Raw genomic sequence first — 57,671 nt, forward strand, 5'->3', positions numbered from 1 at the left:
CTCCCTAAAGGGTCGTTGGAGACTACAACGTTGATAGGTCAGGTGTGTAAGGACTGCGAGGTCTTGAGCTAACTGATACTAATTGCCCGTGAGGCTTAACCATACAACACCCAAGTAGTTTTACTGCGAAGTGTTTGTAGAAGACTGACAGAATAACTTCACGCACTGTAATGAATTGAATAAGAAAATGCTTTTATATTTATAGCTCTAGTGAGCAACAGCTTTCAAGATTGTAACCCTTTTGTCTAGCGACAATAGCACTGTGGCACCACCTGATCCCATTCCGAACTCAGAAGTGAAACGCAGTAGCGCCGATGGTAGTGTGGGAGTTCCCATGTGAGAGTAGGACATTGCTAGGCTTCCAATTAGAAAAACCCGTTACTAACGTAACGGGTTTTTTGCTTTCTGGCGTTTGAAAACACAAGATTTATAACTAATATAGTAGTAGCGCCAACAGTAGTGTGATTTATGTCCGACAGACCCATGTGAGAATAGGACATTCTCCGCTTCTAATTAGGTCGCTCTTTGCCATCCTTGGCAACGCGACATTAGTATATCCATACACGTCAAAAACCCGTTACTAACGTAACGGGTTTTTTGCTTTCTGGCGTCTGAAAATATACCATTTATAACTAATTGAGCAGTAGCGCCAACGGTAGTGTGACTTATGTTCGACATGCCCATGTTAGAATAGGACATTCTCCGCTTCTATTTAGGTCGCTCTTTGCCATCCTTGGCAACGCGACATTAGTATATCCCTACACGTCAGAAACCCGTAGCTGATGCTACGGGTTTTTTGCTTTCTGATGTTTAAAAATAGAGATTAAATTATCATGAAAATAATAATTTAATAATTAAGCTCTTAGCAACAAGGCGAATTTATTAGCTAGGTAACTCAGAGGTTAGTACCCAATAGTAATTTAGCTCTTTCATTTTATTGACGAAATCATCAAATTTTAAAGGCTTAGTAATATAGCCACTAGCACCTAAGCTATAACATTCCTCTATTTCGGGTGCAGTGCTTGACGTACTTATCATCACCACCGGAATACCAGACAGGGCTGGATCGGCTTTGATTATTTTTAACGTTTCTATACCGCCTTGTCTTGGCATTCTAATATCGAGAAAGACAATATCTGGACGTGTAAATTGACTACTATCTTCAAAGGGGGCTTCATTTCTCAAATAAGCAACTGCTTGTTCTCCATCCATAACATGCGCGATTGTATTTTTAATATTAAAATCACTAAAAGCATCCATCATCAGTTCTGCATGATCAATATTGTCTTCAACCATTAAGGCTGAAATTGCTTTAAGATTATCCATAATTTTTCCCTGTCTGTTTAGCGATACTAAAACGATTTAACCAGCTTGTTTAGCTATTACTTTGACTTTCTTAAATTTCAAGGTAAATACACTTCCTACACCTAATGCAGATTTCGCTTCTATACTGCCTCTATGATGTTCAATAATGCGTTTAACAATACTTAAGCCTAATCCTGAGCCTGAGAATTTTTTACCATTAACTAGTCGGTTAAACGGCGAGAATATTTTATCAACGTGTATTGGATTGAAACCGATACCATTGTCTTGCAATGATACTTCAATATAATTACCGGTATCGTTCATGACTATGTCGATAATTGGTAAGTTATTATTAAATTTTATGCTGTTAGCAATTAGATTTTGAAACAAGAGTTGTAACAAAGCCATGTTACCTGAGATAATAGCCAGCTCATCCGGTATATTCACTTTAAAATCAGCTTTTATTGTATCTTTAAGTGAGGCTACCGCTTTAGTAATAACCAGCTTTAAGTTAACTGTTTCGAATACTTGATTTGCATAGCCTACAGATAAGTAACTTTGTAAGTCTGATACTAAGCTATGTACATCCGTCGTACTTTTCTCAAGGTAGTCGAACCATTTTAATTCATTGGGTGTACAGTCTATCCTTGAGGTTAAATCGGCTTTTAATGCCTTAGATACTCCCATAATACGACTAATATGACCATTGAAATCATGAGATAAGCTAGCACAAAATGCTTGCATGTCTTGATTATATCCAGCAAATTCTTGTTGGTGCCTAAATCTCTCGATAGCATAACAACATGTTTTATATAGTAATTGCGGTGTTAATTCGTCTTTGGATAAATAGTCTTGAACACCTTTGTTGAGCAATGATTGTGCAATTTCAATACTATTTACTGAAGTTAATATCACCATTGGCAAGGGATTAGTTTGTAAACTTAACCACAGTACAGTTTCGCTTATAGTTGAATCAGGCAGTTGTAAGTCACATAGGCATATATCAAAGTGTTCAGAGGAAAGTCTTGCAATACCTGAAGATAAAGTTTCTGACCTTACGACATGAGCATGTATTTCTGTAATAGACGCCAAAGCATCTTCAATAATCTCAAAATGATCAGAGTTGTCCTCTATTACCATTACTTTCATGATATGTGTTCTCCTATGTCATTAATGAAATGCGAATACATCCATGAAAATTAGACATTATCAACTTAGGTTGCTAATGTAAATGTGTATCAATTGTATTGTTGATTTTCACAAATGGTTATGGATGTCCTTGTGTTTGTGTTTAAAAGCAGATGTTCATACCAGGATGGGTATTAAATGAGAATTTTAATTGTTGATGACGATGAAATTGATAGTGCGCTGGTAAAAAGAGCGTTGAGTACATCTTTACAAAATAGTTACGAAGTGAAAGAGGCTGACTCTGTCGCCAAAGGGCTTGCCCTAATTGAAGCAGAAACCTTTGATGTTATTTTACTTGATTATCATATGCCTGAAGTTAATGGTATTGAAATGATTATCGACATCCGCTCTCGCCCAAATCTTGGTAATACCGCTATTATTGTTATCAGTGCTGCACAAGACAGTTCAATTGCGTTGAACTGTATTGAAGCTGGAGCACAAGACTTTATCACTAAAATTGACATATCACATGTCAAACTCCATCAAGCGATTATACATTCGAAGAAACGCTTTGAAATGGAGCAGCGAATGCATGAAAGCTACTTAGCTTTAAAAAACATGGCCGAAACAGATCAACTAACGGGTCTACATAATCGCTATTATTTTGATGAAACCCTCAAGTTTATGATCGCTAACAGTGACCGTTCAAAACTATCTGTCGGTATGCTAGCCTTGGATTTAGACGACTTTAAACATGTTAATGATTCACTAGGACATCATGCAGGAGATCAATTACTGGTCGATTTGGTTGGCAGAGTAAAAGAATGCTTAAGGATCAATGATGGTTTCGCTCGACTAGGTGGTGACGAATTTGCTATTACCTTAGCCAATGTCCATTCTGTTGAAGAAGTTAACATGATCGCCAATCGTATTTTAACTTCATTTCAAAAGCCATTTTTAATCGAAGGCCATCGTATTAAATGTACTATTAGCATGGGGGCTGCCTTATACCCAAACGATGCGGATAGCCGTGTACAATTGGTCAAGTGCGCTGACATCGCGATGTACAGAGCAAAACAAAATGGTAAAAACGCTTTAAGGTTCTATGAATCTCATTATCAAAATGAATTTAATCGCCGTTTTTTGATTCAAAGTGAAATGACGGAAATCCTGCGTAAATCATCGTTTAGACTATTTTATCAACCGGTATTTTGTGCACATAACGATCAAATTACCGGGGTTGAAGCCCTTATTAGATGGCCTGATTCACCGAAGTCATATACGCCTGATGAATTTATTCCTGTTGCTGAAGAAACACGATTGATTCATGATCTCGGTCAATGGGTACTTACCACCGCGCTAACTGACTTAGCATCATGGCAAAGACGATTTGCCGATAATTTCTCCATGGCCATCAATATCTCAGCCTTACAATTGCAAGATCCTCAATTAACTAAAAAAATAAAAGACGAAACGACACGGCACGGAGTTTTACCTAGTACGATCATCTTAGAAATCACTGAAACAGCACTTTTAGAAGATGATGAAGTAACGCGAGCAACACTTCATTCATTATCATCTCATGGTTTCCAAATAGCATTAGATGATTTTGGTATGGGGTTTTCTTCTATTGCTCATCTAAATAACTTCCCTATTAATATCGTTAAAATCGACAAGTCGTTACAAAACAAGGAGCCAAACGTTAACAAGAAAAAAAGCTTGCTTGAAGCCGTTACTATTATGCTTAAGCTTCTTGATTTCATTGTTGTTGCTGAAGGTATAGAAACAGAGAGTCAATTATTAGTTTGTCATGAACTTAAAATAGATAAGATACAAGGCTATTTATTGGGTAAGCCTATGCCAGCACATATGTTAGAAGAAAAGTTGCTTGCACAGAGCGCATAACTTAATGGTTTTATATATCACTTAATCCTTACGTATAACTTGATATAAGTGGAGCGAAAAATCGATGATATCAGCTTTAATACCCGACAATGAACTGGCTCGTTTGGCAGCATTAGATGAGTATAATATTTTAGATACGCCATCTGAGCTAGCCTATGATCAGCTAACCGAGCTTGTCTCCAGTGTCTGTGGTACTCCTATTGTGCTAATTTCTTTTATTGACGAAAAGCGACAATGGTTTAAGTCTCATTTTGGACTTGAAGTAGGAGAGACTCCGCGTGATATTGCCTTTTGTGCGCATGCTATTCATCAGGATGATGTCTTTGAAATACAAGACAGTCGTAAAGATAAGCGTTTTCATGATAACCCTTTAGTAACCGGACCCGCTCAAGTTATTTTTTATGCAGGTGCTCCATTGATAACACCTGAAGGTCTAAGGTTGGGGACTTTATGTGTCATCGACAACAAACCGTCACAATTGACCGATATTCAAAAAAAACAGTTAACCATTATTGCTCAGCAAGTTGTTGCGCATTTAGAGCTAAAAAAAGTGGCTCGTATCAAAGATAGCCTTGTTTCGAAGTCACTGTCATTAACGAGTAACTTAGTGGCAAAAAATAAGGAACTGGAACAGTTTGTTTTTGCGGTATCACATGACTTGAAATCACCTTTGGTCACTATTAACGGCTTTACGTCCACGTTAGCGAAAGAATTATTGGCTATAACTACCGAAAAACAGCAGCACCGTTTTAGCAGAATCCTTAAAAATGTTAAGCATATGGGGGATCTGCTGACTAATTTACTTGAGCTTTCTAGAGTCATGAAAGGGGATATCACTAAAGAACCTCATGATGTAACTGGCCAGATTGAAAAAAGTTGGCAGAGATTGTTAACTAAGAACAGAATATTGAACGCTGAGCTTATATTAACTAAACCCTTACACTCCATTTTGACTCATCAGCCACTTTTTTCACAATGTATCGATAACTTATTAAAAAATGCCTTGCAATATCGGAGTGTTGAGCGGAATCTACAAGTAAAAATTCATACTGAAGTATCAGACACAGCGATTTCTTTATTTATCCGCGACAATGGTTTAGGTATCGAAAAGAAAGATCACGCACGTGTTTTTGATGTTTTTGAGCAGATTGTTGAAGGTGATGGGACTGGAATTGGCTTGACTATTGTTAAGGCCGTAATGGAAAAACACAGCGGTTTAGTGACTCTAGCCTCTGGATTAGATCAAGGATGTTGCTTTGAATTGCATTTTCCAAGAATATAAATAGAAATATAATCCACTAAATAATCCATATTAGGAATACCCATGAACGAATGGTTACAGCAATTTGCTAACCCCAATTTTATGCCGCACGGCCATTGCTACCTTTGGCGACCTGATATCTTATGGACCCATGTTATTTCTGATATCACTATAGGTGTAGCCTATTATCTGATCACTATTATTTTGGGTATATTACTCTACAAGAGAAAAGAAAGTGTGCCATATAAAGATATATTTTCCTTATTTATGGCGTTTATTTTCTTTTGTGGTACCACCCATTTTGTCGCTATTTATGTAACTTGGTACCCCGCTTATGAATACCAAGGCTGGATAAAAGCCTTAACCGCTTTTACTTCTATTTTGACTGCCATTGTTTTAGCACCAAAATTACCCGATCTTATTCAATTACCGGGTGTCGAAATTAAATATCATAAGGCACTAAAGGAAGTTGAGGCGTTAAAACATAAAAATGCCCAAATGAGTTCAGTTTATTCTGCAACACTCGACCGAGAAGAACGCGTCATCGAATTAAAAAAAGAAGTTAATTCCCTAATGGTCGAACTTAAGCGAGAGCACGTCTACGATGTTTAACTTCGCCACCTTGTCTATATTAAATTTTTATTGCACATTCTATTTTATGTGGGATATCGATGAATTCTAAGAATTCGGTATTAACTGCGCTACTATTATTCTTCATCACACTAGAAGTACTTATTGCACTCGATTACAAATCGAAACAAAAAGACATGCGTGAGCAACGTGTTTCGGTATATTCGGCTATTATCGAAATGCAAAGTCAGATTGGTTATGTTGGTTTAATACATAATTTTAAAAATGCGATCTTACGGCCCAATCAACCGCACTATCGGGCTGATGCTTTTGAAAACTACCGTAAAGCAAACATCCAATTAGATAAACTAGAAGTACAAGGCGCGTTAATTCTCGGGCAACTTAACATGTTAGCGGTAAGAGACATGCTGGTGGCTTATAAGGAAAGGTTATCTTTGTTACCAGCCTTAACTGAGAAAAATATGAGCATAAGTGAAGTTGATAATTATTTGCGTTACGACGATGAGCCTTCTCATATTGAAATAAAAGTTGTTGCAGATAAGATTGCGATTTTACTTGAAGATAAGATGTCAGACTTACTTCATCACAGCCTTAAATCTGGCTTTATTGTGCTAGTTGCTTTGTTATTGACCTTAGTCGTCATTATACGTTTTTTCTTTAAAGATCAGCAAAAAGCACTCGCGCAAAGTACTATGTTAAACATCAAGATGGAAGGGCATAAAGTTGATATGGCTCGTTCGCAAGCCATCTTATTGAGTATGATGGAAGATGTTGAAAAAGAAAGACGCCAAGCGATTAAACTCAACAAGAAATTAGTTAATAAGAACAAAGAAATGGAACAGTTTATCTATACAGTTTCGCACGATCTAAAATCGCCATTAGTCACCATTTCCGCTTTTAGTCATAAATTACAATTAGAACTTGTTGATAAGTTGACCGAAAAGCAAGCATATCGGCTGAGTCGCATCATCGAAAATGTTGATAACATGGAAAGGGTATTAACCGATTTACTTGATTTATCTCGTATTGTCCAACAAGCTATAGAAACCTCTGAGATTAATGTTAAGCAAGTAGTAGAACAACAAAGTGCGGTATTAGAAGAGGGACTTCTCAAAGCCAATGCTACTATTAACTTAGCTGACAATTTACATACCATAAATGCCAATGAACGCTTGGTGTCTGAGGGGATACTGAATTTACTTAGCAATGCTATACGCTATCGAGATCCAGCGACTCCTTTGCTTATTGACATATTTACCAGTCAAACAAAATTATCGACAACAATTCATATAAAGGACAACGGTATAGGTATCGACTCAAAATACCATAAGTTAATTTTTGGTATCTTTGAAAAGCTTTCCGCAACAAAAGGTACTGGCGTTGGCTTAACGATTGTTAAAACAATAATGGATAAGCATAACGGCAAGGTGCTACTTACTTCGGCGCTGGGCGAAGGATGTTGTTTTTCTCTTGAATTTCCTAACGATGTCAAAGGTAATCATAAAACAGTGAATTAACACTGATAATGGATTCAGGATATTGCTCACACTAACTGTAGTGGGTTATTATTTATCTAATATCATTTATTTTTTTTACTAAAAAGCCGCGTTACTTATCAAGTAAACGCGGCTTTATTTTTTGGGTAGATAATATTACTTTTTCTTTTTACCAAATGGTTGCTTTGGCTTTCTATCATCAAACTGGTTTTCAGAGAAACGTGTTAAGCCTTGCTTACTTTTCTCAGCAGCAGAGCTTGTTGACGGCTTCTTGCCATAAGCTGTCTTAGTCGTTACTGGCTTTTTGCCAAAGGTGGTTTTATTGCCTTTAGCATTATTTTTTCCTTTACCGTTATTCTTATAGTGTTGCTGCTCTTTCTCGCCACGGGTTTCGTTGGGTACCAGACAGCCCGGTTTCGAACCAATTAGCGTTTTTCCTAAGCCCATTTTAGTAAAAGCTTGGCGAAGCATCGGCCAGTTAGCCGGATCATGATAACGTAATATAGCTTTATGTAAGCGACGCTGAATAGTGCCTTTAGGTACGGCGACACTCTTGCTGTTTTTATTTACATTTCGCAGTGAATCTATTTCAGTGTGGTACAAAGTGGTGGCATTGGCTAAAGGTGATGGATAAAAGTTTTGAACTTGGTCTAATTTAAAATCATTACTTTTTAACCAAAGTGCTAAGTTAACCATATCACGATCTGTTGTGCCTGGATGTGCAGAAATAAAGTATGGAATTAAATATTGTTTTTTACCGGCTAACTTAGAGTAATGATCAAACATTTCTTTAAATTTATCATAGCTGCCCATACCTGGCTTCATCATGCTATTTAAAGGACCTTCTTCAGTATGCTCTGGGGCTATTTTTAAGTAACCTCCAACATGATGTGTCGCTAGTTCTTTGACATATTCCGGATCTTGAATCGCTAAATCGTACCTAACGCCTGATGCGATTAATACTTTTTTGATGCCAGGTATTTTTCTTGCAGCACGATATAGCTCAATAGTAGGTGTATGATCTGTATCTAAATGACCACATATTGTGGGCCATACACAAGAGGGTTTACGACAGGTTGCCTCAGCTTTTTCGCTTTTACAATTTAGCTGATACATATTGGCGGTAGGACCACCCAAGTCAGATATTACGCCGGTAAATCCTGGTACTTTTAGTTGAATATCTTTTATTTCATTGAGTATCGATTCTTGTGAACGACTCTGAATAATTCTGCCTTCATGCTCTGTTATCGAACAAAAAGTACAACCACCAAAACAACCACGCATGATGTTAACTGACGTTTTTATCATGTCATAGGCAGGGATTTTTGCATCACCGTAACTTGGGTGCGGTACTCGGGCATAAGGTAAGCCAAATACACCATCCATTTCACTTTCTGTTAAGGGGGTTGCGGGTGGATTTAACCAAATAAGTCTGCTGCCATGACGCTGTACTAGAGGTTTAGCAGAAGTAGGGTTTACTTCCTGGTGAAAAATACGTGAAGCATGGGCATACAATACTTTATTATCACGTACTTGTTCGAAAGTAGGTAAGTTAATATAAGTCGTTTCCCAAGGCTTCTTTTTATCGGCCCAAGATTTATTTTTATGTTGCTCTGCCCGATGCGGTGTCAGTTCAATCACTTGTGCTGTTTTGGTTATATCAGTGTCGGTGTTTTTAGCCGCAGCATCTGCTTCTGCACTGTTCTCAGAACAATCAGTAGAGGTGATTTCTTGATAAGGACTGATTATTGGGTCTATTTTACCGGGTTTATCTATCGAACGAGAGTCGATACCTTTCCAGTTGGGTAATACTTGGTTAGCAAGAAAAGCACTACCCCGAACATCGGTGATATTTTTAACTTCCTCACCATTTGCAATACGGTGGGCAATTTCAATTAAGGGGCGTTCGGCATTACCGTAGACGAGAATATCTGCTTTTGAATCAAATAATACCGATTGACGTACTTTATCTGTCCAGTAATCGTAGTGGGCAATGCGACGTAAGCTTGCTTCGATGCCGCCAATAATTACCGGCACACCTTTATAAGCTTCTTTACAGCGCTGAGTATATGCAGCTACTGCTCTGTCTGGACGTTTTCCGCCTTCATCGTTTGGCGTGTAGGCATCGTCATGACGCATACGACGTTCAGCGGTATAACGATTGATCATTGAATCCATATTTCCGGCTGTAACGCCAAAAAATAGATTAGGTTGTCCTAACTCCATAAAGGCATCTTTGGTATGCCATGCAGGTTGAGCGATAATACCAACACGAAACCCTTGCGACTCTAACATCCGACCAATAATTGCCATTCCAAAACTTGGATGGTCAACATAAGCATCGCCAGTTACTAAAATGATATCACAAGAATCCCAACCTAGGGTGTCCATCTCACTTCGAGACATAGGTAAAAACGGCGCTGTTCCATAGCATTCAGCCCAGTATTTTGGGTATTCGAACAATGAGGTTTTTACTTGTGTGAGCATAATTTGGCCTAGGATTGTGTAAGTAAGATTTTATTGTCGCTGGTCAATACAAAAAACAATAATTTGTTGTATAGAACAAGGCGCGCGATTATAGCAAATTATCATTTTAATTGTATCCTTTATTGATGCATGGGCATGATTTAAAAAGCCTCCATACATTATGACGCAACTTTATTGCGGTTGGTCGCATAAGATTACACTTTGCCGCCAGTTAAATTTACTATTTGATTGTATAAATTTATCGGGTTGAGTATAACTAACTATCTGATGTCCATTCTCAAAATTCACGATTAAAATAAGTCTCTTACCTATGAAAATAAAAATATTAACCGCCGCTATAAGTTTATCTTTAGTTGCCTGTGTAACAACAACGGCTGATCAATCGGCTGAAAAAATTTTAGATGATAACTACAGCAATAATAAATCTGTGGCGGCCGCTAAAGAAGTAAAGACAATCGCTATTGCTAAAGCCGTTGCCCCAAAAGAGTCTTTGTTAACAAATAACGACTTATTAATCACCTTAGAACAAATTATGTCTGACCCAGATTGGATGGGGCGTTCACCACAAAGTTGGTATTGGGGTGATGATAATCAGACTATTTTCTACAAACAAAAACGTGCGGGTAGTCCACTAAGTGATTTATACCGCCAAGCGACGTTGGACAAGGAAGCAGAAAAAGTTAAATTAGCGCAAATGCATGTGGTCAGTGATAGAAATGCACAACGAAATAAAGCCAATACGCATGAAGTTTACACTTTTGAAGGCAATGTTTTTGTTAAAGAGCTAGCGAGTTTAGATGTTCAACAACTGACTTATACGTCAGCTTATGAATATTCAACGATGTTTTTAAATAATGGTAATGTCGCTTACCGAGTTGGCAATAAATTTTTTGAACATGACTTATCCAGTAATAAAATTATTGAATTAGCTAATTTACAATTAAAAAAAGATCCTAAAGACAGTGAGGAGAGTCAGAGCTATATTGCCAGTGAACAACATGACTTAATCGCTTATGTTGCCTTGCAAAAAAGAAATAGCGAACTGCGAAAGAATCAACAAGAAAAACTCAAAGCGCAAAACGCTACACTGACTAAGAGTGACTTCTATTTAGGGGATAATAAACGTATCAATCACGCGAGTCTATCGCCCAACGGTGATAAGCTTATTGTCAGTATTAGTAGCGGTGAATCAAGCCAAGCTGATAGTGATATTATGCCTAACTATATTGCCGATGATGGTCATATAAAAGCGGAAAAGGTCCGTCAGCGTGTTGCTGATAATCGTCAATATAATGATGAGCTTTTTTTACTTGATTTAAAGTCAGGTCAAAAATTTCCGCTTTCTTACGACGTTTTACCCGGTGCTGATGAAGATGTACTTGCCAGTGTAAAAACTGAGAACTATCAACGTGAAGGTAAGGTTTATCAGTCTAAAAAATCACCCCGTAATATTCATGTTATGCAAGCTAATTCCCCTATTCAATGGCACGAAAATGGCAAACAAGTTGCAGTATTACTAGAAGCATGGGACAACAAAGACCGTTGGTTAACAACCGTTAATTTAATGGAGAATAAGCTAGAGAGCCAACATCGCTTACATGATGATGCTTGGATCAACTGGAGCTTTAATGAGTTTGGTTGGTTAAAAGGTGACAATACCTTGTACTACCTCTCAGAAGAAACTGGCTATTCTCATCTTTACAGTAAAAACTTAGCAGGTAAAGCCAAACAACTCACCCGTGGTCAATTTGAAATCAGTGATGTGAGCCTAACGCAAGATAAGTCACGTTTCGTCTTTAAAGCAAATAAAAAACACCCTGGTATTTACGAAATCTATCAAGTAGATATAAAATCTGGTCAGTTTAGTGCTTTAACTGATTTAGGCGGTATGAATGACTATGCATTAAGCCCTGATGATTCAACCTTATTAATTGAACATTCAACAGTAGCCATGCCTCCAGAGCTTTATGTAAAAGCACTTAAAGATGATGCTACGGCGATACGCTTAACTCATACGGTCTCTGAAAAATTCTTAAGTATGCCTTGGACTGCGCCAAGTGTGGTTGCTGTGCCTTCTTCATATCAAGATGAACCTGTTTATTCTCGTGTTTATTTACCAAAAGACTATGATAAAACGGCTGATAAAAATCGTGCGGTAATGTTTAGTCATGGCGCTGGCTATCTACAAAACTCACATTTAGGTTGGTCTGGGTATTTTAGAGAATACATGTTCCATAGTATGTTAGTGCAACAAGGTTATGTCGTTATTGATATGGATTATCGTGCTTCTGCAGGATACGGACGCGATTGGCGAACAGCTATCTATCGCCACATGGGCAAACCTGAAGTACAAGATATGCGTGATGGCGTAAACTGGTTAGTTGATAATGCTAATGTTGATCGTCAACGTATTGGTACTTATGGCGGTTCATATGGCGGCTTTCTAACCTTAATGTCTATGTTCACTCAGCCTGATTTATTTCAGTCAGGTTCGGCACTGCGCTTAGTCTCTGACTGGGCCTATTATAATCATGGTTATACCTCAAATATTTTGAACACCCCTGGCGATGACGCTATTGCTTATGAGAGAAGTTCACCTATTTATTTTGCTGAGGGATTAGAAAAACCCTTATTAATTAATGCGCCAATGGTCGACGATAATGTCTTTTTTCAAGATACCGTACGTTTAGTGCAACGTTTGATTGAGTTAGAAAAGCAAAACTTCGAAACGGCTATTTATCCAGTCGAACCTCATGGTTTTGTCCAACCAAGTTCTTGGTTAAATGAATATCGACGTATCTATAAGTTATTTGAAAATACCTTGTAACTTATGTAAAGCTTGCAAGACTAAAGGGTTACCTTTCTTATGAATTAAGAGCGGTAACCTTTTTTTTTGACGAAGAAAAGAACGACACTCTACTCATTGAAATAAAATGGTTACAGGAAGATGAAACTAATATTTGTGATGTTATTTTATCTCGATTTTATTGTAAATGCTCAGGCTAAAGCGGTATGTAAAGTCAGTTTGGGGAGCATAACTATTTCCCTTATGCCATTATCGAAAAGGGAAGATTAGAGTCAAGTATCATAAAAGATATTCATGATGCTATTACTGAAAAATTGAGCAGTCTGAGCAATATAAAATTTCAAGCTCAGTGATAAGTGAGCATAATATCCTTAGCGCACTTTAAGCTAATTCTAATATATCGATAAAACAATATAATAAGACAATAATCGCGTTGAAAAAAGCAGGTGTTATCGACGATTTTTTAAGAAAAATCAGGCTTTACCTTAATGTTTTTTTAGTGAAAATGATTTGATAGCCATTAAAAATAATATGGCAAGCACACCACCTAATGCCCCCCATAAATGAGCATTTATTGCTACGTTAGCGCCAATCAAGTCAGCGACGTCTTCACTTGCGCCATAATATTGTTCGTGAGCTATCTTTAAAATTACTCCAATAAGTAATAAGTAACCGGTGCGCTCTTTTGCTTTTATATCCTCAATAGCGCCCCAAATAAACAAGCCATGTAAAATACCGGATAAACCCACGTATTGTTCAATGTTTGGCGAAAACCAATGGATGCCAGCAGCACAAATAACAGCACTTATCATAAATACAATCAGATAACTTTTAATGGTGTAGAAATGACCATGTAAAGCCCACAACATAATAACCGCTGCACTATTCAACAGGAAATGGGCACCATTGGTGTGAAAAAAATGTCCGCTAAATACCCGCCAAACTTCGCCTTGTGTGACTAAACTGCGTTGATAAACAAAAAAACCACTTAAACTACTATCAAATATAAAAGCAACCAGTGAAATAATCAGAACTATGGCGGGAACCGTTACTTGTTGAACAGAAATTGGAAAAGCAGAAAGTGACAATCGCATTAAAATAGGCTTATAAACAAAGAGTAAAATATATTTTACTGCATTTTAGATGTTTTTTATATTGAAAATATTCTTAACGTTTAATGGTGAACAGCGTAGACTCATCGTTAATAATTATCTGTTAAGCCCAAATTAATGACCCGAGCATACTGCTTACAATGCGAACGTCCTGAAAAATCTTGTCTATGTCATTTAGTCACATCGGTTGATAATGATATTCATATCGTGATCTTACAACATCCATTAGAAGTTAAACAAAGTAAAGGCAGTGTAACCTTATTACATCAGTCATTAAAAAATAGCCAAGTTATTGTGGGTGAAAATTTTACTGACAATATTGAAGTACAAAGACTATTAGAGCATTATCATCAACAATGTGCTGTTTTATATCCGGCTAATGATGCCGTTGTTTTAAGTGTCAATAATAGTAATATAACAACACCTAAGTGTTTGTTTATCTTAGACGGCACTTGGAAAAAAGCGTATAAAATGTTTATGAGCAACACTTGGCTGCAACAACTGCCGCATTTTACCTTGGAGAATGATATTGTTGGACAATATCAAATTCGAAAAACAACTAAAAAGCACGCTCTGTCATCACTAGAGGCTTGTTGCTATGCGCTTAGTGTTTTAGAACACCAACGCGATGGAGAAAATAAGTATCAAGCAGTATTGGCAAGCTTTGTAGAATTTAATCATTTTCAGTTATCGTTTAACCCAAACTAGTTTATGTGTTTTTAAGGAAAACTATGTCTCGAATCCCACTATTTCAGCGTTTAAGTATGGTAACGCTATCACTGGTACTTACCTTTACTAGTCAAGCCGAAATAATAAAACAGCAAGAAGACCGTGAACCCGAAGCTGCTACGGGTGTTATCCATAAACAAGCAGTTACCAGCAAAGACTTTATGATCGCGGCAGCTAATCCTTATGCTAGCCAAGTTGGTTTCAACATCCTAAAAAAAGGTGGCAGTGCCATCGATGCGGCGATTGCTGTGCAACTGGTATTGACCTTAGTTGAACCGCAATCTTCAGGGATCGGTGGTGGTGCTTTTATTTTGCATTGGGATAAAAAGGAACAATTCTTAACGACTTTTGATGGTCGCGAAACTGCGCCAAAATTGGCAACGGCTGAGCTGTTTTTAGATGATAAAGGTAAAGCCATCTCTTGGATTAAAGCCGTTGTTGGTGGTCGTTCTGTTGGTGTTCCTGGTGTGTTGTCAGCACTAAAACAAGCGCATCAACAATATGGGGTGCTTGCTTGGTCAGAATTATTTGTCGAAGCCATTGAGCTTGCCGAGCAAGGTTTTATTGTTTCTCCACGGCTCGAAAAACTAGTCTCAATGCAGTTTAATCCAGGCATTAGCCAACTTCCTGAAATAAAGAATTATTTCTTCCCTAATAATATTGCCATAAAAGCCGGTGATCGTTTAAAAAACAAAAAGCTTGCTGCTGTTTATAGAAGTATTGCTAAAGATGGACTTAAACCTTTTTATCATGGTTGGATAGCGGAAAAAATTGTTGATGCGGTGCAAAATTCTATCATAGCGCCAGGTAGGCTTACTCTGCAAGATATGGCACATTATCAGCCTAAACAACGACCTGCTGTTTGTGGTAGTTATCGCGACTTTAATATTTGTGGTATGGCACCTCCTAGTTCTGGCGGTGTTGCGGTTATTCAACTGCTTGCCCAACTTCAACCTTACGACTTTGCGAAAGAAAGCCCCAACAGTTTAACGGCCGTACATTTACTTACACAAAGTTCTCGTTTAGCCTTTGCTGATCGAGAACGATATATTGCCGACAGCGACTTTGTTAATGTACCTGTTGCGGGGCTAATATCTCCTAACTATTTAGCAAAACGCTCGAAATTAATTAATATTGATAAGGATATGGGAACAGCGCAAGCTGGTTTCCCGCAGGGCGCTTTAGCACAAGCAGACGATCTTGCTTTAGAGTTACCATCAACCAGTCATATTTCAATTGTTGATAAACAAGGAAATGCGATATCAATGACGACCAGTGTTGAAATGGCTTTTGGTTCAGCGGTGATGGTGGAAGGCTTTATTTTAAACAATCAATTAACAGATTTTTCATTGGCGCCAAAAGTAAATGGGCAATGGGTAGCAAATCGCTTAGAGCCACTAAAGCGACCTAGAAGCTCCATGGCTCCTACGATGGTATTTAACCAAGATAATTCATTAAAACTTGTTGTGGGTTCACCAGGCGGTAGTCGGATTATAAACTATGTTGCGCAAGCCATTGTTGGTGTAATTGATTGGCAGTTAGACCCTCAAACGGCAATAAATTTACCAAAAGTAACCAATCGTAATAAGGTGACCACCTTAGAAAAAGGCACGAATATTGAATTATTAAAGCCAGCTTTAGAAGCCAAGGGACATAAAGTTATCGTTAGAGATTTAAATAGTGGTCTTCATGCAATTGAAGTGACAGAGCAGGGATTAATTGGCGGTGCAGATCCGCGCAGAGAAGGGGTTGTCTTAGGTTTATAAATCATTTTTTGACCTATCTTTTTTAGGATAGGTCAAAAGTGTATTTTAAAGCATAGACTAATTTAGAAAGGGTCTTTTAATATTTTATCAATAACCCAATCGCCATCTATTTGAATAAGAGATAAGCGCTTAACGTCTTTCAAACGATTATTATCGTAAATACCATCAAAATAAACAGTAATTACCGCTGCGTCTTTGAACTGCTCACGAACTTTTACACCGCTGTCATCAGGCGATGCAACCACTGAATCGTAAGACATATTAAATAAATGGCGGCCAACAGCTTTGGGTGACTTGTAATGTAAGATAATTCGAGACAATTGTGGGCTACAAACTTTGGCTGCTTTCTTCACATTTTTTTCATTATAAAGTGCATCAAAAAAAGCGATAGCGACAACTTCAGGACTTTCTGAAGTTTTAATGTCTCCACTTTCTTCGTCACCACATGCAGTAAGTAGAAGAGTAAATGAGATAATGATTAATTTTAAATAGTTCATAAGCTGTAAATATTACCTGGAAAGTATCCTTATATACTACCTGAAATTATTAACTGATTAGTATTAAATATTATAAAAATTCAAATATTATTGAAATTTTATACAGTAAGCCCAATATATAAACTATCAACGGGTCCTTAGGAGTAACAATTGCAAAATATCATTTTGAACTTTATTTTGTTCATCAGCTCTTTAGTATCCGTTAATGCTGTTATCTCAGTTCCTTTGTCATCTGTGATTAGCAACGATACTCAACAAGTAGAATACATAGAGTATTGTGCTGAAGCCCCCTTACTTATATTACAAAAAACACGTGAAGTTCAGCTATATAAGGCATTAAATGCTCTAAGTATGAGTGGAACTTACTTATATTCGGATTTGTTTCATGACGCTTTTGATTTACATCATGACTCCCTCATACTTGTCGATACACAGATAAGTAGGCAAAAATATAAAATTCAAAAGCAAACCTTTCAAAAGTCTGTGGTAACTATTCATCTACAATTCATTAAAACGCTTTATCAAGTTGAAAGTGAAAACCTCATCGCGTAATCGATTATTTTAATAAATATCCGTTTAATCATTTCATTGATTAAACCTTTTAAATAATTTGATTGAGTGCTCTATGGAAAATTTCTTTACGTATGATTTATATCTGGCGTTAGCGCCATGGTTAGTTTTTGCTGTGCTATCAGTATTGGCGATAATATTAATGAAGCTTGCTAAAAAACGCCGTGGTATAGCGATTGCCTTTGCTGTTTTTGTGCAAATGTTTTCTCCAGATCCTTTTGTGGAGAAAGCGATTGCTATGGTGGTTTCTGAAAAAAGAGCGATTAAAAAGCAGCAAGACGAAGATGGAGAAGGGCAGGGGTTAATAAAAAAGATTGAGTAAAAGCCTACATATACAAATGCCAGACGAAAACGTTCTGGCATTTTCTAAATAATATTGTTTATAAAGAACTCCTTGATGATTTATTCAATAAAGTTAAGATTTCTTCTTTATTCTTTAATATTTTTATATCACTAAATAATTGCTCTGCCTCAGGGTATTGTAATCTTAAGTAACGTAGCCACTGTTTTAATCGACTTGAAAAATAAAAGCTTTTATCGCCAATTAATTCAAGTTCACTGTATTGTTTTAGTAGAGAGCATAGTTGGTGCCAAGGCATAGGTTGTTGATTGTTTTTTATTACCGCTTCCAAGTTTGGCAGAGCAAGTGCGCCACGGCCAAGCATTAAGTTAGACGTATGGCTTTCCTCGATGCAACGGTGGGCATCTGCTAAGTTCCAAATCTCCCCATTAGCGAAAATTTCTATTGGATATTTTTTGACAATACCAGCAATGAAATGCCAGTAAGCAGGAGGACGATAGCCATCGGCTTTAGTTCTCGCGTGAATGGTGAGTTGATCCGCCTTGGCAGATGTTATTGCGCTTACTATCTCATCTAACAACGAGGCATCATCAAAGCCTAAGCGAATTTTTGCCGACAGTATCACATCTTTGCCAACCGCTTCTTTTACCGCTAGCACTATTTTGTAAATATCTTCAGGTGTTTTTAGTAATGCGGCACCGCCACGATTTTTATTAACGGTTTTAGCAGGACAGCCAAAATTAAGATCAACACCATGTGAGCCTAGTGCTATTGCTCGAACAGCATTTTCTGCCATCCAGTTGGGTTCTTGACCAAGTAACTGCATTCTCAATGGTGTGCCTGACTGCGTGTAACCTTGTTGTTCTAATTCAGGGCAAACTTTGTAGAAACATCGCTCAGGTAAAAGCTGGTCAACAATACGTAGAAACTCAGTAATACAAAAATCGTAATTATTTAATGAGGTGAGTAGACGGCGCATTAAGGCATCAGCAACACCTTCCATTGGTGCTAAAACAACTTTCTTTACTTGAGTATTCATAGATCAGCGAGTAACCTCAAAAGTGAGTGATAAGATTTATCTAAGAGTGAATAAATATTTTCAACCTCATTGAAATTTATTTATTCGGTGAAGGGTCTTTGTTAGTAGCTTACATATGTAGTGCCAAAATTATAATATTAAAGGAAAATATCATGAAAATTTTAAAAAAATCATCATTGACAGCTTTATTAGGTTTATTTGCCTTAACACTTGCCATTTCAGCTCCTGTAAAAGCAGAAATTAACCCTTTTGAAACTAAAAGCATTGTAACGATTACAGCGGCAGATGCTAGCGGAAAATGTGGTGAAGGAAAAGCTGACGAAAAAGCTAAATGCGGCGAAGGTAAAGCAGACAAAAAAGGTAAATGCGGCGAAGGTAAATGTGGTGAAACTAAAACCGACAAAAAAGGTAAATGTGGCGAAGGAAAATGTGGTGAAGGTAAAGCAGATAAAAAAGGTAAATGTGGCGAAACCAAAACTGACGCTAAGAAATGTGGCGGTTAATTCTTAATCATTTATTAAACGTGAACACATATCTTTAAAAAAGCTATTTAACCCTTTGTTAAATAGCTTTTTTGTTTGTTTATAGCTATTGCTGTTTGTTGTGTCGCGAGTCATGATAAAAAATGATTCACTACCTAGAGTGAATTATTGTTTTATCACACTTTACCTAGCTATTTTAATGTCCCTGTAAAATCAAATTCCTGGTTACATCGCACTATTTTATTTAAAACAGTGTCTTTCTTAATTAATGTCTTTTTTTCCAAGACTAATGTCTCGAAAAAACAGATAATACCGACCATTAATTACATCTTGCCAATTGGCAGTCGCTAAAACTAAGCAAATCACTGAGCTTTTAGTGCAAAACTTCGGAAATTATTCAATGGAAATCAAAGTTAATTATCTCGACAACCTTAGAATTGAAGCTAAATTTGATGATTTTTCTGTCATCGCTGATCAACCTATTCGCTATAAAGGTGATGGCTCTGCTCCAGGGCCTTTTGATTATTTTTTAGCTTCATCAGCGCTTTGTGCCGCCTATTTTGTTAAGGTTTATTGTACTTCGCGTGATATACCCACTGAAAATATTCGTTTGTCACAAAACAATATCGTAGATCCTGAAGATCGTTATAACCAAATTTTTCAAATTCAGGTTGAGTTGCCTGAAAGCATTTCTGAGAAAGACCGTAAAGGCATTGTCCGTTCCATTGATCGCTGTACTGTTAAAAAAGTCGTTCAAAGTGGACCAGAGTTTAAAGTAGAAATAGTCGATAGTCTTGAAAACGACGCCCAAGCAATGCTTATGGGGCAATCAGCAAGTGACTCCAGCACCTACATTTTAGGTAAAGACTTACCACTTGAACAAACTATTGCCGATATGACAGGTCTGTTGGCTGATTTAGGTATGAAGATTGAAATATCTTCTTGGCGAAATATTGTGCCTAATGTTTGGTCATTGCACATCCGTGATGCGGCATCACCGATGTGCTTTACTAACGGTAAAGGCGCAACGAAAGAAAGTGCGCTTTGCTCTGCACTTGGTGAATTTATTGAGCGTCTTAACTGTAATTTCTTTTATAACGATCAGTTCTTTGGTGTTGATATTGCCAACAGTGATTTTGTTCATTATCCCAATGAAAAATGGTTTAAACCAGGCGTCAATGATGAGTTGCCCAGCGACATACTTGATGAATATTGTTTAGCGATATATAACCCTGACGATGAATTACGGGGTTCGAACCTAATAGATACCAACTCTGGCTTAGCGGAGCGAGGTATTTGCTCTATTCCTTATGTACGCCATTCTGATGGTGAAACCGTCTATTTTCCTTCAAATTTAATTGAAAATTTATTCTTAAGTAATGGTATGAGTGCAGGTAATAATTTACCTGAAGCACAAGTGCAATGCTTGTCAGAAATTTTTGAACGTGCGGTAAAAAAACAAATTATTGCACAAGAAATTATTTTACCCGATGTGCCCAAAGACGTAATCGCAAAATACCCAAGTATTTTAGCAGGCATTGAAGGGTTAGAGGCGCAGGGCTTTCCTATTGTCGTTAAAGATGCATCGTTAGGTGGTCAATTCCCGGTCATGTGTGTCACGCTTATGAACCCTAAAACGGGTGGTGTCTTTGCCTCCTTTGGTGCTCATCCAAGTTTTGAAGTTGCGCTAGAAAGGAGTTTGACGGAGTTGTTACAAGGAAGAAGCTTTGAAGGCTTAAACGATGTACCTAAGCCAACATTTAATAGCATGGCGGTTACCGAACCTGAAAACTTTGTTGATCACTTTATTGACTCAACAGGTGTTGTTTCCTGGCGTTTCTTTAGCAGTAAAGCTGATTATGAATTTTGCGAATGGGATTTTTCTGGCACCAACGAAGAAGAAAATGCTGTGTTAATGGCGATTTTGAAAGACTTGGGCAAAGAAGTCTATATCGCAGAGTTTAATCAATTGGGGGCTACTGCTTGTCGTATGCTAGTGCCAGACTATTCAGAAGTGTATCCGGTTGAAGACCTTATTTGGGACAACACCAATAAATCTCTTGAATACCGCGAAGATATTTTAAATCTTCACATTTTAAGTGAAGAACAATTAGTCGCTTTAGTTGAGCGTTTAGAAGATAGCCAACAAGATAACTACATTGATATAAAAACATTAATTGGTATTGAGTTTGATGAAAATACCGTTTGGGGTCAGCTCACTATTCTTGAATTAAAGATTCTTATTTATCTTGCCTTAGGCGCTTTAGAAGAGGCTATTGAATTAGTTGGAGAGTTTTTACAATACAATGACAATACGGTTGAACGTGGCTTATTTTATCAAGCGGTTCATGCGGTATTAGAAGTTACCCTAGACGAAGAGATGGAACTTGAAGACTATATCGGTAACTTTAATCGAATGTTTGGTGAAGAGACTATGGAACACGTGGTTGGTTCAGTCTTTGGTGAAGTTAGGTTTTATGGTTTAACACCAACAAGTATCAAACTTGAAGGTTTAGATAAGCACCTGAGGTTGATTGAAAGCTACAAAAAATTACACCAAGCACGTAAAATAGCGGCTGTAAAATAGTAAAAACATATCATGTAAAAAGCCAATATCTACTATAGGTATTGGCTTTTTATAAACGTTGCGCATTTAAATTTTAAATTTTAAATCTTAAGTTTAATGAGCATTAATCAGTTTTATACACCTCGGTTCTATTTCTGCCAAGTTCTTTTGCTTTATATAGGGCATTATCAGCCTGGGCGTAGAAGTCAGTAAATGATATTTTATCGTTACAAATGCTGGCACCAATACTTACCATTAATGGTTTATTATCAACCTTAATAGTAGCAATTAACTGATGTAATCTTTCACAAAATAATAAAACATTCACTTTGTCTGTGTCAGGTAGCATGATCAAAAATTCTTCACCACCAAAGCGAGCAACGAGGTCTGTTTGTCGACAAAAGGCTTTCAACTTTTGACCAAGCTCTTTTAATACTCGGTCTCCTGATAAATGGCCAAAGCTATCATTTATTTTCTTAAAGTGATCAATGTCGAGCATTAATAAACCAACCGATTGATGAGATCTTGCTGCCTGCTCAAGGACTAAAATGCTTCGCGATTTCATTTCTCTTCTATTTAATAACTCGGTTAATTCGTCAGTAGAAGCAAGTAATTTCAAAGCTTCTGCTTGCTCTTCTAATGTTTCGCGGGTTTTTAATAATTCATTATAAAGTTGGTCTCTTTTAGAGGCATTAAAAAAGCTCCAGTAAATACAGCCATCATCACCTAAATGCGCGTTGACGGTTACTGGAATGCGAGCCCCTTGAGCATTAAATATAATTAACTGCATTTCTTCACACGTTTTCTCATGTAAAAGTGTTGGAATGAGATAACTTTGAAAAAATATTTTTGACGATTTTGTGAAAATTACGTCTGTACTTTTACCAATAAGGGCTGCTGGTTGCCATAATAGTTCAGTAGTGAAATATGCATTAACATAGGTAATAACTCTTGACGAATTAGTGACTAAAGCACCGCAAGGAAAACTATCCAGCGAATAATTTTGCATGTTACTTTGTGCTTTACTTTTGCGTGTTGTGGTCATTGTTCGCGTATTCTATTATTAAGTCGACAATTTCGTTCGGATGCGTCATATGTAAACAATGTCCGTCAGCCAGAATCACTTCCAGTTGACTATTTTTTATTTGGCTATGAATAAACTCACCAACAGTCGTCGCAGCCAAGGCATCATTTTTACTTTGAAAAATTAATGAAGGTTGCTTTATATCTTTTAAAATATGGCGATAATCAGATAAAAATGTTGCTTCAGCAAAATTCTTCGCTATAACAGGGTCAGTAGAGCAAAAACTTCCCGTTAACTCTCCTATTAAATCCGTTGAATTATCATCTCCTATCACTAATGGCGCTAAATAATCAGCCCAACCAATATAATTTTTATCCATCAGGCTTAATAATTCGAGTAAATCTTCTTTTTCAAAGCCGCCCAAGTATTCAGGAGGAAAGTTTAGAAAACAAGGTGAAGGGCATATCATGATAAGCTTAGAAAAAAAATCAGGCCTTTTATTGGCGGCAATCGCACCGATAATACTACTTACAGAGTGTCCGACAAAGATTGCATTTGATAGCTCTAGCACTTCAGCTATTTCAATAATATCTTCGGCATACCCATCAAGTTGGCTATAACGTTTCTTGTTGTATTGTGAGATATCTGAACCACCAGAGCCGACATAATCAAAGAGTACGATGGTAAACTTGTTCAGTAGCTTTGGCGTTAAAAAGCGCCACATGTTTTGATCGCAACCAAAACCGTGCGCAAGAAAAAGTGTTTTATCACCTTTTCCAACAATTTTAACATTATTTCTAATCAACACCTCTTTTGACAAAAGCATAATATTTCCTACTCAAATGTATCGTTAATTAACGGTTACTAACCTTGTTTATACTACTATCTAATAATCTTGCTTATATTACCACAGAAGGAAACAGTTGCAGCGTTTGCTCAATTATATCAGTTTTCTGACTTTTCGCTAAATAAGCGGCATATATATCTCTTGAATATACCGGCGCTTCTTCAACTAGGTATAATTTATTTTTCTCGATATACTCAAAAGTCATTTGTCTGGGTAAATAAGCACTTCCGCCGGCGTCCAATAGAAAATTTAATGCAATTCTTGGTTGGCTCATATAGTGTCTTGCGGGAGGAGCATCTTGAAATTCTCGAAGGTGTTGCGCATTCACTGATTCACCATAGTCGACCATTATGTGGTTATCTAATGTTAACTTTTCGATAGTATCGTTTGGCTCTGTGGTCACTAAATGTAGTGGCACCGTGGCGACTTTTTCAGTGATTAAATCTTTAACAAACGGCGGCTCGAAAAAAAAGGCAACATCGACCACACGACTCAGTAAACTCTTTCTAAGCTCTAACGGCGAGTAAGTGTTGGTTAATAAACTAACATCATCAAGATTGCGATGTATCTTTTTTAACCAATCTTGTAAGACAATATCCCAAATAGACATCATAGAGCCAACAACTAATTGATAAGTATCACTGTCTGCAACACCAACATCTTGTTTAGTTTTTTGCCACATAAACAATAACTCATTAGCATGTTTTATTAACCGATTACCTTCTGGGGTTAATTTTAAATGCTTTTGGCTTCGGTCAAACAACAGCACACCTAAGTCACCTTCTAATAACTTAATCCTTGCGCTTACTGCAGATTGAGTAATGAATAAGTTCTCAGATGCTATTCTAAAGTGTAATGTACGGCTCACTTCAAGAAATGTTTTTAATAGTTCGATTCTCATACAAACCTCGACAAACAACGCAATCATTTTTTTTGATTAAACTCATCAAAATATAGCGCTATATTATTTAATAAGCTGACTATACACTCCACAGCACTTATTACCTCACTTTTTATCATTAAATAAAAGTGAATATCAAAAGACTGACTTATGAAAATTGCTATCTTATCTAGAAATAAAAAACTTTACTCTACCCGTCGTTTAAAAGAAGCGGGTGAAGCTATGGGCCATGAAGTTGATATTATCGATACTTTGCATTGCTATATGGACATTACGAGTAGCCGTTCATCGGTGCGTTATCACGGTAAAGAACTACCAAAGTATGATGCAATTATTCCTCGTATTGGCGCCTCTGTGACTTTTTATGGCACAGCTGTGGCAAGACAATTTGAAATGATGGGTACCTTCAACATTAATGAGTCCGTCGCTATCAGCCGCTCACGCGATAAATTACGGTCATTACAGTTGCTATCGCGTAAAGGTTTGGGTTTACCGCGAACGGGTTTTGCCAGCAAACCTGATAATGCCAAAGATTTAATTAAAAATGTTGGCGGCGCGCCGGTGGTTATTAAGTTGCTCGAAGGCACGCAGGGCATAGGCGTAGTATTAGCCGATACGGCTAAATCAGCTGAAGCCATTATCGAAGCGTTTATGGGTTTAAACGCGAATATTTTGGTACAAGAGTTTATTAAAGAAGCCGGTGGTGCTGATATTCGCTGTTTAGTGATTGGCGGTAAAGTGGTTGCGGCGATGAAACGTCAAGGCGCTGAAGGTGAGTTTCGTTCTAATTTACATCGTGGCGGCTCTGCTGAAGTGGTTAAATTATCTAAGGCTGAGCGTGATACTGCTGTCAGTGCTGCAAAAGCGATGGGTTTGAACATGTGTGGTGTCGATTTACTGCGTTCACAAAATGGTCCTATGGTCATGGAAGTTAATTCATCTCCTGGCCTTGAAGGTATCGAAAAAGCGACAGGCAAAAATGTTGCCGGGATGGTGTTTGAGTTTTTAGAAAAAAATGCAAAACCTCATGACACCAAAACACGTGGCAAAGGATAATGAAAGTGAGTTCTACAGACATATTACGCATTGGTGAATTTGAAATTTTACCTGGAGAGCAGCGCAAAATAGAGTTGCCGGTTGCTAAGTTATATACCGATGCCGACGTTTCTTTACCCGTTCATATTATTCGCGCTAAAAAACCGGGGCCCACTATTTTTTTGAGTGCGGCGGTACATGGCGACGAATTAAATGGTATTGAAATTATTCGACGCTTGATCCACGAAAAGAAACTTAAAATAACGCGAGGCACAGTTATTGCTGTTCCTATGGTTAACGTTTATGGCGTGGTTAATCAAAGTCGTTATATGCCTGACCGTCGTGATCTAAATCGCTGTTTTCCCGGCTCTGCGAAAGGCTCTTTAGCAGGGCGTGTCGCGCATATATTTCTCAATGAAATCGTTAAACATTGTGATTACGGTATCGATTTACATACCGGGGCAATTCATCGCTCAAACCTGCCACAAATTAGGGCGGATATGTCTGATCCCGATACCAAAGCCTTGGCGGAAGTGTTTGGCGTACCGGTTGTGTTAAATTCTACTTTAGTTGACGGATCGTTAAGAGAATCAGCCGTTAAAAACGAAACGAAAATACTCTTATATGAAGCGGGTGAAGCGCTGCGTTTTGATGAGTTTTCAATTCGAGCGGGCATGAAAGGTATCTTAAATGTTTTACAATATTTAGGTATGACCAGAAAAGTTGTCCGCTCTAAGAAGAAAAAACTTGTGCCTTTTATTGCTAATGGTAGTCAATGGGTGCGCGCTAACGCTAGTGGTATTGTTCATAATATTGTAAATTTGGGCGATCAGATCACTAAAGGTCAAGTGTTAGCCGAAATTGGTAGCCCATATGGTGCAATATTTGATTCGGTTAAAGCAACACGCTCAGGCATTTTAATCGGTAAGCAAAATATACCGCTAGTACAAGATGGAGAAGCTATGTTTCATGTCGCTTATTTCAGTGAAGACGATGAAGAAATCGCTGAACACATTGAAAACGTACAAGAGCAGCTTTTACCTGAAAATGACGACAGTTAGGAAACCGTATGAAAAAAGCAAATAAAGTTGTTATTGGGCGTTTAGAGTCAATAGCTTTGCCAGACTTAGCTATTGACGATTTACAAGTTCGAGTTGATACCGGCGCAAAAACGTCGTCGTTACACGTCGATAATATTACAAAAGTTATTAAAAATGGCAAGCCTTCGGTGATTTTTGATATTCATCCTGATGCGCATAATGTTGATACTATTGTTAAATGTAGTGCGCCAATTAGTGATATCAGGAAAATAAAGTCTTCTAATGGCACCGTAGAGCAACGTTACGTTATTGAAACATTAATCGTACTTGGCGAAGAAAAGTGGTCAATTGAAATAACCTTAACAGATCGCTCTGATATGAGTTATTTAATGCTGTTAGGAAGAGAAGCTTTAGGCAAACGTTTTCTTGTTGATCCATCAAAAGTTTTTTTAGGATCAAAAATAGAAAGTGAGCTAGGTTAAGCCTTATCTATACGTTTTTTATATAAAAAGCGATTCCTTGTCTGCGGTAAACACCACAAAAGATGAATCGCTGTCCGACAATCAACGTTAAAAGTAGCGCGTTATCTGCCGTCAAATAACCTAAAGATATGCAGAACATATTACCGCTACTTTGTTGTCACTAAAAGTTCCTTATTGCTCCCTGTCTGCCAAGACCTTACTTTCTAAAGTGCATATTGAGAGCGGCTGCTGAATTATTGTTGCCACTCTTTTTAACTAATATAGCTCAAGCTTTAACGAGCTCGTTATAAAAATATCTATTGATTAGTGACTATGTACTTAATTGAAAACACGTATTATAGTTATTAAAAATAATTAGAATAGGCTTCATTGACTTGTAATAATTTGGCGCATTCATTTAGAATAAGCTTTATAAGCAGTGGTTGTAGCCGCTAAATAATTAAATTAACTTGGTACTACTTTTGAATATTCCTGACTTACCTAATAATCATGCATTAGCGGTATTACTCATTACCGTATTTGCCTTATACCTCTTTCGTCGAGATGATATCCCTTTAGAAACCTCCTCTTTGGCTGTTATCGCTATATTGTGTTTGGCGTTTGCATTCTTCCCTTTTTATATAGATGGCACACATTTCGAACCTAGCTCATTATTTTTTGGCTTTGGTCATGAAGCCTTAGTGACAGTGTGTTCGTTAATGATCATTGGTCACGGTATTGTGCGTACAGGAGCATTGGAGCCCATTGGTCGATACTTGGCTAAATTATGGAAAATAAGCCCAACATTATCTTTGTTGCTAACACTCGTTTTAGCTGGAGGTTTAAGTGCTTTTATTAATAACACCCCAGTTGTGGTGCTGTTACTGCCTATCTTGATCAGTGTATCACTGCGTACTAAAACAGATTCTTCGCCAATGCTACTGCCGATGGGATTAGCAACCTTAGTTGGGGGAATGGCGACAACTATAGGTACATCGACCAATTTATTAGTGGTTAGTATTGCAAAAAATATGGGGGCGGTTGAGTTTGGGCTCTTTGATTTTATACAACCAGCACTCATTGCTTCTGTTGTTGCCGTACTCTACTTATGGCTAATTGCGCCTAAACTTCTCCCAAGCAGAACACCATCAATGCCTGATACTTCGCCACGTCTGTTTAGCGCTTATCTTAATATAAATGAAGAAAGTGTGGCTAACGAGAAAACAATTACCGAGATAATTGCTTTGACTGATGGCCAGCTAAAAATTGAGAGTATTCAGCGTGGCGCCAACTATCGGAATATAATGCCTTTGCCCGATACCGTGCTTATCGTTGGTGACCGCCTAAAAGTTCATGACTATCCAGACCGTTTAAAAGAATATGAGTCAGTATTAGGAGCCACTTTATTCTCAGGACTGCATAAAGTTGATGACGAACACCCTCTAAAAGCCGAGAAACAAACGTTGGCAGAGATTGTTATTATTGCTGGCTCGGGAGTTGAAGGGCACACTTTACAACAAGTCAATTTTATACAAAAACACAGCATATCAGTGATCGCTTTGCATCGAGCAGGTAAAGCGATGGAAATTGGTCGCAGCAGTATCGGCAATACCCGCCTGAAAATTGGCGATGTCTTACTGGTACAAGGAGAGCAAGAGCAAATTGATTTATTAAAAGCTAAACAAGGACTACTCATTATTGATGGCGCGGAGTCATTACCTCAAACAAGTAAAGCACCCATTGCCTTAGGTACCTTGTTAGCCGTAGTTGTATCGTCAGCCTTGGGTATTTTACCTATAGAAATTAGTGCGGTTTGTGGTGTACTCGTCTTGTTATTAACAAAATGTTTAAATTGGCAAGAAGCTTCATCAGCGCTTAGTACGCAAGTTATTTTAATTGTTGCCGCGTCTTTAGCGTTAGGCTCTGCAATGATGACTACCGGTGGCGCTGAGTACATAGCGCAAGTGTTTGTCGCATTATCATTTGGTTTACCACCAGGAGGTGTCTTATCGGCCCTAATGCTGTTACTCGCGATATTAACTAATATTGTTTCTAACAATGCTGCTGCTGTTATTGGTACGCCTATTGCTATTTCTGTTGCTAGCCAACTCAACCTACCAGCAGAACCTTTTATATTGGCGGTACTCTTTGGTGCTAACTTAAGTTATGCAACCCCTATGGCTTACAAAACTAACCTTTTGGTAATGAACGCCGGTGGTTATCGTTTTTCTGATTTTATGCGTGTTGGTATTCCCTTGATTATTCTAATGTGGGTAACGCTATCCTTACTGTTAAATTGGTTATATCTGTAAGATAAACAAAGCAGTCTTTTGTTTTAGGCTGCGCTAATCTTCGTTAATACACTAAAGATGAAAGGTGCTTTGGTAAGCAAAAAGCCTAATTAATAATGAGGATTTTTTGTAACGTTGAACTAGGGTGATGTTTGTTGTGGGGCTTATAAATAAAGCACAACTCAGCTGTTGTGCTTATTGTGTAGCTACAAAGATTAAGGCCCATTACAAGACGATGTCTGTTGCTCTTTTATTTATTAATACTTTTTAAAGCTTTATTCTCAAACCATAGTTTCATAAAGTCAGACGTTAATTTCTGTTCTATTTCCATCGCACTTTCAGTGGGGCAAAAAATAGTAAAAAACACCTGAGTGTCACCCAGCTCAGAGGTAGCTACTTGAATGTGCGGTTTTGGACCTGCAATCTTTATATCTAAGCGGTTTTCAATAAGATGATTATAACGAACTGCCACATCTTTAAAGTCATGACAATATAAGTCTGCTTTCTCATACAAGGTATCGATAAAGTCAAAGGGATTAGCACTGTCATCACGTACTATAGTGAAATGATGTACCGCATAACGCTTGAGGAAATTAAGGTTTTTAATTACCGAAGTAATTAACTGACTATTAGGCAAATATAACGTTTTGCCGGTATATTCATAATCATCTTTATTGACCTCTAGTAAAGTAAGTTTAGCCCAATCGGTAGAATGCACCTCACCAACATAGTTACCTACTTGTATCCAGTCACCAATACGAAAGGGTCGACTCGATAATATATAGATAAAGCCAATAAAACACTGAATAAACTCGCGAGTCGCTAATACAATTGCCACAACAAAAGCGGCAATAGAAAAGGCAAACTTTTGGATTTCTTCGGACCATAGATTAAAAAGTAAAATAATGATCAATATGGTGAAAATATTATTCACCATATTAATTTTTAATCTTTTGGTTTGTTTCGATTTTAGTTTTATAACTTTTATGATTAAATTTTTAATCAAAAATGAAGTCATCAACAGTAAAAAAGTAACAATAAATTTATATTCAAACAATAACTCGGTAAAACTGTTTAAATTGAATATTTTGTCTAACCATTCCATTATAAATATTTAACCTGTTTATTTTATATTAGGAAGCATGCCTTTAAGTAGCAAACCAAAAATGTCTGCGCCAGTAATAATACGTTTGGTTTCTCCCCAAATAAGCAATACATCGTGTTCTATCACACCATCAAAGTTTTTGTCAGTAGATGTATTCACTTTCATTTTTAGTATAGCTTCATTTAATGGTGTCGTTTCATCCGTTATCACAACAGGACGATGACAATAATTGTAAGGGTCAAAATCGCCTGGTTGATATAACGCAGCTCGTGAATAACCGTCTGCATCAAGCACGAGTAATGGGTAGCCAGCTTCATTGGTCAGTATTACCCAACTATGGTTAGTTTCATTTACCAGCATTAAAAATGGGTCATCTGGACCTTGTGTCGTTACCGGAATAATAGGTAAGTCTAACTTTGTTGGTAGGGCAATAATTGATTTAGGATCAATTATCTCACCTTCTTCAGTGACCTGTATCTCATCTAAAGCAAAAAAGTTTAACGCACCGATACCTTCAACATGATTAAGATCGGCTTCTTCTGCGGAAATGTGCTGGCGAATAATACTTCTAAGTTCACTTTCTTCAAGGTAAGTAATCCCTTCTTTGCCGAGCCAAGCATCTAAAATAAGTGCAGTTGGTTTGGCTACGGGGTAAAAAAGGAACTGATAAAAACGAATAATAGGGGCGAGCATGCTGCCCATTTTTAAGGCATTTCTTGAGAAATAAGCTTGCGGGGTAATTTCACCAATAATCGTAATGGCAATAGTTGAAAACAGAAAAGCACTGATGCCAGTAAGCACTGAATCAGAGAGCATTGTTAACAACACATTAATTCCAACATTACCCCATAATATTGTTGTTAATAAAAAATTTGAGTCGTCTCTCAGACGTAAAATAGTTTGTGCTGCTTTATTACCCTTTTTAGCTTCAACTTCTAAATGCAGGCGACTTATAGAAAAAAATGCGAGATTTAATCCTGAGAAAATGGCTGATTGAGTGATACAAAAGGCGATTGCACACCAAGTAATAATGTCAGTTGACATGTAATAATCCTAATAGGAATGTTAATAGCTTTAATTGGGTGAATTATTAACTTTACTTGCTGAGATAACAACTAATTATTTGACCTTTACTCTAAAATATTGCTTATAATGGGAAAGTTTATAACGTTTACTATCAGTTATTATTTGTAATGCTGACACCCGCATTATTTTGTAATTATACCTAAGGATTTATCATGATTAAATGTATGTTAATTTCACCCTCTGCGCCTGTTAAAATTGGTGGCGAAGAATTAGTCAGTGAATGGCAACAAGATGAAAGTACCGTGCTATGGATTGATCTTGATAAAGTCGAAAAATCTCAAGAAAAAGAAATATTCACTCAATTTGGCTGTCACCCTTTGGCTATTTTAGATGCTCAAAGAGAAAGACACCCTCCGAAAGTTGAGCTGTTCAATGATTTCATCTTTCTGCTTTACCGTGGCTTTGTTGCCAAAGAAAATAATTTAACCTTTGAACATGTACAAATCAGTATGTTTATCGGTCAACGGGTGTTAATTACCGGTCATCCTGAAAGCTCGATAGCGATAAATGCCTTATTTACTGCCAGCAGTGAAAAGTATTTAGCGAGAAGCCCAGTACACTTAGCATTGAAAATATTTCACAGTAGTTGTGGTAATTACCTACAGCAATTATTTGACTTTGAACAAAACTTAGAAAAAATTGAAGATCAATTTCAAATCAGTGGTAACGATAAAATGATGCGAGAAATCACCTCACATCGTTCGAGGTTGGTTAAAATTAGAAGAACTTTTAATTACCATGTAACTGTTGGAAATACCCTTAACAGTTATCTTGAAGATGATGAAACATCACTCATTACGGAACAAGAAATACATGCAGTAAATGACTTAAGAGAGCGACTTGATCGATTATTGAGCCTCTCTCAAATGTATTATGATATTTGTGGAGATTTAATTAACGGTTATATGTCGGTTACTTCACATCAGCTAAACGCAACAATGAGAGTGTTAACGGTTATCACCGCTTTGTTCGTACCTTTGACTTTCCTCGCAGGAATATATGGGATGAATTTTGAATACATACCCGAGCTTAAATTTGAACACGGTTACTTTACTTTACTTGGGGTGATGTCGGTTATCTCTGTTGGTCTTATTGTTTGGTTTAAGAAAAAACGCTGGTTGTAATAACCACTAATTTAATTAAAAAAAGAAGACAGATATTGAGCGATTCAAAAACACTTTATGAAGCAAAAGTCATTAACATCAGAAAAAGACAACCGATAATGGCTTGGTTACTTTCTTTAACCCTGATTAGTATGGGCTATTATTTGTCAAAAACTCAGTTTTTAGGGCTAGAGTGGCTTTCTAGAAGTGGTTGTTTAATTGTTATCATTGGTGTTTGGTCAAGTATTGGCGCCATTATTGCTGAACGTGTTCTTATCAGTAAACTCAATATTCAACATCGCTTGGTATTGTCACGAGCCAAAATGAAACTCAGAAAAATCAATGTGCCAACAGAGTACATCGACAAAGAAATTGCAACGATTGAAGATGATTTTGACGATAAAATTGATGTTGTTAAAGATAATGTTAGATACCAGCTCGGTATTTTAGAAGTTTCATTGTTGATAACAGGCACCTTTATCTGGGGATTTGGCGATTTATTATTTCAAGTGAATTTTTAATGAGTAAACTATGAGTAACAACATCTGGTGGGGCGAGTTTACCTTTGATGAAAGTCATGAAACAAAATGTTGGAGCGTTGGTCAACGCGCGATACTCATAAATCGCAAGGCAACTGAATGGAACATTTGGAATATTGAAAATCAAGAAGAAGACCAAGACATTGTGGTTTCTGCTGGCGAAAACTTTGCACTAGAAAGCGATGCTGATATCGGTCGTTTTTTAGAGAAAGCTAGCTCTGATAAAATAAAAGTATTTCCAAAATTAGCCGATCGTTCGGTTATTGCACGCCCTTCATCACCGCTAACTATTTTAGCGGGTGAAAAAGTTCAGCTGTTTATTAGTACACCTATTTGGTTTTATGCTGAAACATTTCCAAGTGCTAAATGCTTAGTTGATTTACCCTTTTGGCGTCCGTCAGATTCATGGTTTGGTAGCTCAACCATCGACGGACAATTGTGCTATGCAAAATATACCTCTGCAAAAACTAAACTTGAAGAGCTTGATTTACATCCCCACCGAGCAACAACGTCAATTACGGTGATTAATAGCCATAACAAAGAACTTATCATCAACAGGATTAATGTTCCTGTTAATTACTTACATTTATATAGTGATGATAAAAACCAACTGTGGACATCTGGCATAACCATTGAAAGAAATAATGAATCAGCCGATATTGAATTAATTATAGAAAGAAGTGTTTCAGTTGAATTTCAACCCCTTACCGCGATAAGTAGTCCGCGAGAAACCTCTGAGCACGGTAAAATAATTCGCAGAATCAGTAACTTATTTGGGTAAACTTTAGTTAGGTAAATATTATATGGAAGTCATTAATGAGTTTTTTAATATGCTCAAAGCATCTCATTTATACACCTTAACACAGGCACTTATTTTATTTGTGGTCGGTTACTTTATTGCTAAAGCGCTCAGTAGCGCGATGGAAAGAATTGTTAGCAAGAAAATGACGACACACGGAGTGTTTTTGTTAAAAAGAACGGTGTTTTATACCTTACTGGGCTTATTTGTCTTGTCGGCTTTAAAGCATATTGGTATCGACTTAACGATATTACTTGGCGCAGCGGGAATTTTTACTGTCGCGATTGGCTTTGCTTCACAAACTTCAGCATCAAATTTAATCAGTGGCATATTTTTGATGATAGAAAGACCTTTCTCAATCGGTGATGTGATTAAAGTCAATGACATCTTAGGGGAAGTTATTTCAATTGATTTATTGTCTGTTAAATTAAGAACCTTTGATAATTTATTTGTTCGAATACCCAATGAAAGCATGATAAAAAGTGCGGTCACCACCATGACAAAGTATCCCATTAGAAGAGCAGACTTAAAACTAGGAATTGCTTATAAAGAAGATATTGAAAAAGTGCGTGATTTATTATTAAAAATTGCCGAAAAAAATGTTATTTGTTTGGAAGAGCCAGCACCTTTGTTTATTTTGACCGGGTTTGGTTCATCGTCAGTTGATATTCAATTTTCAGTGTGGTCAAGAAGAGAGAATTTTCTTGCGCTTAAAAATGAAATGTATCAGAACATTAAGAAAACATTTGATGAGCAGGGCATTGAGATCCCATTCCCGCATATCAGCCTTTATGCCGGGAGTGCAAGTAAACCTTTTAAAGTTGCTATGAATGAGAACCCGAGAAGTACGGCAGATGTTGTATCCAAAGAAGAGTAGTGACTGAATCAACGTTGAGCATTAACCTTGCTGGTTAATGCTCATTATTTATTTTACTGTTTAATAAGCAATAAATCACATGGCGGCTCATATAAAAAATTTGAGGTAGTACTTCCCACCCAAAACTTATCCAGCATGTTTCTATTAACTAGACCGATAAATAAAATATCGATATGGTTTTTGTTAATATATGACTTTAAGGCCTCTTCAGGTAAACCTTCAAGTAATTGATATTGATCCCTCTTAATGCGGAACTGATCAGCGAACTCTTTTAAACCGTCTTGGTGCATCGACAGTACTTTGTTTTTGTATTGGTATAAAACTGATGAAATGTAACAACAGTGGATAAGTTTCCATTTTACTGAAAGCGAATCTTCCCAGCTTTTTAAATGCTGAACAATATGTTCATCAATTTTTGCTGGCCGATCATTTTCGTGTAATGGGTCAACAGCGCCAATGGCATTGATGTTTTCTTTCCATACCTTGTCAGTTAATAATAATACGGGTGCGTTTATTTCAGTGAGAGTTTGAAAAATGGGATGTCTTTGTTTAGGTGGTGTGTCTTCTAAAATTAGCAGGCCATTATTTGTTTTTGCTAATTCAGTATTGATTGTTTTTATGTGATCTGCAGACTCTGAAACGATAATTTCAGCTTTAATTGCACTCATTTCTAATGCTTTAAGCAAGGTTTGTTTTTTCTTGTTAATCACCACTAAATCTTCATTAGCCGTTGGTGAGTCGCCAACCATGGCATGCCAATACCACCGTTGGGTAGATTTTACTTTAGCATCGATGATTATTTTAACGCGCATTTTATGAGTGTTGGCGAGGTGAATAACTTTATCTAAAGTAATGCTTTTATAAAAATAACGTCCATCTATAAACCAAATTAATTGCTCAGTTATCATTCTATTCCCTCATTTTGGATGTTAGTTCCCGGGTGGGATTGACCTAATTTTGTTAAAACGGTCTGGCGACTTTGCTGAAGAAGTCAATATTGTGTAAATTTATCGTAAGGTTGAAAGTATAGATAGTTATTTCTACCTTAAAACTTTTCTATCAGCAAAACCACATAAACTGTTATGCTATGCTTTTATTTAATTACTGCAAATTTCACGGATAATCTAGCATAATGTATAGTCGTTTTTTTTTGTTCATCTTGTTTTTTTTAATCTCACCATTTGCAACATCGAACACACTTATCGTTCAACTTTCAGATAACTTATCCAGTGCAGCAAAACAAAATATTTATGCTTATCTAGGCAATTTGCCAGAGAATGACACCGAACGAACAGCATTTGTTTTTACAGCGAAAAAACAAGCCTTAAATGCGCTCAAGGCACTGGGTTATTACCGTGCTGAGGTAACAAGTTCAATTGACAAGAATTTAGATAAAAATATCTGGACGCTTGGTCTTGTCGTGATACTCAATCAGCCAACAAGAATAAAACACGTGCGTATTAACCTAAGTGGCGACGCTTTAGGGGATAGTGCTTTTTCAGATATTATCAAAGAGGTGCCTATTGCCAGCGGAGATATATTACATCATGGCATTTATGAGCAATTTAAAACGGACTTGGTTTCCTTAGGTTTAGAACGAGGTTACTTTGATAGTAAGTTCATTAAAACTAATATCGCTATAAACAAAAATTTGGATACCGCAGAGATTATTGTTCACTTTGACAGTGGACCTCGTTATCGTTTTGGTGAGATAAAGTTTAATGATTTTGATATAAATACAGATATTTTGAAACCTTTGATTTCTTTTAAGCAAGGTGATTTTTATCAACAAACCTCACTGCAAAACTTACAAAATGAACTGGATGAAACTCAATACTTTAGCAATGTTGTTGTTCGCCCTGAAACAGAGAATAGCGCGAATAACATCTTACCAATAGATGTATCGCTGGAAAAAGCGAAACGCCATCAATTTAATTTAGGACTAGGCTACGCGACTGACACCAAAGAAAGGTTTTCTTTCGGCTGGAAAACACCGCTAGTCAACCGTTATGGGCATCGTCAAGAAACAAGGTTGTCCTATTCAACCATTAATCCGACCGGGCATTTTATTTACAGTATTCCTTTGTCACACCCCAACAATGATGTGTTGCAATTACAAACTGAACTAGAAAAAAATGACTATGGAGACTTAACCAGTCGATTTTTTTCTTTTCAAGTAGGACGCGTTTATCTAAAAGATGATATTTTACGCCAACCTTATTTAAGACACTTAGATGAAGAGTGGGAGACTGATAATGTTTACGATGATGCCAGTTATTTTATTCCCGGGTTTACTTGGTCTGATATTGATCGTGATGGCCCTTTACTCGATCCAACTAAGGGATTTAGACAATACTATAATTTAGAAGGAAGCTATGAAGGTTTATCTTCAGAAACCTCATTTTTACGTTTTAATGCGCGTTGGAAATATATTTCTCTGTTTGCTCCTAAGCACCGTATTGTCGCAAGAGTAGAGCTTGGCTATGTTATTGTCGACAAAGACTTTGAAGAGGAACTGTCTCCTTCATTACGGTTTTATGCTGGTGGTGACCAAAGTATTCGAGGATTCGACTATCAATCAATTGGCCCTAAAGTGACTCTTTCAGAAGGTATTAACCAAGGGAAGGAAATCGTTATTGGTGGCACTAATATGGTCGTTGCTAGTTTGGAGTACCAGTACTACTTTTCAAATACATGGCGCGGCGCACTGTTTATTGATGCTGGAAGTGTTAATGATAATGACAAACTTGAACCGGTATACTCTATTGGTCCCGGTCTTCATTATATTTCTCCCATTGGGCCGATCAGGTTTGCTTTAGGGTATTCATTAAGCGAAGAAAACCCATTATGGCGTCTTCATTTTAGTATTGGTGCTGAACTATGACTTATAAACGTGCCAGCTTCACACTTATCGGCGTGTTAACCGGCTTACTGTGTTTCTTTGCCATACTACTTTCAACGCCTTGGGGAGCTCAGTTATCACTTTATTTTGTCGGTAAGGTTTCCTCGCTGCAAGTTGAATACAAAAGTGGTGCCCTTTTAGATGACTTAGCGTTACGTAAACTAAAAATTGAAAACGATAATGCGCTAATTAATGCCAGTAACATTCGTTTAAAATTGCATTTGCGCTGCCTATGGAAAAACCAGATTTGTATTGATGAACTCAGTATAGGTGCACTACAAGTCAACATAAAAGAAGCAAAGCCAGCGGAATCATCTGAGCAACTTGTCGAACAAACGATTAACTCAACCAATTTCACCTTACCCTTTAGCGTTAAATTAAAGAAGTTTTCTTTAGCTCGCGCCCAAATAACAACTCAGGGGCTAGCGATAAACTTAACCGAGTTTTCTAGTGCTTTATCGGTCAATAAGAATGTTGTGAGTAATATCGCTATTAATATAGATAATGCTCGGTTGCTTAAAGCACATATTAATTTATCTGCGGCGAAGACCTCATCAACCCCGCAACCCGTTACCCCTTGGCCACTGGCATCACTGCCTAAGATGTATTTACCAGTTAAGTTAGCGCTAAAGTCGTTGGTGGTAAAAACGCTAATCGTTAATGAATTAGACAATACGGGCAGTGAGAAAACGCTAATTAATACCACGAATAATGTGGCACGTTTATCATGGTTCAAAACGCAATTATCTATTGAAGAATTGTCATCAAAAGTAGCGGCAGTAGGAGAGTTTTCATTAAAAGGAAAAGTTGACTTTGTACCCCCTTATCTTGTTGATTTAGCCTTGAGTAGTTCCATTGATAACTTTGAGTTATTACCACAACTCAGTCATTCTGAACAAAAGGTTTCATTAAAAGGTGATTTAGCTGATTTAGTAACAACGATTAGCAACGTGGGTGAATTAACACTAACCGCTAAAATGTCAGTGGATGTTACTAACGCAAACTTACCTTATAAATTGAAAGCTGATGTTAGCCAGTTTATTTTACCTGATGATATCGCTAATGTTATTACTCCATCAACACTGTTATTAAACAGCGAAGGCGACCTTAACCGACATGTTATTGATTTAAAAAGTAACATTAGTGGCTTTGGTTACCAAGATGCCGCATTGGAACTACAGGCAACTTACAGTGAACAAACCTTTAAAATAAAGACCTTATATTTTGAAGAGTTCAAAGAAAATAGCCGCTTGGATATAACCGGAGAGTTACAGTTAGGCAATCGATTCTTATGGGATGTTAAGGTGAATTCTTCGGGCATTAGCTTACCTAATATTGATAAACGTTTATCGGGTCGACTGCAGGGAAATATTTACAGTAAAGGATTTTGGCAAGATAATGAATGGGCGTTTACGCTTGCTGACTCTAAGGTCAAAGGCGAAATTAATAAAATAGCTTTTAACGCAAACGGTAATGTTGATATTAACCATAAAGGTCAATTAGCGCTAAGTAATATTAAGCTCAATTATGGTGATATAGCGCTTAACATAAAAGGCCATAGCGATACCCATTGGCATGTCGATGGTACGGTTAATGTTGGAGATAGCAGTTTATGGTTAAAGGATATTGAAAGTGGAATAGCGGCCAATATTTCAATATCTGGTCCAATTGAGCAGCCAGAACTCAATCTACAAGGTGAATTAAAAAAGTTGTTAGTGGCTAATCTTGCCAGTGATGCCATTAAGGTCGAGGTCAAATATCGACCGCTGGATAATCATCAACATCAGGTAGCGTTTAGCAGTGCGCTTATCAATTGGAACGATCACACCATCAATGGTGTTAATTTGTCGAGTAGTGGTGATTTAAATCAACAAAAAGTAAAGCTAGCATGGCTTGGCGATTCAGCGATTGACTTGTTAATTAATAGTGACTATTCACCTGTGGGAGAGCAGTGGCGAGTACAAACTGATCAGGTAATTTTTTCGATAGGTGACGATGTTTTTAAATCAAGTCAGCCACTTAATATACTTTATAATAATAGCCTTAAAACGCTTGCTGTTAATAAACATTGCTGGCTTGGTGACGGCGCTCAGCTCTGTCTAAAAGACGATGCCACCTTAAAAGTAGCTCAAGACGAGTTAACGTTAGCCGTTCAATTAGACACAGACCTTTTAACGCCCTTTATTCCTAAAGATATAAATGTGCAGAGCACATTAGCGGGGAATGTTGCTGTGGGTTGGCAACAAAACAAAATGCCAACCGTTAATGCTAAATTACTTATTAGTGATGGCGATATAAAGACAACTAAAGAAGGCGAATTACATCAATTACTTGAGTGGCAAAAGGGTGAGTTAACGTTAAAAGTTGATAATAGCAGTGTTGCAGGCAAACTTGCTTTTTTTGCTCAAGACAGTGCTGAAATAGTCAACCTTAGCAGTACGATTGTCTTTGCCGATAGTCGCACTATAAATAGCCAGCTTAATATTAATGAATTCAACCTTTCACCCTTGCAAGTTTTTTTGCCAGAGTTAACCTCATTGGAAGGCCTATTAAATAGCCGTTTAACTGTGAATGGTGATTTAGATAAGCCAATAATAACAGGTGACATTACGTTAACTAAAGGTAAAGCTAAAATTTTAGGAAATATTAATACCTTAACTGATATTAATATGGCTTTAAAATTTAAAGGTCAACAAGCCGTTATTTCTGGTGGGGTAAATATTAATAATGCCTTAGCTAATCTTAAAGGAGACGTTGACTGGCAAGATGAATTGCAAGGTAATTTTGATTTTGATGGGGAATCATTAAAGTTATCAGTTCCCCCGGATCTTAGCATAACCGTTTCTCCTCACCTTAACGCCCAAATCAAAGCATCAGAGCTGAAAATATCGGGCCGTATAGAAGTGCTCGAAGGTAAATTACTGGTTAATAAATTGCCGCAAGGAAGTGTTAGTTTAAGCAAGGATGTCATTATGGTTAATGATGCAGGCGAACAAGTTGCTAATGAAAAACCATTTAAATTATTTACCAATGTTCGTGTGGTTATTGCCGATGCATTTAAAGTTGAAGGGCAAGGGTTTATAGGTCGTCTAGGCGGCGAATTACAAGTGAGTCAGCAGGCAAATCAACCCTTGCAGCTCTTTGGCAGCTTAAAGATCCCCGAGGGTCGCTATCGCGCTTATGGGCAAGATTTGTCGTTAACTAAAGGTATTATTTCTTTTAATGGCACAGCGAATAACCCCTATGTCTCAATGCAAGCGACACGTAGCATTGAAAAAGAAAACATTATTGTCGGTATTGATGCAACTGGATTAGCCAACAGTTTGAATATCAAGCTGTTTTCAAAGCCAACCATGCAACAATCTGAAACTTTATCGTATCTGGTGAGAGGGCGCGGTTTAGATGCAGAAACCAGCGATAGTAATACGGCTATAGGTGTGGCTTTAGGTTCAGCGTTAACAAACTTTTCTGGTGTGCTCACTCAAATAGAAAAATTACCTTTGATCAATAGAATCGAAATAGACGGAGACAATGAGCAAGCCTCCATCGCTGGCTATTTAGGTGAGCAGGTTTATATTAAATACGGGGTTGGTATTCTGAAGCCTATCAATGAATTAACCGTGAGGTTTTATTTATTAAACAGACTATGGGTTGAAACAGTTTCTGGGCTAGAAAGCTCTGCCGATATTTATTACTCATTCGACATAAAATAAGCCGGTGACCAGTAACCTTTATTTCCTAACACACTCGATAAGTTAATAAACGCTAAGCTGCGTTAATCAGCAACTGTTGGATCTAAACTAGGAAATAGCAGCACTTTATTACGGCCTTTGTCTTTAGCTGAGTAAAGTGCAATGTCGGCTTGTTTGTATAGTTCGTCGTAATTAGCGTTGTTCATATTACCAAACGTAACACCGATGCTTGCTGTGACTTTAGACTGAAAGGGGAGGGCCATTTTTTCAATACTACTTCTGACTCTTTCTGCAAATAAGCAGGCAGACACTTCATTACTATTCATTAATAAAATAACAAACTCTTCTCCACCAATACGTGCAAATAAATCATCTTTTCGACACAGTCTTTTAATTTTATCAGCAATCGCCACCAAGACTTCGTCACCAGCATCATGACCAAAGTTGTCGTTAATATCTTTAAAATAATCAACATCAAGCAGCAAAAAGGCCATTTGTATATCTCGCCCTCTAAAGGTATCAATTTGATGCTCTAAAAAACGACGGTTACCAATGCTTGTTAAATGGTCGGTTTCAGAAGCTTTTTTTAATGTTTTGTTTGTGGCTTCCAAACGAGAGATCACCTGTTTTCTTAGCATTAATACTAGGAATAGCACTAAACTAATCAGTGAAATAACAATAACAGCAAATAGGTACATTGAAGCGTGGCGAGACTCTCGTTCGCTGATCAGTAATTCATCTTGTAGTTTTATGTAATCTCGTTCCAAGAGTAGTTGACTCTCCAATTTTTGTAATAGACCCTTTTGTGTCAACGGTTGAACTTGATTTCTTCTGTTTATGTACTCTGTTTGAATAATAGCCGCTGCTTTAAAATTTTCTTGGCTTAATTCTAATTTGGCTAAATTTTCATAAAGCGCCATTTCACTTTCCACCGATATTTTATTTTTTACCTCAACAATGCCTTTATGATATAAATCGATGGCGGCTTTTATTTGGTTTGTTTGGATATAAATATCAGCGAGGCCTAAGTATGCTGATGCGACAGCAGGTGGATAAATACTACCTTTCTCATCGTTAATAACAAACTTATAAAGAGATTCAGCCGCCGTAAATTTTTTTAAATATTTATAAACATCAGCTAAGTTGGCTGATGCTTCACTAAAGCTAAAGTCATTGATGTAATCTTTATTTCTTAGCACTTCTTCAAGTAATTCTTGTGCTTTAAGGGGGTTACCGGATCTTAAGTAGGAGACACTTAATCCAACAGAAGCATTCATCTGCATTGCAATATCATTGAGTTCAGTGTTGATTACGATTGACTTTTTAAAATATTTAACAGCATTAGTATAATCATTTTGAGAATTAAGTACATTCCCTAAGTTATTATAAACCATCGCTAAATCTTCTTTTTGATCGCTTAATTTAGCAAACTTCAATGCTTCTATATAATATTTTACTGCATTTTTGTGATCGATAATGAGCTCGTGAAATACCCCCATTGCTCTATTAGAGACTGAGATTAAATGCACGTTCTCACTCTTATTGGCACTATTTATCGCTTGAGTGAGATGTTTGAAAGCTTCAAGGTTTAAACCTTGGTACATCTGTGATTGTCCAAGTAAGCGTAATAGTTTAGCTTTATTGAAATCACTATCTTCAATACTAGTAAGGGCTAGGGCTTGTGTTGCATAAGCGCTTGTTTCTTTTGGATCGGTATAAAGGTAATAGCTTGCCAGCTCAATTAATGGCGCTAAGCGTGCTTTATCATCTAGAGGAAGTGCTGTTAATGTTGCTTTTAATGAATCAACATTTACCTCGTTTGCTAAACTTGGTGAGGTGATAATCAGTGACAGTATCAATGCTATTAACCATTTTATCACTTTAACTCCTAGCGCTGATGTTGTCCTTAGGTTACTTTCTCATATTTTAATCAATAGATAAAACAAAAAAAAGCTAAATAACGGCCGGAAACTCATTATTCATTATTAACTCAAACTCTTCTTTATAAAAAAGCACTCAGTAACGACCTTAGTGTTAATTACTGCGGGCCATTTGATTTGCAACAAAGGCGGTTAAGTTAACCAGCATGATGCTTAACCTATTTGCTTTAATTCTTTCCTATATTGATGATTGCTTTGAACGTAATGTGCTGCGCCTGCTGCAATCATCTCTTGGGTTTTTTCGTCGAGTTGTTTAATTACTTTTGCGGGTGAGCCTAAGACTAAACTCCCATCAGGAATGACCATGTTTTCTGTCACTAATGCATTAGCACCAATTAAGCAGTTTTTACCAATTTTAGCGCCATTTAATACCACCGCATTGATACCAATTAAGCTCCCTTCACCTATCGTACAACCATGAAGCATTACTTTATGACCAATAGTTACATTTTCAGCAATATTAATGGGGAAGCCTTTATCAACATGCAGAATAGAGCCATCTTGAATATTAGAATTTTTCGCTATCTTCACTTGTGCTAAATCGGCTCTGATCACAACATTAAACCAAATACTGACATTTTCGCTTAAGTCTACATTTCCTATTACAGTGGCGTTTGGTGCTATAAAACAGCTTTTTGAAATACGAGGAGAAAGTTCACCTAATTGATAGATCATATCTTGATACCTTAATATTAATGTATTGATTTAATATAACTAATTAGAGATTAACAATCATTAACTTTGTCGCCTAATAATCTGTGGATTGTTGTTGGTATCTCATTAATTAACTAACTCAAGGGGATATATTCCACACTTTCTTTTTAGTCTTAGGCAAAGGCGAAGGATAGGTTTCGTTTAAGTATTTAACAATATTCTGTCTGCCCATGCCTTTATCAACAACTAAAGGGATAACTTCTTTAGTTGTTGATAAAGTAAATAGGGTGGGGCTTAGCACTGTCGTATGAGCAATACGATCCACAAGTATCTTAAAAAATGGCGATTTTTTAGGTAGGAAATGCCCAAACGTAATTATATTGTGTAAGCTCGTCAGATTATTAACGTTTTTATTTAATGGACACTAGGATTTTTATTGTTAGCCATGCCATTCATAGTGTAGTAGATGTCGTTAATCGCAATTAGCTTTTATCACCAATGTTAAAGGGATAACTTGAAGCTAAGGTTTTTATTTACATTACTTTTTGAGGTTTAGCATATGAAGTTTTCATTAGCGTGCTTTTGGGTTGTTGCGTTAGCAGTTTGTGTTAAAGCAAATTCAGTAGAGCGCAGTGAATATACAATGGCCAGTGACGGTCCTTTGCCTATATCTCAGCAGGGTTTAACACTTGACCATGCCGATTTATACTTTCGTATTTTTCCTAAACAAAAAACTATTTCAGGCAAAGGCGTTTTAACCCTTAACAGTCAGCGTGCAATGGGGCAGGTAGGCATAAATCTCGATAATTTTTTTACTATAGAACAAGTGCTGGTAAACGATGTGTTGATAGACAAAGCACAATACAGCAACCTTGAAGGGCTTCTGGTGATAAATCTTACAACCCCGCTAAAGGGTCAGTTTATCGTCGAAGTACAATATTCTGGTACGCCGCGCGAAGCGGTAAGAGCCCCTTGGGATGGAGGCTTTGTGTGGTCTAAAACATCGACAGGGAAAGACTGGATAGCTACGGCTGTGCAAGGTGAGGGTTGTGATTTGTTTTGGCCTTGTATCGACAACCCTGTTGGTGAGCCTAAAACAACCACAATGCATATTACTGTGCCTAAAGATTTGGTTGCTGCTGCTAATGGAAAGTTAATTTCGGTAACAGAAAATGATACGACTAAAACGTATCATTGGCATAGTTTATCGCAACTAAACACTTATGGTGTTGCCATTAATATTGCACCTTATGACGTCATTAAAACCACATTTGATAGCCAGTACGGCAATAGTATCCCTGTTGAGTTTTACCATTTACCCGAAAACAAAATGAAAGCGCAGCGTTTGACACAAGAGCTTATTGATATAACAACATTCTTTGAGAGAAAGATCGGGCCATATCCTTTTGCTCAAGACAAAATTGGGATAGCAGAAACCCCACATTTAGGGATGGAGCATCAAACCATTAATGCCTATGGTAACAAGTACCAAGCCGACAAATATGGGTTTGATTGGTTGCTTTTCCATGAATTCGCCCATGAATGGTTTGCTAATCAACTAACCAATAAAAATGCCGATGCTATGTGGCTACATGAAGGTTTTGGCGCCTATATGCATCCGCTATATGAACAGTATCTCCATGGCGAAGTTGCTTATATGGCTCACATGTACGACATGCGTTTGAAAATACGAAATAAAGCTCCTATTGTGAGTAAAACATTGCAAACCGTAGAAGGGGTTTATCAAGAGGAAAAAGGTGGGCCAGGTGCCGATATATACGCTAAAGCGCCTTGGGTACTACATACATTACGTAACCTTATTGGTGATGAGGCTTTCTTTAGTGCAACAACTGAGCTTGTATATGGTGTTGCTGAGCCAAAACCAGGGCTGTTCAAGCCAGTACTGGCTGATACAGATGACTTTCTTAGTATTGTCAATCGTTTAACAGGTCAAAATTATCGCTGGTTTTTCGATGTGTATTTTTATCAGGCTCAATTACCTAAAGTGATTGAAAAAAGAACTGAAAATAGTCTGACGTTGCAATGGAAAATACCACATGATTTATTTTTTCCATTACCGTTGGAAGTATCAGTTAATGGTAAGATCACGACATTAACCATGAATACACCACAAACGATTAAAGTGTCCGCCAATGATTTAGTGATTATTGATCCTATGAGTAAAGTATTAATAGAAAAGCCTCATATTGCGAAATATCAAGATTTTTTGAAAACAAAAGAAAAGTAGCTTTTAGACTCGCACATACCCCACTAATAAAGTGCAAGGAAGCACTGCTATTAATTTAGCCATTCTTTTTTTCTTAACGCCATCATAAAATGAGCGGACTCTGAAATGGTTAAAGTTGCCAATTAGTGTTGTTAAAAATTAGGCCAATAAGATTAGGTCGATAAATTTAAATATTGTTAAATGAGAATGGAATTAGGTTGCATATTTGTTAAATACTTAAAGATGATGGAAGCGCTTTTAGAAAGAGAGAAAAGTATAGTTTCTCTTATTCAGTTTGTTCGGAGTTTATAGCCAGGTAGCATCAAATCCATTACCATCGAAGAAAACATTCCTGTATAATCCTTGCCATTAAGCAACTGCCTAAGCAAACACACTAAAGTTAGCTATAAAGACAGTTAAACCAACATTTATGACGCTGCTCTTCATTAGTAAAAGCACCAGTTACACAATAAGAGTAAGTTGAGACACTATATGACCGTAGAACAATTCGATCCACAAGCAACTAAAAAAAGCAGTAATTCAGCCGAGAGCCAGACAACCACATTAGACATTCCGTCTAAGATGATTGAAGAGCAAAAGAATAGTCAACAGCCCTCTAAAGCGGCTAAAATCGGATTTGTTTCATTGGGCTGCCCAAAAAATCTTGTTGATAGCGAGCGCATCCTTACTCAGCTTCGCACTGAAGGTTACGATGTAACCAATAGCTACGATGATGCAGAATTAGTGATTGTAAATACCTGTGGTTTCATTGATTCAGCTGTTCAAGAGTCTTTAGATACAATTGGTGAAGCACTTGCTGCCAACGGTAAAGTATTGGTTACTGGCTGTTTAGGCGTAAAAAAAGACGAAATCATCGAATTACATCCCAATGTTTTAGGTGTTACGGGACCTCATGCTTACGATGAAGTGTTAACACAAGTACACAAACATGTAGCCAAGCCTGTTCATAACCCTTTTATTGATTTAGTGCCGCCACAAGGCGTTAAACTTACCCCTAAGCATTACGCGTATTTAAAAATATCAGAAGGGTGTAACCACCGTTGTACGTTCTGTATTATTCCTTCAATGCGTGGCGACTTAGACTCTCGCCCTATTGGCGATGTGTTAGGTGAAGCCAAACGTTTAGTTGATGCTGGCGTTAAAGAATTATTAGTTATATCTCAAGATACTTCGGCTTACGGCGTTGATGTGAAACACAAAACTGATTTTTGGGATGGCATGCCGGTTAAGACTCATATGCAGCAGTTATGTGAAGAATTAGCCAAGCGAGGCGTTTGGATACGTCTCCATTATGTTTACCCGTATCCGCATGTTGATAAAATAATTCCTCTTATGGCAGAAGGTAAAATACTGCCGTACTTAGATATTCCATTTCAGCATGCTAATAAACGTATCTTAAAATTAATGAAACGTCCTGGTAGCTCTGACCGTGTATTAGAGCGTATAGCTAAATGGCGTGAGATTTGCCCTGAATTAGTTATTCGTTCAACCTTTATTGTTGGCTTCCCGGGTGAAACAGAAGAAGAATTTGAAGAGTTATTAGAATTCTTAGAAGAAGCGCAATTAGACCGCGTTGGTTGTTTTAAATACTCACCTGTTGAAGGTGCTACGGCTAATGCTTTACCTGATCATAATTCAGACGAAGTTATGGAAGATCGTTTACAACGTTTTATGGCAGTACAAGCGAGAATAAGCGCGGAAAAACTACAAGCACGTATTGGCCAAGAATATTTAATTCTTGTTGATGAAGTAAGTGCCCTTGGTATTGTTGGGCGTTCTTATATGGATGCGCCAGAAGTTGATGGCAAAGTTTATTTGTCTGATGATTATGACGCTAAGCCAGGCGACCTAATGTGGGTACAAATTATCCATGCCGACGAACATGATGTTTGGGGTGTTAGAGTTGACGACGAAGCTGAAGATTAATTTTCTTCACAAAGCTTTTACTTTGCTTTAGTAAGCTTGATGTCATTTAACCTTAGTTATGTTTTATCGCATATAAAAAAGCCCAACTTTAATTAAGCTGGGCTTTTTTGTATTTGAAAAATTAAACGTTAACAGCGTCTTTCAATGCTTTACCTGCTTTAAATTTAGGTACTTTTTCCGTAGCAATTTGGATTTTACCACCTGTGAGGATTGCGACCCAATGATGATGGTTCAGGAGCGTAAGTTGTACGCAATTAACGCTCCTATTAATAGTGTATAAAGGGAACTATTACATGACAGATTCAGCTTTATCTAGAACCTTGTCATTGAACGTTTTAGCTCCCTTATACCCAAGAAACATTGATACTAACCATATGATGAAAGCTAAGGGGGAAGCAATAATGGTTATTGCAAATATAATAACAAGGATTAGGTTAACAACTCCCCACATTATGCTACCTGAATACATTTGAGCTGCTCCAGGAATAAAAAAACCTAAAGCTAATGCTACAATTGGATTTTTCATTTTGTTTTGTAATCTCGCTTGCTGAATTGTGTCGCTCATTTGATCTTTCCTTATGAATTTTTAAATGGTTGTTATAAAATTTATTTTAATAATTTACGAGAGGCTATTCCGAATATGCCTAAAGCGAAAATAGCTAAAGTGGGTGGCTCTGGAACAGATGTTACCGATGAGTTTTTTATTAATAACGTGCTGTATGAAGATGAGGTACTTGTTGCTTTGCTATCGTAATTTGTATAATCCATAATAAATGCATCATCATTAACAGCCAAGTCATAATAACTACCTGTCATTCTGTGCATTTCAATTCGGCTTAAGCCATCTGTGCCTGCGAATAGTCCAAATGAATATTGAAATTCGCTGTTTAAACCCGAGTTAAGTTCTCGGTTATATCCCATAATGTCGGTAAAATGATATAAAACTGAACCAACGCTACCCTCACCATCATTTACATATACGCTTCCAGGCAGGTGATTATTTGCATTCTCGTGTCGTGCTCCGAGTCCTAAAAACGCATTCGCCATCATGATGTATACATCATTTTTTGTAGCTAATCGCCATCCTTCATATTCATCACCCGAATCTAACTGAGAAGATACATATTCGTAGGTATCTTTATTATTAATACCAAAATCCATCCATTCGAAACCTGTGGTTTCATCAATAAAACTACCGTTTGTGGTATCTGTAATTAATCCAGCAGATGCTGTAAATGAAAATGCTAAAAAACCAATAACACCTACAATTTTCTTAAACATATATTTCTCCTTTATTTTATATAGCGTTTTGGTGAGGTACCACCAAAGCTCATTCCTGTAACTTTAAAATCAGTTATTTATTATTGTTTTGGTTTGTATTAAAAAATGCAGCCATAGCGCGTTAAATAGTTGTTTTTAGAACTAGGTATAGAATATAGATAAGATGAAATTGAGGTAGGTACGTGTTTTTTTATTAAAAATGCAATACAACAAAATAAAAACAAATTTTAATAATATATTGAATATTATAGTTTTTTACTTGATTATGTATTGATAGGTTTATATGGAAATTACTCTAAATTATTTAAGTAGATACATGATGTACACTATGGATGAAGAAGCACCAATCACAGCGTTAATTGTTGAATGGAAAAAGGGCAGTAAGGCTTCATTCAATGAACTGTTTAAACACTGTTATCAGCATTTTAAGCATGAAGTTAGAAAACAAAAACTTAAACAAGCCAATAATGTTAAGCCAGTAGATTTTTGTATTCAAACAACAACATCAATCGTTCACGACGCTTATCTAAAACTATCTCCTCATAGAGAACAAGCAGTCTGTAATCGTAAAGATTTATATGTATTAATTACTCAAGTCGTTAAATCTATTCTTTACGATCAGTACCGAAAAGCTACTTCACAAAAAAGAAATCCAAGTAACAACCCAATTCCTGAAAGTTTTGAGGGAGAGTCTTCAGAATTACTGGCAAAATTACTCTTGGCAGATAAGTCATTAAAGCAAGAGAAATCACGTTGTACTGAAGTTTTGAACTTAAACGTTTTTGCCGGATTAACAGCAGAAAAAATAGCAACTTTATTGAGTATCTCTGTTCGTACTGTTCATAATGATTTGAACTTTGCGAAAGCCTGGTATTTAGATGAATTGAGCGCTTAGGTTATTATGAACGATTTATATGAATTATTTCAAAAGCTTGCCATTATTGATAAACCTTTGCAGTCAAACTTCTTTAGTCAACTCCAGAACGAATTTCCTAAAAAAGCAAAAAAGTTAGCACAATTATTAAAGCACCGTGGTGTATCAACAGACGTGCTGATTGAAAAAATATTTTCTCCTTTAACCATTGTAGACAAACCCGAGCTGAGATTAGGGAGGACAATTGATAATAAATACAAAATCGTTGAACTACTAGGTCAAGGTGGTATGAGTGATGTGTATAAAGCAATTAGGTGTGATGGCTTAATTGAACATACAGTTGCGGTTAAATATTTTTCGCTTGCCGACACCTTTGATACAGCCTTACAGATGATAAAAAAAGAAGCGCAAATTCTGGCTCAATTAGACCATCATTACATCGCTAGTTTCATAGATATTGGTCATGACGATAATTGCGAGCCCAATATCATGATGGAATATGTGCAAGGTCAAACGCTTCACTCTTTTTTAAAAACAAAACCAGATGAGACGGTTTTATCTCAGGTTTATGAAACATTAGATAATGCTAAGGCGTATGCAGAAAAACAGGGTGTTACCCATGGTGATATCAGTTTAAATAATGTATTAGTCGATAAAAATGGCAATGCCAATATTATTGATTTTGATATAGCTCAGTATAAAATTGAGTAATGAATTAAATAAATTTAGTTTTAATAATTAATAACCTGTATTATTAAAATACTAAAAGAATCATTAATATATAAACAAGGAATGTTACTCGTGGTTAATAATATCATCTTCATTTTTTCCTTTTTAATTTATTCAAATCTGAGTTTTGCAGCGGAAGCTACTAAATTGAATCTTGTCAATTCAACGTTTAATGAAAAATATAATTCGGATGTCCCTGTTAGCGGGCGAGTATTGTCAGGCTTTATGTTGGAGTCAGTTAATAAACCTACCGATATGTTTTTAGATATACCTAAGACAACTGCTGGGATTATTTGTTTACAAGTCCAATCTAAAGATGGCTCATATTTTTCATCTAACGAATACCAAATAACAGATAACACGGTACATGGTGTTATCTCACCCAACTATCCTACTGAATATGCTGAAATAATAAATGTTTTTAACCACAATGAGTTAGCTATATTGAGTTTCCAAGGTTCGTGTGAACAAAAGAAAGTAAATAATTTACTTATCGCCTCTAGGGGAGATACTCTGTTAAGTAATAATGTTGTATTTTTTATAAATTCAGGTCGCAGTGATGTATTTTTAAATTTAAAAGATAAAAATGGAAAAAATAATACGGTTCAGTGCTTTCGGATCCAAAATGGTAAGCGCACCGCGTATGATACCGAGTGTAAAGTGTCACTTGATAAAATTAAAATGGCGAAAGGTAAAGTCTCTATATTAAGACGTAAATCAGGACGAATGTTTCCTTCTATAAAACTCAATATTAAGTTACAAAGCTAATGAAAAATTCATTTGATTTTTCAAAACTTACGTTAAATATTGAGTTTTTAAGAAACTTTAAGCACACTAAAACAATAGTGAAAATATTTATATTTGCCTTTTTAGTGTTATATCTTTACGTGCTGTTTATGCCTAGGGAAACTATTTATACGATTAGTGGTGAAACTGAGCATATGGAAATAGAATTCGCTCAGGATATTATTAATGAATGGGACGTATCAAAAGGACTTTTAATAACGAATATACTGATTGATGATTCAATCATATTACCTGAAGATAGTTACCTTTTTGTTGATAACTTAACTAACGTTCAAATTTCAATAAATGAAAAAAGTAAGTCTACTTACACATTGGTTTTAAGTTTGAATAATAAAAATGGTTCTATCGGTGTAATAGAAGCTCCCGATAACATTATTGAATTATCATCATATGCAGAAATTAGCTTACCCATAAACAATTCATTTATATTGCCTTTTCACGGAAAAGTCTACCTTGGTAACGATGTTGGACGGGGAGTAAATAATATATTGCTCAATGGTAACGTTCGAATTATTGAAGAGCAATTATTGAAAGATGGCCGTTATATCGGTGGTGATTTCCCGTTAGATATTGGTGATAGGGTTGAGTTATTTGTAGACTCTCAAATGAGTGAGATATCTAAAGTAAAAGGTTTTATGAAAATAACGGATAATAAATATTATGAGTTTATTGTTCATGGAGAGGGAGATAAAGTTAAAGTTGAAAGGTTAGGAAGCTCGGGCTATGAAATATCACCTTCTTTTTGGTATCGAATTACAAATGACCCAATTGTTGCTGCGCTATCAAGTGTGATTGCTATATTGTTTTTATTAATGGAATTCTCCAGCCTACTTTTTAACTATATAAAGAAAGAACAATGAAAAAAATTAATCTAATATTACCTACTCTCAGCTTTTTTATCTTGCTATCAGGCTCTACTTTTGCGAAAACAATTACCCAAGTTCATATAGAAGCAGGGGAAGTAGGGCAAGGTTTTTTATTAAAACGCTTGAACCAATGTTATTTGATTTCACCCTCCCATGTCTTAGGCAATTCATTTTTTGCTAACATAACTACGGGTACTAAAACTCGAGAAATTGGCGAGGCTGAAAAAGTGCAAGTATTTGGTTATGATTTAGCTATTTCAAATGTAAATGGTATAAGTGCGGCTAATTGTGTGACTGATATTAACGCATTTGATCCGCTAGATACGTTATTAAAAAATGCGTCACTATTAACGGTATCAACAATTAATGTCGATGGCTCGAAGTCTATTACACCTGTCACTTTAATAGACCAAAACATCATAAATTTGAACGTTAAACCACAGTCAGAGCAATTACCTTTATATAAAGGTTTAAGTGGTAGTGTTGTCTTTTTAAAAGAAATCCCTGTAGGAATACTGCAATCAGTTAACGCAGAAACAGGAGAAGGCACGGTAATTCGCTTTGACCGTGCTATGGAAGTAATAGCGCCATTTTTCACATCGACATTTTCACAAGTTAAACCCGTTAAAGAAGCTAATACTATAGAGAGCATTCAATTTAATATTGCACATTGGAGTCATAAGCCAATTGATACCGAGCATAGAGTCTCTGCAATTAATGACAATAAAACGGACTCATATTGGTCAGCAAAACTCGATGGTAAACCAGTGAGCATTACCCTAGACTTTAATGATTCAATAACGCTTGTAAACGGACTGTCATTGTTTAATGAAAGTGGCTTAAAGCAATCATTTCCTCGAGATATAAAGGTGTATTCAAACCGACGAGGGGAAGGGAAAAGAGGATGGACAAGTATTTACTCAGGGACTTGGTCAAATACTAAAAACAGTTTTTCATTGAAATTCCCCCCAGTAAAAGCAAAACGCATAAGAATTGAATTTCTTTCAAACTGGGGAGATACGAAACAGTTGAGCCTATCGGAAGTAACTATATTTTAATTGTGTTGAACAGACTTAAATTATGCTTGCTTTCGTTTTAAGCATTAATCCATTGCAATTCACATCGCCTACTAACTCTGATTGTTCATTTAACAGTAAAGTTCCCGAACAATTTGTAGTACCGAATGAAACTGTTAAGCCTGAGACATTCCCTGGTTTAGATTGCGAACGACCAGCTGAACTGCTGCCTGAATAACTGCTGTACGTTGTAAATTTTGCTGTTTTTTCATCATATTTATTCATTAAAAGCGTTAAGCTACCGCCAAATTTTTGATATATTTCTTTGTTTTTTTCTGTTGCAGTTTCAGAAAGGGTGAAGTAAAGCGTTAGACTGGAAATTTCATTTAGCTTGTTTCTTAATGCTATCGCTCTTACCGCATCATCAGCACTGTTAAAGCCTACTGAATAAGCTTGTTCTTTCATTGCAGTATCTGAAGATTTAAGCATCATATCCATAGCCGCTAAGCGGGTACTCTGATCTGGATCGTTGAGTAGTGCTTTTACTTCTTTCATTTCAATAGAGCGTTTTTTTATTTGCTCTGCCATTGATTCGGCTGATGCATTAGCCATTAAAAATAAACTCGTAAATGCTATTAAGCTTGTAATCGATTTTAGTGTTTTTTTCATAGTCTTTCCTTATGTTGTTGTGGTTAGTCCTTTATTCTAGACTTGGTTCATACTAATTTATGCCTTTTTGTTTTGCAACTAAACGAATGATTTATAATAAAAAAAATAAAAACACTTTAGTTAGGGTGATTTGATGGATTTTATCTTTTTAAAATTTTTTTGCACTTTTAGTTAGTTATTACGTATCTATTCGATCTTTAAATAAGAGTCTAAGGTGACAGCATAATTTTTTAGAAGGTAATTTGTAAATATGGAAAATCAACAAATCGTGAGTTACAACAAAACTAATGCGTTAAGCCATCTTCAAGTGATGAACAAACTAGGAACCACTTTTTTCATACTTTTCATCGTAGGAGCTTTCTTACCCTTGGCTGATTTAGGTGTCTGGTCTGATGAAACATTTAGTTTATACAATATTGCAAACCCAATGGTGTTGTTGGTTATCGCAACCTTAGGTGTGCTTGTTACCTTAACTGGCCTTAGCCGCACAGCTTCAAGATTGTTATCTTTAGTGTTTGTGGCTCTTGTTGTTGGCTGGTTTTTAACTCAGCTTTACGACATTTATGATATGGCAAAAGTAGCGAGAGAAATAAGAGGGCGTGACTTTGAGTTCAAACACTTTGCGCGTTCAATAAAAAGTATGGCTCAAGGCTTGCCAATCAACAGCGCAGACGACCTTTTTTCGGTGGCTAGTATTTTATTAATGGCTTCTTTTATTGGCTTAGTGGGCTGTATCTTTTCTCCTCGTTATAAAGAAAACAAGCAATTTAAAGCGGCAATTTTAGGTCAGCCAGTTGAAGTAAATGAATCAACATCAACAGGAGATAGCACAGAGGTTAATTCTGCTAAAGCCTCTTCACTTGTAACTAACCTAAAAAGTACTTTGAGCTTAGTTATTACTAAAGCTATAGCGTTCATTAAATATGTTTATCAAATTGTTAAGCCCTTGATTAATGCACTGCTAGATAAAGGCGCAGATATTATTTGCAAACAACAACCCAACTTAAAACGTGAACAAGTAAAAATGGTATTGCTTGGGGTCATAGTTGTTCTAATTTATCTCATCATTTTTTGATTTTTAATCACCTATAACGAATAAAAAATATAATAAAGGACAGATTATGAAATGTATAAAATCACTTGGTTTGGTTGCTATAACACTATCTCTAACAGCATGTGGTGGAATAAAAAGCCAAGCAGAAATTACACAAATGTCACCAACAGAAGTCGCTGTGCTGGCTTGTAATGCATATAAAAATATTGAATTAGAGCAGCTTCAGTTTTTATTTCCTGAAAAAGCGTACAAAAAGTTTATTAGTAAGACAAGTAAGTATCCAGAGAAGTTTGCTGCGTATGTAGAAAATGCAAATTGTAAAATTAAAAATACAGAATCCATAACTTATAAAAAGATAGATTCAACTCGTATTACTTTTGAAAAATTCGATGCTATTAAAGTATTTAAAGTAGATGGTCAGTATCAAATAGCAGTAGAAGGATAAACAAATTATGAAAAAAACAATAATACTCTCAGTTCTAGCAGTCTTAGTATTAAGTGCTTGCGGCGACCCAAAAGATGAAGCCAATGAAATTGCACAGCAAGCGTGTATTGCCGATAAAAATAGCGATATAGACACCTTAAGTGACTTGATGAACGATGAGATGTTTGAAATGAACAAGGCAATGCATGAAAACGCGGATCCGTTAATGAAAAACATATTAAAAATGCTTAACTGTGATTTGAAAAGTACGGAAGTATTAGATGATGGTAGTTATATCGTTAATTTCAAAAAACATAATAGCTATGAAGTCAAAGAGGTTGATGGTGATTTAAAAGTTGTTGGCGAGCAGTATTTTTAAATTCATTCTGTTTAGTTTCGTATGATAATTATCTGGAATTAAAGATGATTGTTATTTGTTTTCCGTTTATCATTGCTGTCTATATTGGACTGGAAACTCTCTAATAATGACAGGGAGTTACCACTTAAAGGATTTAAAAATGTATAAAATAGTTGTGCGTTCAGCACTTTCAATTTCATTTTTCACAGCAACATTAGCAATGGCAACATTTGCAACTGCCTCAGACCTCGTTGACTTTAATACAACACACGTTTTTCCAACTGATAATTTTGACTTACAACGAGCTGTTGAAGGCTTACGTCACGCCCCTTATGATTATTGGACTGATATTCGCTGGAATGAAAAATCTCCATTGGGTACACCTATAACTATCAAGTTTGCTTTTTCAGGAAAAACGATAGGGGGACGTGATGTCCGTGATTTCTATCCGCGTGAAAAAGAATTAATTATAGGTGCTTTAACTAGTATTAGCCGTGTTTCAGGGATCAACTTTGTTGAAGATGATCCTATAGATAGGACTGAACGGTATGATTTGTTATTCGAAAATATTGCGGGTGATATATCTTTCTCAGGGCTACCAAGTGATCATCGTTCACCTATAAATAGTGATGATTGTGATAACGGAGGAACTGACTGTGAAATAGGTGCAAGACTTATAGATCTCAGTGTTAATGGACTACTTGACTATCTTAATCCACAACGCGAATTCGATGAGGCAAATTGGGTAGTAGACTATAAGCACGATTTATCAAAAGCGAAGTCTGAATTGCTTTACCATATATTGCAGTCGCTAGGTGTTTACCCTTCAGATCATGCAGGGGTAAATGTAAAGCTAACCAGTGAATATGATAATAAGTTTTATACTTTAATGTCTCCAAATATTGGAGACTCTTCATCTGAAGTATTTTATCCTACCGATTTAAAAAAATATGATGTAGCGGTATTACAATACCTATACGGCAAAGCTGAAAATACCAACACGGGTGATACCTTGTATACCTATGATGATTCATATGATTTTCATCAGATCATTTATGATGTTGATGGAGTTGACACCCTTA

Annotated in this window: 50 protein-coding genes, 2 rRNA genes and 1 pseudogene (1 of these 53 running past the window's edge); 34 read left to right on the plus strand and 19 right to left on the minus strand. The window is 36.7% G+C overall.

What is annotated here, in order from left to right; translation table 11 throughout:
- Both H4J70_RS17310 and rrf read left to right on the plus strand, forming a co-directional pair.
- Positions 1 to 103, plus strand: a 23S ribosomal RNA gene (locus H4J70_RS17310); the annotation flags it as partial.
- A gap of 141 nt (positions 104 to 244) precedes the next feature.
- Positions 245 to 359, plus strand: a 5S ribosomal RNA gene (gene rrf, locus H4J70_RS17315).
- A 523-nt stretch (positions 360 to 882) separates the two neighbouring features.
- Here rrf and H4J70_RS17320 read toward each other — a convergent pair.
- A complete protein-coding gene (locus H4J70_RS17320; protein WP_182222936.1) occupies positions 883 to 1,326 on the minus strand; it encodes a response regulator in 444 nt (147 codons plus the stop codon).
- Positions 1,327 to 1,362: 36 nt separating this feature from the next.
- On the minus strand, positions 1,363 to 2,454 hold the full coding sequence (locus H4J70_RS17325) for a hybrid sensor histidine kinase/response regulator (protein WP_182230680.1): 1,092 nt from the start codon (positions 2,452 to 2,454) through the stop codon (positions 1,363 to 1,365).
- Between the two features lie 177 nt (positions 2,455 to 2,631).
- On the opposite strand from H4J70_RS17325, the gene H4J70_RS17330 reads away from it, so the two are divergent.
- The 4 genes from H4J70_RS17330 (at position 2,632) to H4J70_RS17345 (ending at position 7,707) form a co-directional block, all read left to right on the plus strand.
- A complete protein-coding gene (locus H4J70_RS17330; RefSeq protein ID WP_182222934.1) occupies positions 2,632 to 4,338 on the plus strand; it encodes a GGDEF domain-containing response regulator in 1,707 nt (568 codons plus the stop codon).
- Between the two features lie 64 nt (positions 4,339 to 4,402).
- Positions 4,403 to 5,620, plus strand: coding sequence for an ATP-binding protein (locus H4J70_RS17335; protein WP_182230678.1), 1,218 nt, complete (start codon positions 4,403 to 4,405; stop codon positions 5,618 to 5,620).
- A gap of 42 nt (positions 5,621 to 5,662) precedes the next feature.
- On the plus strand, positions 5,663 to 6,211 hold the full coding sequence (locus H4J70_RS17340; protein ID WP_182222932.1) for a hypothetical protein: 549 nt from the start codon (positions 5,663 to 5,665) through the stop codon (positions 6,209 to 6,211).
- 59 nt (positions 6,212 to 6,270) lie between these two features.
- On the plus strand, positions 6,271 to 7,707 hold the full coding sequence (locus H4J70_RS17345; protein ID WP_182230677.1) for an ATP-binding protein: 1,437 nt from the start codon (positions 6,271 to 6,273) through the stop codon (positions 7,705 to 7,707).
- A 135-nt stretch (positions 7,708 to 7,842) separates the two neighbouring features.
- On the opposite strand, the gene H4J70_RS17350 is transcribed toward H4J70_RS17345, so the two are convergent.
- Positions 7,843 to 10,173: a YgiQ family radical SAM protein gene (locus H4J70_RS17350; protein ID WP_182222930.1), complete on the minus strand. Its 2,331-nt coding sequence runs from the start codon at positions 10,171 to 10,173 to the stop codon at positions 7,843 to 7,845.
- A 310-nt stretch (positions 10,174 to 10,483) separates the two neighbouring features.
- On the opposite strand from H4J70_RS17350, the gene H4J70_RS17355 reads away from it, so the two are divergent.
- A complete protein-coding gene (locus tag H4J70_RS17355) occupies positions 10,484 to 13,000 on the plus strand; it encodes a prolyl oligopeptidase family serine peptidase (RefSeq protein ID WP_182251556.1) in 2,517 nt (838 codons plus the stop codon).
- Between the two features lie 464 nt (positions 13,001 to 13,464).
- Here H4J70_RS17355 and rrtA read toward each other — a convergent pair whose 3' ends face one another.
- Positions 13,465 to 14,073: a rhombosortase gene (gene rrtA, locus H4J70_RS17360; RefSeq protein ID WP_182230675.1), complete on the minus strand. Its 609-nt coding sequence runs from the start codon at positions 14,071 to 14,073 to the stop codon at positions 13,465 to 13,467.
- A 135-nt stretch (positions 14,074 to 14,208) separates the two neighbouring features.
- Between rrtA and H4J70_RS17365 the strand changes: the two genes are divergently transcribed.
- Entirely contained in the window at positions 14,209 to 14,799 is a 591-nt protein-coding gene (locus H4J70_RS17365; protein WP_182230674.1) for a tRNA-uridine aminocarboxypropyltransferase, read from the plus strand.
- Between the two features lie 23 nt (positions 14,800 to 14,822).
- Positions 14,823 to 16,586 carry a gamma-glutamyltransferase gene (ggt, locus tag H4J70_RS17370; protein WP_182251557.1) on the plus strand — a complete coding sequence of 588 codons (1,764 nt, stop codon included), beginning with the start codon at positions 14,823 to 14,825 and terminating at the stop codon, positions 16,584 to 16,586.
- Between the two features lie 62 nt (positions 16,587 to 16,648).
- On the opposite strand, the gene H4J70_RS17375 is transcribed toward ggt, so the two are convergent.
- Positions 16,649 to 17,083: a hypothetical protein gene (locus tag H4J70_RS17375; RefSeq protein ID WP_182218085.1), complete on the minus strand. Its 435-nt coding sequence runs from the start codon at positions 17,081 to 17,083 to the stop codon at positions 16,649 to 16,651.
- A 150-nt stretch (positions 17,084 to 17,233) separates the two neighbouring features.
- On the opposite strand from H4J70_RS17375, the gene H4J70_RS17380 reads away from it, so the two are divergent.
- Together H4J70_RS17380 and H4J70_RS17385 are read left to right on the plus strand one after the other, a co-directional pair.
- Entirely contained in the window at positions 17,234 to 17,635 is a 402-nt protein-coding gene (locus tag H4J70_RS17380) for a hypothetical protein (protein ID WP_182218087.1), read from the plus strand.
- A 73-nt stretch (positions 17,636 to 17,708) separates the two neighbouring features.
- Positions 17,709 to 17,975 (plus strand): hypothetical protein, encoded by a 267-nt coding sequence (locus tag H4J70_RS17385; protein WP_182218089.1) that lies wholly within the window; start codon positions 17,709 to 17,711, stop codon positions 17,973 to 17,975.
- 58 nt (positions 17,976 to 18,033) lie between these two features.
- Here H4J70_RS17385 and H4J70_RS17390 read toward each other — a convergent pair whose 3' ends face one another.
- On the minus strand, positions 18,034 to 18,993 hold the full coding sequence (locus H4J70_RS17390) for a tRNA-dihydrouridine synthase (RefSeq protein ID WP_182230673.1): 960 nt from the start codon (positions 18,991 to 18,993) through the stop codon (positions 18,034 to 18,036).
- A gap of 152 nt (positions 18,994 to 19,145) precedes the next feature.
- Between H4J70_RS17390 and H4J70_RS17395 the strand changes: the two genes are divergently transcribed.
- On the plus strand, positions 19,146 to 19,496 hold the full coding sequence (locus H4J70_RS17395; protein ID WP_182218093.1) for a hypothetical protein: 351 nt from the start codon (positions 19,146 to 19,148) through the stop codon (positions 19,494 to 19,496).
- A 379-nt stretch (positions 19,497 to 19,875) separates the two neighbouring features.
- Entirely contained in the window at positions 19,876 to 22,062 is a 2,187-nt protein-coding gene (locus tag H4J70_RS17400) for an OsmC domain/YcaO domain-containing protein (RefSeq protein WP_182251558.1), read from the plus strand.
- Positions 22,063 to 22,165: 103 nt separating this feature from the next.
- On the opposite strand, the gene H4J70_RS17405 is transcribed toward H4J70_RS17400, so the two are convergent.
- The 3 genes from H4J70_RS17405 to H4J70_RS17415 all read right to left on the minus strand — a co-directional run bounded on the left by H4J70_RS17405 (position 22,166) and on the right by H4J70_RS17415 (position 24,813).
- Positions 22,166 to 23,086: a diguanylate cyclase gene (locus tag H4J70_RS17405; protein WP_182251559.1), complete on the minus strand. Its 921-nt coding sequence runs from the start codon at positions 23,084 to 23,086 to the stop codon at positions 22,166 to 22,168.
- Entirely contained in the window at positions 23,064 to 23,891 is an 828-nt protein-coding gene (locus H4J70_RS17410; RefSeq protein WP_182222922.1) for an alpha/beta fold hydrolase, read from the minus strand. Before H4J70_RS17410 ends, H4J70_RS17405 begins: the two co-directional genes overlap by 23 nt.
- A 73-nt stretch (positions 23,892 to 23,964) precedes the next feature.
- Positions 23,965 to 24,813: a LysR family transcriptional regulator gene (locus H4J70_RS17415; RefSeq protein ID WP_182218101.1), complete on the minus strand. Its 849-nt coding sequence runs from the start codon at positions 24,811 to 24,813 to the stop codon at positions 23,965 to 23,967.
- 150 nt (positions 24,814 to 24,963) lie between these two features.
- On the opposite strand from H4J70_RS17415, the gene rimK reads away from it, so the two are divergent.
- From rimK to H4J70_RS17435, 4 genes are all read left to right on the plus strand, one after another.
- On the plus strand, positions 24,964 to 25,869 hold the full coding sequence (gene rimK / locus H4J70_RS17420) for a 30S ribosomal protein S6--L-glutamate ligase (protein WP_070376387.1): 906 nt from the start codon (positions 24,964 to 24,966) through the stop codon (positions 25,867 to 25,869).
- Positions 25,869 to 26,909, plus strand: a complete 1,041-nt coding sequence (locus H4J70_RS17425; RefSeq protein WP_182230672.1) for a succinylglutamate desuccinylase/aspartoacylase family protein — start codon at positions 25,869 to 25,871, stop codon at positions 26,907 to 26,909. The genes rimK and H4J70_RS17425 overlap by 1 nt, the downstream gene beginning before the upstream one ends.
- An 8-nt stretch (positions 26,910 to 26,917) precedes the next feature.
- Positions 26,918 to 27,370 carry a RimK/LysX family protein gene (locus tag H4J70_RS17430; RefSeq protein ID WP_182222952.1) on the plus strand — a complete coding sequence of 151 codons (453 nt, stop codon included), beginning with the start codon at positions 26,918 to 26,920 and terminating at the stop codon, positions 27,368 to 27,370.
- Positions 27,371 to 27,831: 461 nt separating this feature from the next.
- A complete protein-coding gene (locus H4J70_RS17435) occupies positions 27,832 to 29,661 on the plus strand; it encodes an SLC13 family permease (RefSeq protein ID WP_182216528.1) in 1,830 nt (609 codons plus the stop codon).
- 229 nt (positions 29,662 to 29,890) lie between these two features.
- Here H4J70_RS17435 and H4J70_RS17440 read toward each other — a convergent pair whose 3' ends face one another.
- The gene (locus H4J70_RS17440; RefSeq protein WP_404842429.1) at positions 29,891 to 30,577 is read right to left on the minus strand and encodes a mechanosensitive ion channel family protein; all 687 of its coding nucleotides are present in this window, start codon (positions 30,575 to 30,577) and stop codon (positions 29,891 to 29,893) included.
- Positions 30,578 to 30,763: 186 nt separating this feature from the next.
- Complete coding sequence (locus tag H4J70_RS17445; protein WP_182216531.1) at positions 30,764 to 31,789, minus strand: DUF21 domain-containing protein; 1,026 nt, start codon at positions 31,787 to 31,789, stop codon at positions 30,764 to 30,766.
- A gap of 194 nt (positions 31,790 to 31,983) precedes the next feature.
- Between H4J70_RS17445 and H4J70_RS17450 the strand changes: the two genes are divergently transcribed.
- Genes H4J70_RS17450 through H4J70_RS17465 form a run of 4 tightly spaced genes read left to right on the plus strand, consistent with a single transcriptional unit; the run spans position 31,984 to position 35,149 of the window.
- Positions 31,984 to 32,955 (plus strand): magnesium transporter CorA family protein, encoded by a 972-nt coding sequence (locus H4J70_RS17450; RefSeq protein ID WP_182216533.1) that lies wholly within the window; start codon positions 31,984 to 31,986, stop codon positions 32,953 to 32,955.
- A 35-nt stretch (positions 32,956 to 32,990) separates the two neighbouring features.
- Entirely contained in the window at positions 32,991 to 33,455 is a 465-nt protein-coding gene (locus H4J70_RS17455; RefSeq protein ID WP_182216534.1) for a hypothetical protein, read from the plus strand.
- Positions 33,456 to 33,465: 10 nt separating this feature from the next.
- A complete protein-coding gene (locus H4J70_RS17460; protein WP_182251560.1) occupies positions 33,466 to 34,254 on the plus strand; it encodes a hypothetical protein in 789 nt (262 codons plus the stop codon).
- A 22-nt stretch (positions 34,255 to 34,276) separates the two neighbouring features.
- The gene (locus H4J70_RS17465) at positions 34,277 to 35,149 is read left to right on the plus strand and encodes a mechanosensitive ion channel family protein (RefSeq protein WP_070376395.1); all 873 of its coding nucleotides are present in this window, start codon (positions 34,277 to 34,279) and stop codon (positions 35,147 to 35,149) included.
- 53 nt (positions 35,150 to 35,202) lie between these two features.
- Here H4J70_RS17465 and H4J70_RS17470 read toward each other — a convergent pair whose 3' ends face one another.
- Positions 35,203 to 36,057, minus strand: a complete 855-nt coding sequence (locus tag H4J70_RS17470; protein ID WP_182216537.1) for a universal stress protein — start codon at positions 36,055 to 36,057, stop codon at positions 35,203 to 35,205.
- Positions 36,058 to 36,281: 224 nt separating this feature from the next.
- Here H4J70_RS17470 and H4J70_RS17475 point away from each other — a divergent pair, with 224 nt between their 5' ends.
- Both H4J70_RS17475 and H4J70_RS17480 read left to right on the plus strand, forming a co-directional pair.
- Positions 36,282 to 38,033 carry an autotransporter assembly complex family protein gene (locus H4J70_RS17475; protein WP_182216539.1) on the plus strand — a complete coding sequence of 584 codons (1,752 nt, stop codon included), beginning with the start codon at positions 36,282 to 36,284 and terminating at the stop codon, positions 38,031 to 38,033.
- Entirely contained in the window at positions 38,030 to 41,764 is a 3,735-nt protein-coding gene (locus H4J70_RS17480; protein ID WP_182251561.1) for a translocation/assembly module TamB domain-containing protein, read from the plus strand. Before H4J70_RS17475 ends, H4J70_RS17480 begins: the two co-directional genes overlap by 4 nt.
- Positions 41,765 to 41,826: 62 nt before the next feature.
- Here H4J70_RS17480 and H4J70_RS17485 read toward each other — a convergent pair whose 3' ends face one another.
- The 3 genes from H4J70_RS17485 to H4J70_RS17495 form a co-directional block, all read right to left on the minus strand.
- Complete coding sequence (locus tag H4J70_RS17485; RefSeq protein ID WP_182216543.1) at positions 41,827 to 43,623, minus strand: diguanylate cyclase domain-containing protein; 1,797 nt, start codon at positions 43,621 to 43,623, stop codon at positions 41,827 to 41,829.
- A 213-nt stretch (positions 43,624 to 43,836) separates the two neighbouring features.
- Positions 43,837 to 44,358, minus strand: a complete 522-nt coding sequence (locus tag H4J70_RS17490; protein ID WP_182216545.1) for a gamma carbonic anhydrase family protein — start codon at positions 44,356 to 44,358, stop codon at positions 43,837 to 43,839.
- 118 nt (positions 44,359 to 44,476) lie between these two features.
- Positions 44,477 to 44,662 (minus strand): hypothetical protein, encoded by a 186-nt coding sequence (locus H4J70_RS17495; RefSeq protein WP_182216547.1) that lies wholly within the window; start codon positions 44,660 to 44,662, stop codon positions 44,477 to 44,479.
- A gap of 234 nt (positions 44,663 to 44,896) precedes the next feature.
- Between H4J70_RS17495 and H4J70_RS17500 the strand changes: the two genes are divergently transcribed.
- Both H4J70_RS17500 and rimO read left to right on the plus strand, forming a co-directional pair.
- The gene (locus tag H4J70_RS17500; protein ID WP_182251562.1) at positions 44,897 to 46,585 is read left to right on the plus strand and encodes a M1 family metallopeptidase; all 1,689 of its coding nucleotides are present in this window, start codon (positions 44,897 to 44,899) and stop codon (positions 46,583 to 46,585) included.
- A gap of 471 nt (positions 46,586 to 47,056) precedes the next feature.
- Positions 47,057 to 48,511, plus strand: a complete 1,455-nt coding sequence (gene rimO / locus H4J70_RS17505; protein WP_070376401.1) for a 30S ribosomal protein S12 methylthiotransferase RimO — start codon at positions 47,057 to 47,059, stop codon at positions 48,509 to 48,511.
- Positions 48,512 to 48,632: 121 nt separating this feature from the next.
- On the opposite strand, the pseudogene H4J70_RS20485 reads toward rimO, so the two are convergent.
- The 3 genes and pseudogenes from H4J70_RS20485 to H4J70_RS17520 all read right to left on the minus strand — a co-directional run.
- A pseudogene (locus tag H4J70_RS20485) lies at positions 48,633 to 48,729 on the minus strand (HU family DNA-binding protein); the annotation flags it as partial.
- Positions 48,730 to 48,800: 71 nt separating this feature from the next.
- Positions 48,801 to 49,076 carry a hypothetical protein gene (locus H4J70_RS17515; RefSeq protein ID WP_182216550.1) on the minus strand — a complete coding sequence of 92 codons (276 nt, stop codon included), beginning with the start codon at positions 49,074 to 49,076 and terminating at the stop codon, positions 48,801 to 48,803.
- A gap of 41 nt (positions 49,077 to 49,117) precedes the next feature.
- On the minus strand, positions 49,118 to 49,792 hold the full coding sequence (locus H4J70_RS17520) for a PEP-CTERM sorting domain-containing protein (RefSeq protein ID WP_182230663.1): 675 nt from the start codon (positions 49,790 to 49,792) through the stop codon (positions 49,118 to 49,120).
- A gap of 316 nt (positions 49,793 to 50,108) precedes the next feature.
- On the opposite strand from H4J70_RS17520, the gene H4J70_RS17525 reads away from it, so the two are divergent.
- From H4J70_RS17525 to H4J70_RS17545, 5 genes are all read left to right on the plus strand, one after another.
- The gene (locus H4J70_RS17525) at positions 50,109 to 50,687 is read left to right on the plus strand and encodes a sigma-70 family RNA polymerase sigma factor (protein WP_182251563.1); all 579 of its coding nucleotides are present in this window, start codon (positions 50,109 to 50,111) and stop codon (positions 50,685 to 50,687) included.
- A 6-nt stretch (positions 50,688 to 50,693) separates the two neighbouring features.
- Positions 50,694 to 51,377, plus strand: a complete 684-nt coding sequence (locus H4J70_RS17530; protein ID WP_182251564.1) for a protein kinase domain-containing protein — start codon at positions 50,694 to 50,696, stop codon at positions 51,375 to 51,377.
- A 90-nt stretch (positions 51,378 to 51,467) separates the two neighbouring features.
- A complete protein-coding gene (locus H4J70_RS17535) occupies positions 51,468 to 52,163 on the plus strand; it encodes a hypothetical protein (RefSeq protein ID WP_182251565.1) in 696 nt (231 codons plus the stop codon).
- On the plus strand, positions 52,163 to 53,062 hold the full coding sequence (locus tag H4J70_RS17540; protein ID WP_182251566.1) for a hypothetical protein: 900 nt from the start codon (positions 52,163 to 52,165) through the stop codon (positions 53,060 to 53,062). Before H4J70_RS17535 ends, H4J70_RS17540 begins: the two co-directional genes overlap by 1 nt.
- On the plus strand, positions 53,059 to 54,126 hold the full coding sequence (locus H4J70_RS17545; RefSeq protein WP_182251567.1) for a discoidin domain-containing protein: 1,068 nt from the start codon (positions 53,059 to 53,061) through the stop codon (positions 54,124 to 54,126). Before H4J70_RS17540 ends, H4J70_RS17545 begins: the two co-directional genes overlap by 4 nt.
- 15 nt (positions 54,127 to 54,141) lie before the next feature.
- On the opposite strand, the gene H4J70_RS17550 is transcribed toward H4J70_RS17545, so the two are convergent.
- On the minus strand, positions 54,142 to 54,753 hold the full coding sequence (locus H4J70_RS17550; RefSeq protein ID WP_182251568.1) for a hypothetical protein: 612 nt from the start codon (positions 54,751 to 54,753) through the stop codon (positions 54,142 to 54,144).
- A 250-nt stretch (positions 54,754 to 55,003) separates the two neighbouring features.
- On the opposite strand from H4J70_RS17550, the gene H4J70_RS17555 reads away from it, so the two are divergent.
- The 4 genes from H4J70_RS17555 to H4J70_RS17570 form a co-directional block, all read left to right on the plus strand.
- On the plus strand, positions 55,004 to 55,828 hold the full coding sequence (locus H4J70_RS17555) for a hypothetical protein (protein ID WP_182251569.1): 825 nt from the start codon (positions 55,004 to 55,006) through the stop codon (positions 55,826 to 55,828).
- Positions 55,829 to 55,874: 46 nt separating this feature from the next.
- Complete coding sequence (locus H4J70_RS17560; protein WP_182251570.1) at positions 55,875 to 56,252, plus strand: hypothetical protein; 378 nt, start codon at positions 55,875 to 55,877, stop codon at positions 56,250 to 56,252.
- Between the two features lie 7 nt (positions 56,253 to 56,259).
- Complete coding sequence (locus tag H4J70_RS17565) at positions 56,260 to 56,610, plus strand: hypothetical protein (protein WP_070376412.1); 351 nt, start codon at positions 56,260 to 56,262, stop codon at positions 56,608 to 56,610.
- Positions 56,611 to 56,749: 139 nt separating this feature from the next.
- Positions 56,750 to 57,671: the start of a M10 family metallopeptidase C-terminal domain-containing protein gene (locus H4J70_RS17570; RefSeq protein ID WP_182251571.1), read on the plus strand. The gene runs 1,058 nt beyond the window's last position; 922 of the gene's 1,980 nt are visible here — the first part of the coding sequence; its start codon is at positions 56,750 to 56,752; its stop codon lies beyond the right edge, outside the window.

The sequence above is a fragment of the Colwellia sp. BRX8-9 genome, from assembly GCF_014077245.1.
Lineage (GTDB): Bacteria > Pseudomonadota > Gammaproteobacteria > Enterobacterales > Alteromonadaceae > Colwellia_A.

Bases quoted from the DNA above. Each gene is read 5' to 3' on its own strand.
- H4J70_RS17330 (WP_182222934.1), top strand. From the start codon at position 2,632: ATGAGAATTTTAATTGTTGATGACGATGAAATTGATAGTGCGCTGGTA.
- H4J70_RS17395 (WP_182218093.1), top strand. From the start codon at position 19,146: ATGAAAATTTTAAAAAAATCATCATTGACAGCTTTATTAGGTTTATTT.
- H4J70_RS17355 (WP_182251556.1), top strand. From the start codon at position 10,484: ATGAAAATAAAAATATTAACCGCCGCTATAAGTTTATCTTTAGTTGCC.
- H4J70_RS17500 (WP_182251562.1), top strand. From the start codon at position 44,897: ATGAAGTTTTCATTAGCGTGCTTTTGGGTTGTTGCGTTAGCAGTTTGT.
- H4J70_RS17540 (WP_182251566.1), top strand. From the start codon at position 52,163: ATGAAAAATTCATTTGATTTTTCAAAACTTACGTTAAATATTGAGTTT.
- H4J70_RS17345 (WP_182230677.1), top strand. From the start codon at position 6,271: ATGAATTCTAAGAATTCGGTATTAACTGCGCTACTATTATTCTTCATC.
- rimK (WP_070376387.1), top strand. From the start codon at position 24,964: ATGAAAATTGCTATCTTATCTAGAAATAAAAAACTTTACTCTACCCGT.
- H4J70_RS17515 (WP_182216550.1), bottom strand. From the start codon at position 49,076: ATGAGCGACACAATTCAGCAAGCGAGATTACAAAACAAAATGAAAAAT.
- H4J70_RS17530 (WP_182251564.1), top strand. From the start codon at position 50,694: ATGAACGATTTATATGAATTATTTCAAAAGCTTGCCATTATTGATAAA.
- H4J70_RS17390 (WP_182230673.1), bottom strand. From the start codon at position 18,993: ATGAATACTCAAGTAAAGAAAGTTGTTTTAGCACCAATGGAAGGTGTT.
- H4J70_RS17400 (WP_182251558.1), top strand. From the start codon at position 19,876: ATGGAAATCAAAGTTAATTATCTCGACAACCTTAGAATTGAAGCTAAA.
- ggt (WP_182251557.1), top strand. From the start codon at position 14,823: ATGTCTCGAATCCCACTATTTCAGCGTTTAAGTATGGTAACGCTATCA.
- H4J70_RS17405 (WP_182251559.1), bottom strand. From the start codon at position 23,086: ATGACCACAACACGCAAAAGTAAAGCACAAAGTAACATGCAAAATTAT.
- H4J70_RS17375 (WP_182218085.1), bottom strand. From the start codon at position 17,083: ATGAACTATTTAAAATTAATCATTATCTCATTTACTCTTCTACTTACT.
- H4J70_RS17480 (WP_182251561.1), top strand. From the start codon at position 38,030: ATGACTTATAAACGTGCCAGCTTCACACTTATCGGCGTGTTAACCGGC.
- H4J70_RS17320 (WP_182222936.1), bottom strand. From the start codon at position 1,326: ATGGATAATCTTAAAGCAATTTCAGCCTTAATGGTTGAAGACAATATT.
- H4J70_RS17365 (WP_182230674.1), top strand. From the start codon at position 14,209: ATGACCCGAGCATACTGCTTACAATGCGAACGTCCTGAAAAATCTTGT.
- H4J70_RS17350 (WP_182222930.1), bottom strand. From the start codon at position 10,173: ATGCTCACACAAGTAAAAACCTCATTGTTCGAATACCCAAAATACTGG.
- H4J70_RS17425 (WP_182230672.1), top strand. From the start codon at position 25,869: ATGAAAGTGAGTTCTACAGACATATTACGCATTGGTGAATTTGAAATT.
- H4J70_RS17520 (WP_182230663.1), bottom strand. From the start codon at position 49,792: ATGTTTAAGAAAATTGTAGGTGTTATTGGTTTTTTAGCATTTTCATTT.
- H4J70_RS17550 (WP_182251568.1), bottom strand. From the start codon at position 54,753: ATGAAAAAAACACTAAAATCGATTACAAGCTTAATAGCATTTACGAGT.
- H4J70_RS17465 (WP_070376395.1), top strand. From the start codon at position 34,277: ATGGAAGTCATTAATGAGTTTTTTAATATGCTCAAAGCATCTCATTTA.
- rrtA (WP_182230675.1), bottom strand. From the start codon at position 14,073: ATGCGATTGTCACTTTCTGCTTTTCCAATTTCTGTTCAACAAGTAACG.
- H4J70_RS17525 (WP_182251563.1), top strand. From the start codon at position 50,109: ATGATGTACACTATGGATGAAGAAGCACCAATCACAGCGTTAATTGTT.
- H4J70_RS17440 (WP_404842429.1), bottom strand. From the start codon at position 30,577: ATGGTGAATAATATTTTCACCATATTGATCATTATTTTACTTTTTAAT.
- H4J70_RS17385 (WP_182218089.1), top strand. From the start codon at position 17,709: ATGGAAAATTTCTTTACGTATGATTTATATCTGGCGTTAGCGCCATGG.
- H4J70_RS17460 (WP_182251560.1), top strand. From the start codon at position 33,466: ATGAGTAACAACATCTGGTGGGGCGAGTTTACCTTTGATGAAAGTCAT.
- H4J70_RS17555 (WP_182251569.1), top strand. From the start codon at position 55,004: ATGGAAAATCAACAAATCGTGAGTTACAACAAAACTAATGCGTTAAGC.
- H4J70_RS17430 (WP_182222952.1), top strand. From the start codon at position 26,918: ATGAAAAAAGCAAATAAAGTTGTTATTGGGCGTTTAGAGTCAATAGCT.
- rimO (WP_070376401.1), top strand. From the start codon at position 47,057: ATGACCGTAGAACAATTCGATCCACAAGCAACTAAAAAAAGCAGTAAT.
- H4J70_RS17490 (WP_182216545.1), bottom strand. From the start codon at position 44,358: ATGATCTATCAATTAGGTGAACTTTCTCCTCGTATTTCAAAAAGCTGT.
- H4J70_RS17450 (WP_182216533.1), top strand. From the start codon at position 31,984: ATGATTAAATGTATGTTAATTTCACCCTCTGCGCCTGTTAAAATTGGT.
- H4J70_RS17475 (WP_182216539.1), top strand. From the start codon at position 36,282: ATGTATAGTCGTTTTTTTTTGTTCATCTTGTTTTTTTTAATCTCACCA.
- H4J70_RS17565 (WP_070376412.1), top strand. From the start codon at position 56,260: ATGAAAAAAACAATAATACTCTCAGTTCTAGCAGTCTTAGTATTAAGT.
- H4J70_RS17335 (WP_182230678.1), top strand. From the start codon at position 4,403: ATGATATCAGCTTTAATACCCGACAATGAACTGGCTCGTTTGGCAGCA.
- H4J70_RS17340 (WP_182222932.1), top strand. From the start codon at position 5,663: ATGAACGAATGGTTACAGCAATTTGCTAACCCCAATTTTATGCCGCAC.
- H4J70_RS17545 (WP_182251567.1), top strand. From the start codon at position 53,059: ATGAAAAAAATTAATCTAATATTACCTACTCTCAGCTTTTTTATCTTG.
- H4J70_RS17560 (WP_182251570.1), top strand. From the start codon at position 55,875: ATGAAATGTATAAAATCACTTGGTTTGGTTGCTATAACACTATCTCTA.
- H4J70_RS17325 (WP_182230680.1), bottom strand. From the start codon at position 2,454: ATGAAAGTAATGGTAATAGAGGACAACTCTGATCATTTTGAGATTATT.
- H4J70_RS17445 (WP_182216531.1), bottom strand. From the start codon at position 31,789: ATGTCAACTGACATTATTACTTGGTGTGCAATCGCCTTTTGTATCACT.
- H4J70_RS17415 (WP_182218101.1), bottom strand. From the start codon at position 24,813: ATGAGAATCGAACTATTAAAAACATTTCTTGAAGTGAGCCGTACATTA.
- H4J70_RS17470 (WP_182216537.1), bottom strand. From the start codon at position 36,057: ATGATAACTGAGCAATTAATTTGGTTTATAGATGGACGTTATTTTTAT.
- H4J70_RS17410 (WP_182222922.1), bottom strand. From the start codon at position 23,891: ATGCTTTTGTCAAAAGAGGTGTTGATTAGAAATAATGTTAAAATTGTT.